This window comes from Gaoshiqia sediminis (genome assembly GCF_025907915.1).
GTDB lineage: Bacteria > Bacteroidota > Bacteroidia > Bacteroidales > Prolixibacteraceae > Gaoshiqia > Gaoshiqia sediminis.
Map to the genome: position 1 here is coordinate 1 of NZ_JAPAAF010000034.1, position 49,095 is coordinate 49,095.

General features: G+C 45.1%; 46 protein-coding genes. 21 read left to right on the plus strand and 25 right to left on the minus strand.

The genetic code is table 11. From position 1 onward, the window contains the following. Positions 1-49: 49 nt before the first annotated feature. The 10 genes from N2K84_RS16345 to N2K84_RS16390 all read right to left on the minus strand — a co-directional run bounded on the left by N2K84_RS16345 (position 50) and on the right by N2K84_RS16390 (position 10,817). A complete protein-coding gene (locus N2K84_RS16345; RefSeq protein ID WP_282592904.1) occupies positions 50-1,204 on the minus strand; it encodes a sodium ion-translocating decarboxylase subunit beta in 1,155 nt (384 codons plus the stop codon). A gap of 3 nt (positions 1,205-1,207) precedes the next feature. Next, a complete protein-coding gene (locus tag N2K84_RS16350; RefSeq protein ID WP_282592905.1) occupies positions 1,208-1,651 on the minus strand; it encodes an acetyl-CoA carboxylase biotin carboxyl carrier protein in 444 nt (147 codons plus the stop codon). 12 nt (positions 1,652-1,663) lie between these two features. Beyond that, complete coding sequence (locus N2K84_RS16355; RefSeq protein WP_282592906.1) at positions 1,664-2,548, minus strand: OadG family transporter subunit; 885 nt, start codon at positions 2,546-2,548, stop codon at positions 1,664-1,666. 9 nt (positions 2,549-2,557) lie between these two features. Continuing rightward, a complete protein-coding gene (locus N2K84_RS16360; RefSeq protein ID WP_282592907.1) occupies positions 2,558-4,117 on the minus strand; it encodes an acyl-CoA carboxylase subunit beta in 1,560 nt (519 codons plus the stop codon). A gap of 30 nt (positions 4,118-4,147) precedes the next feature. Further along, positions 4,148-4,549, minus strand: coding sequence for a methylmalonyl-CoA epimerase (gene mce, locus N2K84_RS16365; protein ID WP_282592908.1), 402 nt, complete (start codon positions 4,547-4,549; stop codon positions 4,148-4,150). Positions 4,550-4,788: 239 nt separating this feature from the next. After that, positions 4,789-6,102, minus strand: a complete 1,314-nt coding sequence (locus N2K84_RS16370) for an acetyl-CoA hydrolase/transferase family protein (RefSeq protein WP_282592909.1) — start codon at positions 6,100-6,102, stop codon at positions 4,789-4,791. Between the two features lie 251 nt (positions 6,103-6,353). Beyond that, positions 6,354-7,016: an isoprenoid biosynthesis glyoxalase ElbB gene (elbB, locus tag N2K84_RS16375; protein WP_282592910.1), complete on the minus strand. Its 663-nt coding sequence runs from the start codon at positions 7,014-7,016 to the stop codon at positions 6,354-6,356. A gap of 155 nt (positions 7,017-7,171) precedes the next feature. After that, complete coding sequence (gene metA / locus N2K84_RS16380) at positions 7,172-8,089, minus strand: homoserine O-acetyltransferase MetA (protein ID WP_282592911.1); 918 nt, start codon at positions 8,087-8,089, stop codon at positions 7,172-7,174. Positions 8,090-8,147: 58 nt separating this feature from the next. Beyond that, entirely contained in the window at positions 8,148-9,452 is a 1,305-nt protein-coding gene (locus N2K84_RS16385) for an O-acetylhomoserine aminocarboxypropyltransferase/cysteine synthase family protein (RefSeq protein ID WP_282592912.1), read from the minus strand. A 21-nt stretch (positions 9,453-9,473) separates the two neighbouring features. After that, positions 9,474-10,817: an aspartate kinase gene (locus tag N2K84_RS16390; RefSeq protein WP_282592913.1), complete on the minus strand. Its 1,344-nt coding sequence runs from the start codon at positions 10,815-10,817 to the stop codon at positions 9,474-9,476. Positions 10,818-11,248: 431 nt separating this feature from the next. Here N2K84_RS16390 and N2K84_RS16395 point away from each other — a divergent pair, with 431 nt between their 5' ends. Beyond that, positions 11,249-11,641, plus strand: coding sequence for a hypothetical protein (locus N2K84_RS16395; RefSeq protein WP_282592914.1), 393 nt, complete (start codon positions 11,249-11,251; stop codon positions 11,639-11,641). A gap of 212 nt (positions 11,642-11,853) precedes the next feature. Here N2K84_RS16395 and N2K84_RS16400 read toward each other — a convergent pair whose 3' ends face one another. The 4 genes from N2K84_RS16400 to kduI form a co-directional block, all read right to left on the minus strand. Continuing rightward, the gene (locus N2K84_RS16400) at positions 11,854-12,102 is read right to left on the minus strand and encodes a hypothetical protein (RefSeq protein WP_282592915.1); all 249 of its coding nucleotides are present in this window, start codon (positions 12,100-12,102) and stop codon (positions 11,854-11,856) included. A 262-nt stretch (positions 12,103-12,364) separates the two neighbouring features. Beyond that, positions 12,365-13,639 carry a DUF4861 domain-containing protein gene (locus tag N2K84_RS16405; protein ID WP_282592916.1) on the minus strand — a complete coding sequence of 425 codons (1,275 nt, stop codon included), beginning with the start codon at positions 13,637-13,639 and terminating at the stop codon, positions 12,365-12,367. A gap of 15 nt (positions 13,640-13,654) precedes the next feature. Beyond that, positions 13,655-14,449, minus strand: coding sequence for a gluconate 5-dehydrogenase (locus N2K84_RS16410; protein ID WP_282592917.1), 795 nt, complete (start codon positions 14,447-14,449; stop codon positions 13,655-13,657). Between the two features lie 51 nt (positions 14,450-14,500). Continuing rightward, entirely contained in the window at positions 14,501-15,343 is an 843-nt protein-coding gene (gene kduI / locus N2K84_RS16415) for a 5-dehydro-4-deoxy-D-glucuronate isomerase (RefSeq protein ID WP_282592918.1), read from the minus strand. Between the two features lie 132 nt (positions 15,344-15,475). On the opposite strand from kduI, the gene N2K84_RS16420 reads away from it, so the two are divergent. The 13 genes from N2K84_RS16420 to N2K84_RS16475 all read left to right on the plus strand — a co-directional run bounded on the left by N2K84_RS16420 (position 15,476) and on the right by N2K84_RS16475 (position 25,074). Further along, positions 15,476-16,516, plus strand: a complete 1,041-nt coding sequence (locus N2K84_RS16420; RefSeq protein ID WP_282592919.1) for a LacI family DNA-binding transcriptional regulator — start codon at positions 15,476-15,478, stop codon at positions 16,514-16,516. A gap of 276 nt (positions 16,517-16,792) precedes the next feature. Then, positions 16,793-17,224, plus strand: coding sequence for a DUF134 domain-containing protein (locus tag N2K84_RS16425; protein ID WP_282592920.1), 432 nt, complete (start codon positions 16,793-16,795; stop codon positions 17,222-17,224). Between the two features lie 18 nt (positions 17,225-17,242). Beyond that, a complete protein-coding gene (locus N2K84_RS16430) occupies positions 17,243-17,563 on the plus strand; it encodes a NifB/NifX family molybdenum-iron cluster-binding protein (protein ID WP_282592921.1) in 321 nt (106 codons plus the stop codon). A gap of 21 nt (positions 17,564-17,584) precedes the next feature. Next, positions 17,585-17,818 carry a DUF5320 domain-containing protein gene (locus N2K84_RS20565; protein ID WP_428221996.1) on the plus strand — a complete coding sequence of 78 codons (234 nt, stop codon included), beginning with the start codon at positions 17,585-17,587 and terminating at the stop codon, positions 17,816-17,818. Between the two features lie 85 nt (positions 17,819-17,903). Continuing rightward, positions 17,904-18,239 (plus strand): NifB/NifX family molybdenum-iron cluster-binding protein, encoded by a 336-nt coding sequence (locus N2K84_RS16435; RefSeq protein ID WP_282592922.1) that lies wholly within the window; start codon positions 17,904-17,906, stop codon positions 18,237-18,239. A 10-nt stretch (positions 18,240-18,249) separates the two neighbouring features. Then, positions 18,250-19,119, plus strand: coding sequence for a damage-control phosphatase ARMT1 family protein (locus tag N2K84_RS16440; protein ID WP_282592923.1), 870 nt, complete (start codon positions 18,250-18,252; stop codon positions 19,117-19,119). Then, positions 19,116-19,970, plus strand: a complete 855-nt coding sequence (locus N2K84_RS16445) for an ATP-binding protein (protein ID WP_282592924.1) — start codon at positions 19,116-19,118, stop codon at positions 19,968-19,970. The genes N2K84_RS16440 and N2K84_RS16445 overlap by 4 nt, the downstream gene beginning before the upstream one ends. After that, positions 19,967-20,851, plus strand: coding sequence for a nucleotide-binding protein (locus tag N2K84_RS16450; protein ID WP_282592925.1), 885 nt, complete (start codon positions 19,967-19,969; stop codon positions 20,849-20,851). The genes N2K84_RS16445 and N2K84_RS16450 overlap by 4 nt, the downstream gene beginning before the upstream one ends. Beyond that, positions 20,829-21,644 carry an Mrp/NBP35 family ATP-binding protein gene (locus tag N2K84_RS16455; protein WP_282592926.1) on the plus strand — a complete coding sequence of 272 codons (816 nt, stop codon included), beginning with the start codon at positions 20,829-20,831 and terminating at the stop codon, positions 21,642-21,644. The genes N2K84_RS16450 and N2K84_RS16455 overlap by 23 nt, the downstream gene beginning before the upstream one ends. 11 nt (positions 21,645-21,655) lie before the next feature. Further along, complete coding sequence (gene tsaA, locus N2K84_RS16460; protein ID WP_282592927.1) at positions 21,656-22,141, plus strand: tRNA (N6-threonylcarbamoyladenosine(37)-N6)-methyltransferase TrmO; 486 nt, start codon at positions 21,656-21,658, stop codon at positions 22,139-22,141. Beyond that, positions 22,138-22,590 carry an acyl-CoA thioesterase gene (locus tag N2K84_RS16465; protein ID WP_282592928.1) on the plus strand — a complete coding sequence of 151 codons (453 nt, stop codon included), beginning with the start codon at positions 22,138-22,140 and terminating at the stop codon, positions 22,588-22,590. The genes tsaA and N2K84_RS16465 overlap by 4 nt, the downstream gene beginning before the upstream one ends. Further along, positions 22,565-23,350: an MBL fold metallo-hydrolase gene (locus tag N2K84_RS16470; protein WP_282592929.1), complete on the plus strand. Its 786-nt coding sequence runs from the start codon at positions 22,565-22,567 to the stop codon at positions 23,348-23,350. Before N2K84_RS16465 ends, N2K84_RS16470 begins: the two co-directional genes overlap by 26 nt. A 29-nt stretch (positions 23,351-23,379) precedes the next feature. Continuing rightward, a complete protein-coding gene (locus N2K84_RS16475) occupies positions 23,380-25,074 on the plus strand; it encodes an FAD-dependent oxidoreductase (protein ID WP_282592930.1) in 1,695 nt (564 codons plus the stop codon). A 66-nt stretch (positions 25,075-25,140) separates the two neighbouring features. Here the strand turns inward: N2K84_RS16475 and dinB are convergent, their stop codons facing one another. Beyond that, a complete protein-coding gene (gene dinB, locus N2K84_RS16480; protein WP_282592931.1) occupies positions 25,141-26,214 on the minus strand; it encodes a DNA polymerase IV in 1,074 nt (357 codons plus the stop codon). A gap of 190 nt (positions 26,215-26,404) precedes the next feature. After that, positions 26,405-27,685, minus strand: coding sequence for a serine hydroxymethyltransferase (glyA, locus tag N2K84_RS16485; RefSeq protein WP_282592932.1), 1,281 nt, complete (start codon positions 27,683-27,685; stop codon positions 26,405-26,407). A 397-nt stretch (positions 27,686-28,082) separates the two neighbouring features. Between glyA and N2K84_RS16490 the strand changes: the two genes are divergently transcribed. Beyond that, complete coding sequence (locus N2K84_RS16490; protein ID WP_282592933.1) at positions 28,083-28,556, plus strand: aminoacyl-tRNA deacylase; 474 nt, start codon at positions 28,083-28,085, stop codon at positions 28,554-28,556. Between the two features lie 135 nt (positions 28,557-28,691). After that, positions 28,692-29,084, plus strand: coding sequence for a hypothetical protein (locus tag N2K84_RS16495; RefSeq protein ID WP_282592934.1), 393 nt, complete (start codon positions 28,692-28,694; stop codon positions 29,082-29,084). Between the two features lie 59 nt (positions 29,085-29,143). On the opposite strand, the gene N2K84_RS16500 is transcribed toward N2K84_RS16495, so the two are convergent. From N2K84_RS16500 to N2K84_RS16510, 3 genes are read right to left on the minus strand one after another with little or no spacing between them, the layout of a single operon-like run. Next, on the minus strand, positions 29,144-30,910 hold the full coding sequence (locus N2K84_RS16500; protein WP_282592935.1) for a chloride channel protein: 1,767 nt from the start codon (positions 30,908-30,910) through the stop codon (positions 29,144-29,146). A gap of 12 nt (positions 30,911-30,922) precedes the next feature. Continuing rightward, positions 30,923-32,701 carry a chloride channel protein gene (locus N2K84_RS16505; protein ID WP_282592936.1) on the minus strand — a complete coding sequence of 593 codons (1,779 nt, stop codon included), beginning with the start codon at positions 32,699-32,701 and terminating at the stop codon, positions 30,923-30,925. Positions 32,702-32,742: 41 nt separating this feature from the next. After that, positions 32,743-35,142, minus strand: coding sequence for a penicillin-binding protein 1A (locus N2K84_RS16510; protein ID WP_282592937.1), 2,400 nt, complete (start codon positions 35,140-35,142; stop codon positions 32,743-32,745). 126 nt (positions 35,143-35,268) lie between these two features. Between N2K84_RS16510 and N2K84_RS16515 the strand changes: the two genes are divergently transcribed. Further along, positions 35,269-36,150 (plus strand): TIGR01777 family oxidoreductase, encoded by an 882-nt coding sequence (locus N2K84_RS16515; RefSeq protein WP_282592938.1) that lies wholly within the window; start codon positions 35,269-35,271, stop codon positions 36,148-36,150. A gap of 63 nt (positions 36,151-36,213) precedes the next feature. On the opposite strand, the gene pckA is transcribed toward N2K84_RS16515, so the two are convergent. After that, positions 36,214-37,818, minus strand: a complete 1,605-nt coding sequence (pckA, locus tag N2K84_RS16520; protein ID WP_282592939.1) for a phosphoenolpyruvate carboxykinase (ATP) — start codon at positions 37,816-37,818, stop codon at positions 36,214-36,216. A gap of 233 nt (positions 37,819-38,051) precedes the next feature. Continuing rightward, positions 38,052-38,951: a site-specific tyrosine recombinase XerD gene (xerD, locus tag N2K84_RS16525; RefSeq protein ID WP_282592940.1), complete on the minus strand. Its 900-nt coding sequence runs from the start codon at positions 38,949-38,951 to the stop codon at positions 38,052-38,054. 170 nt (positions 38,952-39,121) lie between these two features. Here xerD and aroQ point away from each other — a divergent pair, with 170 nt between their 5' ends. Further along, positions 39,122-39,541 carry a type II 3-dehydroquinate dehydratase gene (aroQ, locus tag N2K84_RS16530; protein ID WP_282592941.1) on the plus strand — a complete coding sequence of 140 codons (420 nt, stop codon included), beginning with the start codon at positions 39,122-39,124 and terminating at the stop codon, positions 39,539-39,541. Between the two features lie 94 nt (positions 39,542-39,635). Next, complete coding sequence (gene pyk / locus N2K84_RS16535; protein WP_282592942.1) at positions 39,636-41,057, plus strand: pyruvate kinase; 1,422 nt, start codon at positions 39,636-39,638, stop codon at positions 41,055-41,057. A gap of 76 nt (positions 41,058-41,133) precedes the next feature. Here pyk and lolA1 read toward each other — a convergent pair whose 3' ends face one another. The 4 genes from lolA1 to N2K84_RS16555 all read right to left on the minus strand — a co-directional run bounded on the left by lolA1 (position 41,134) and on the right by N2K84_RS16555 (position 46,723). After that, the gene (gene lolA1 / locus N2K84_RS16540; protein WP_282592943.1) at positions 41,134-41,772 is read right to left on the minus strand and encodes an outer membrane lipoprotein periplasmic chaperone LolA1; all 639 of its coding nucleotides are present in this window, start codon (positions 41,770-41,772) and stop codon (positions 41,134-41,136) included. A gap of 15 nt (positions 41,773-41,787) precedes the next feature. Continuing rightward, positions 41,788-44,211 (minus strand): FtsK/SpoIIIE family DNA translocase, encoded by a 2,424-nt coding sequence (locus N2K84_RS16545; RefSeq protein ID WP_282592944.1) that lies wholly within the window; start codon positions 44,209-44,211, stop codon positions 41,788-41,790. 159 nt (positions 44,212-44,370) lie between these two features. Then, entirely contained in the window at positions 44,371-45,786 is a 1,416-nt protein-coding gene (locus N2K84_RS16550; RefSeq protein ID WP_282592945.1) for an ArsB/NhaD family transporter, read from the minus strand. 1 nt (position 45,787) lies between these two features. Then, positions 45,788-46,723, minus strand: coding sequence for a CBS domain-containing protein (locus N2K84_RS16555; protein ID WP_282592946.1), 936 nt, complete (start codon positions 46,721-46,723; stop codon positions 45,788-45,790). Between the two features lie 346 nt (positions 46,724-47,069). On the opposite strand from N2K84_RS16555, the gene N2K84_RS16560 reads away from it, so the two are divergent. Beyond that, a complete protein-coding gene (locus N2K84_RS16560; RefSeq protein ID WP_282592947.1) occupies positions 47,070-48,026 on the plus strand; it encodes a carbamate kinase in 957 nt (318 codons plus the stop codon). A gap of 53 nt (positions 48,027-48,079) precedes the next feature. Next, entirely contained in the window at positions 48,080-49,093 is a 1,014-nt protein-coding gene (argF, locus tag N2K84_RS16565; RefSeq protein ID WP_428221997.1) for an ornithine carbamoyltransferase, read from the plus strand. The last annotated feature ends 2 nt before the right edge of the window (positions 49,094-49,095 follow it).

Genomic DNA, 49,095 nt, shown 5'->3' on the forward strand with positions numbered 1-49,095 from the left:
AAAGCTCCTCTTTTGGGAGAGAAGCTTTTCGATTATCAGGTGAATTTGATTACATCAGGAAGCTCAACAGAATACCGGCAGCTACGGCAGAACCAATTACACCGGCCACGTTTGGTCCCATGGCGTGCATGAGTAGGTGGTTAGTTTTATCGTACTGAAGACCTATTGTCTGCGAAATGCGGGCGCTGTCAGGAACGGCAGAAACGCCCGAGTTACCGATCAGCGGATTGATTTTGTTTCCTTCTTTCAAAAATAAATTGAGGAATTTAACAAACAATACCCCCATCGTGGTTGCAATAACAAATGAAAGCGCTCCCAAGAAAAAAATACCTACTGACTTCATTGTCAGGAAGGTTGTTGCCTGAGTTGATGCTCCAACTGTTAAGCCAAGCAGAATGGTAACAATATCGATTAGAGGTCCTTTGGCCGTGTCGGCCAAACGTTTCGTAACACCGCATTCTTTCAGCAGATTACCAAAGAATAGCATCCCCAGGAGCGGCATACCACTCGGCACAATAAAAGTCGTGAGCAACATCCCGGTGATGGCAAAGATGACTTTTTCGGTTTTCGAAACGGCGCGCGGCGGTTTCATACGAATTAACCGTTCTCTTTTATTCGTCAGCAGTTTCATAATTGGCGGCTGGATTACAGGTACCAGGGCCATGTATGAATACGCTGAAACAGCAATTGCCCCCATCAGGTCTGGAGCCAGTTTGGATGAAATAAAGATCGCAGTTGGGCCATCGGCACCACCAATGATTCCGATTGCACCAGCTTCGGTAGGGCTAAAGCCCAGGGCGAGCGCAATACAGTAGGCTCCGAAAATACCAAACTGGGCCGCAGCGCCAATTAAAATCAGTTTCGGATTTGAGATCAGCGAGGAGAAATCGGTCATTGCACCAATCCCCAGGAAAATCAGAGGCGGATAAACCCCTTGCGATACACCAAAATACAAGTAGTTTAAAACACTTCCGGATTCGTAAACACCTATCTTAAAGCCAGGTGCAAAGGCCACGTTCCCCACCAGAATACCAAAGCCAATAGGAATCAGTAGCATAGGCTCAAACTCCTTTGCAATAGCCAGATAAATAAAGACCAAACCAATGGCAATCATAACCAGGTGGCCTACCGTCATATTTGCAAAAGCGGTAAACTGGAAGAACTGAGCAATGTTTTCAATGATAAAATCTACGAATGTACCCATATCTTATTCTCCTATTACCATTAACACGTCACCTTCCATGACCGAAGCTCCGGTGTTAACCTTGATTGAAATAACTTTGCCTGCTTTGTCTGCTTCGATATTATTTTCCATTTTCATGGCTTCGAGCATCAACAGTTTTTGTCCTCTTTCGACCTTGTCGCCCTCTTTTACGAAAATTTCCAGGATAACGCCTGGCAGTGGCGACTTGATATTGCCTGCACCTTTAGGTGCCGACGGACTGCTGGTTTTTGCTTCAGTAGGGTGGGTGTCTGTTGAAGGAATAGCTTTCGGACGAACCAGTTTCGGCGTTTTAGACGCTTTAATTTCCTTATCAACTTCAACTTTGTACATTGAACCATTAACTTCGATTTCAGCAATATTGTCTTCAATATTGATAATCTCAGTTTCGTATTGGTTGCCGTTTATAGTAAATTTAAACTTTTTCATTTTTGACGATTATTAGCGGGGAGTTTTTCTTAATGTGTAAATTTTTGAACTCCAGGGCGAATAAGTCCTGGAAACCTTTTTCATGGTCAGCACGGTATTTTCGAAGTCGTGCATTTCGGTTTGGTATAAATACAGGGCCATGGCAATGGCAGCATTTAACTCGCCCGAAATTTCCACTTCAGAAGGAACTACAGCGGCTTCTCCAACTTTTGGTTTGGCTTTCCGCGTACGTGTAAATTGACGCCCAACAAGTTTATAAAAAACATAAAGCAGTGCCAGTGCCGAAAATACCACAAACATGGCCACAAGTGTCATCCCGAAGCCAATCGGGTCCATTTCAACAAATTTCTCCCCGGAAGAAACTTTCCGACTGTGATCGTTATTTGATCCCGGCGTAGTTTTCTCCTTGAATTCCCATTCGTTGGATTCCGGGCTAAGGCGGGCATAAGAAATATCCGGCTGATGTCCGCTGCCGATTTCCAATTTATCGAGCATGGTGCGGCCATTAGCATCAAACAGGGCAATGGTTTTTCCGTTGTCCAAACTAAAGTTCAGGTGGAAAATACCCCTACTTGGATGATTATCGGCAAAAAATACAATAAATCCCCTTGGCGCCATAGCAGTTTCGGGCGTACCTGTCGGAATCCAGTATTTTGTCGGATTATTCAGGTCGTCGGTGATAAAGCAGCCGCCAATATTGATGCTACTATACGAGGAGTTGGTGATCTCAATCCAGCCGCTGCGTTCACCGTATTCGTCAACGTAGTTGGATTCGTTAAATACCAGAACTTCATTAAAACGCAAGTCGGAAGCATTTTGCGCATTCAGCGAATGGCCCGCCACAACCAGCAGTAAAACGACAATCCCGGCAAATAGCTGTTTAATTCTCTTTTGCATGGTCGTTTTTTATAATGGAATATTGGTATGTTTTTTCGGAGGCATAACGTCTTTTTTCGTTGCCAAAGTTTGAAGGGCGCGGATAATCCGGAAACGGGTATTGCGCGGTTCAATCACATCATCGATGTAACCATATTTGGCCGCGTTATATGGGTTCGCAAATTTATCTTTATACTCATCTTCAGCTTGAGCAACAAACTCGGCACGTTCCTGAGCGTTTTCAATCTCCCTGATCTTTTTGCTCTGCAGCACTTCAATAGCACCTTTGGGACCCATTACGGCAATTTCGCCGGTTGGCCACGAGTAGTTGATGTCGCCGCGCAGATGTTTGGAGCTCATCACACAATAAGCGCCACCGTATGATTTTCGAAGAATAACAGTCACTTTAGGAACAGTAGCCTCTCCATACGCAAACAATAACTTGGCACCGTGCGTGATAATGCCGCCGTATTCCTGAGCTGTTCCTGGCAAAAATCCGGGCACATCAACCAAGGTTACGATTGGAATGTTGAAAGCATCGCAAAAACGCACAAAACGGGCTGCTTTACGTGATGCATTAATATCGAGCACCCCGGCCAGATAGTTTGGCTGGTTGGCTACAATTCCGGTTGAAATACCATTGAAACGGCCAAAACCAACAACAATGTTCTGGGCGTAGTTCCGGTGAACTTCCAAAAATTCGTTGTAGTCGGTTATTGAATGAATGACATCTTTTACATCATATGGCTTATTCGGATTATCCGGAATGACCTCGTTCAGGAAATCATCCAGACGGTCGATTGGGTCGTCGCACGGGGCAAGCGGGGCATCTTCGAGGTTATTTTGCGGCAAATAGCTCAACAGCTTGCGGATCAACGCAATTCCTTCCGGTTCATCTTCGGCAATAAAATGAGATACGCCCGATTTAGAACCATGAACGCTTGCTCCACCCAGCTGCTCATCGGTAACATCCTCGCCGGTAACTGTTTTCACCACTTTAGGGCCGGTTACAAACATGTAGCTGGTGTCTTTGCTCATGATGATGTAATCGGTCAGGGCAGGTGAATAAACCGCACCGCCGGCGCAAGGACCAAAAATGGCCGAAATTTGCGGGATTACACCCGATGCCATGATGTTGCGTTCAAAAATTTCAGCATATCCGGCCAAAGCGGTTACACCTTCCTGAATACGGGCGCCACCGGAGTCGTTGATCCCGATAAGCGGAGCTCCAACTTTCAGCGCCATATCCATCACTTTGCATATTTTCTGTGCAAATGTTTCAGACAGCGAGCCGCCGAAAACCGTGAAATCCTGAGAGAAAACATACACGATACGGCCATCGATGGTACCTTGTCCGGTAACAACGCCATCGCCCAGAATCTTAGTTTTTTCGATTCCGAAGTTGTCACAACGGTGTGTGATAAACATGTCGAATTCTTCGAAACTGCCTTCATCCAACAATAAGTCGATTCGTTCGCGGGCAGTTAATTTTCCTTTTTGGTGTTGAGCTTCAATCCGTTTCTCGCCACCCCCCAGTTTGGCCTCTGCGCGGAGGTCAATGAGTTGTTTAATTTTATCCTGATTATTCATTGTTGATATTTGATAGTTGGTAGTTGAAATTTATTCTGAACAAAGCTCAGTTAATACGCCTAAAGTTGCTTTGGGATGAAGGAACCCGATATTTAATCCTTCGGCGCCTTTACGACCGGTTTTATCGATGGCTGCAACGCCTTTTTCCTGCACCTCGCTCAGAGCTTCGTTGACATTGCTGACCGCAAATGCCAGGTGATGGATCCCCTGCCCTTTCTTTTCGATAAATTTTCCTATCGGGCCTTCCGGATCGGTTGATTCCAATAATTCAATTTTGGTATCACCCACTTTAAAGAAGGCTGTTTTTACTTTCTGGTCAGCTACTTCTTCCACGGCGTAGCATGTTAAACCCAGAACATTTTCATAATAAGGAATAGCCTCTTCCAAGCTGTTGACCGCGATTCCAATGTGTTCGATATGTGATATATCCATTTGTTGTGATATTAAATTGTTATAAAAAAATGCTTTCAGTATTTAAGATCGCACAGATAAACTTGATAAAACTTTTTTCTAACAAAAAGCTCAAAAATTCGAAATTACATGTGCGGAATTTTGTGCAGGATACTTAAAATGATGATTTTATCTACTTAAAGTTCCTGTCTAATCAGTTAACGATTAATATGTATTTGTAAAAAAGGCAGGCCTCACGCCTGCCTGTATCTTTGGCAATTTTAAACAGTGGTTTTTCCAACAAAATGGAAATGAGGGCCAAAACGTTCGAATGCAGCTTTGTCAAGCGCCTCCCGATGCTCGGGATGAGCAATAGAAATCAGCAGTTTTGCCCGTTCCTGCAAGGTTTTTCCATACAGGTTGACAGCACCGTATTCGGTAACGATCCAGTGCATATTGGCACGGGTACTTACTACTCCTGAGCCCGGCAACAAAATGGGGCTGATTTTGGAAACTCCTTTAGCAGTAACCGAAGGGATCGCAATAATTGGCTTTCCTCCTTTTGAATATCCGGCACCACGGATGAAGTCAATTTGGCCGCCAACACCAGAATAGTGTGTTGTCCCGATTGAATCCGCACAAACCTGACCCGTCAGGTCGATGGCCAACGCTGAGTTAATTGCTGTAACTTTGTCCAACTGGCGAATGACGGCTACACTGTTGGTGTAACCTACATCCATCATGGCTACCATGGGGTTGTCGTCAATAAAGTCGTACAATTCTTTTGTTCCCATCAGGAACGAAGCGACCATTTTGCCACGGTCGAGGTTTTTATGTTTACCGTTAACGATGCCCTTTTCAACAAGTGGAAGAATACCGTCAGCGAACATTTCGGTGTGTACCCCCAAATCTTTGTGGTTGCCCAGCTGAGCCAGAACGGCATTTGGAATACCGCCAATGCCCATTTGCAGACAAGCGCCATCTTCAACCAGTTCGGCCACATTTTTACCAATGGCGATTTCAGTTTCTGATAAAGGCGCCATGTCGTGAGCATACAGTTCAATGCTGTCTTCCACGAAAATGTCAATCTCGTTGATGTGGATCATGGCATCGCCCCAAGCGCGAGGTACGTTCGGGTTTACAGCAGCGATCACCACATCGGCAGTTTGCACGGCAGCCAGAGTTGCGTCAACCGAAGTCCCCAACGACACGAAGCCGTGTTTATCGGGAGTAGAACACATGATCATGGCCACATTCACTTTTGTGTACCCTTCACGGATCAGTTTTTGGGTTTCGCTGAGGAAAACAGGAATATAGTCGGCATAACCGGCTTGCGTTTGTTTACGCAGGTTTCCGCCAACAAAGAATTGTTCGGGAACGAAAATCCCCTCAAACTCAGGATTGGCATATTCTACTTTGCCTTCAACGTGGATGTGTTGGATTTTTACATCATAAAGTTCTCCGTTACGTCCGCGTTCAACCATCGGTTTTATAAGTGTATGGGGCGTAACAGCCACACTACTCAGATGAACACGATCGCCGGATTTTATCACTTTTACAGCCTCGTCGGGTGTAACGTATTTGATTTGTTTCATAATTGTGAATTAGAATAGATTGCGCTCTGAAATTTGCGGCAAATATAGAAATTTAAAGATGAAAGGCCTTGGAAAGAAGGTTATTTAAACGTGATCTAAGGAAGGGCCGAGCGTATTTAAATTTAATGTTAAGAATGCTTTGAAAAAGCGTTCTAATTTGCAGTATTAGCGGACAATACAATCCTTAATTCTGATTATACAATAAAAAAAGAGCAGATACTTTCAGTCGAATCTGCCCCTCTTCGATGTTATTAGCCGATCAAGCTCAGAATCGTCTCTACGACATTTTTAGCGCCATCGTAAATCTGGTCGATGGTGGCATCGAGCATGTAGCAAGGCGAGGTTACCAACTTATACCTTGGATCCACCACTACATCTCCGTGAGAAGAAGGAATATGCTTTCCGCCCATCTTTTTAATTGCTTCAGCAGTGTCAAGGTCCTGCCCGATGGTGACTTCGGCATCGCCCAGGATTTTGGCAATTACTACCGGTGAAATACATAAAGCGCCGATCGGTTTACCGGCATCCACGGTGGTTTTAACTGCCCTTTCAACATCGGCATTAACCGTGCAATTGGACCCGTAGAAGGCAAAATTGCTCAGGTTTTTAGCTACCCCAAACCCGCCCGGAAAGATCAGCGCGTCAAAACCGGCAGGTGTATAATCTTTCAGGTCTTTGATTTTTCCACGGGCTATCCGGGCCGATTCAACCAATACATTTCGGTTTTCATCTGTCGCTTCACCCGTAAGGTGATTGACAACGTGGGCCTGCGGAATATTGGGAGCAAAAATTTCGTATTGTGCTCCCGCACGTGCGACAGCCAGAATGGTGAGGATTGCTTCATGAATTTCGGCGCCATCAAACACCCCACAGCCGGACAAAACGATTGCTATTTTCTTTGTTTCGGACATCATGTTTAATTTTTGGTTTCCTAAAATTACACATTTTCGAAGAACCGGCCTTCCTGAATTTTCAATTCAAGGACATGCCAACTACTGCTGTAGAATGAATCCTCCCCCTCCTCAAAACCAAAATTCTTTTGATCATTGACTTTTCCCTTTTTACTTTTCTAACTGATATCCTCCAAATTGTAGGGTGTTTCCTGGTACACGTAATAGTTCAGCCAATTATTAAACAGCAGGTTGGCAGCCGACCTCCATCTCAACACCGGTTTCTTTTCCGGGTCGTCATCCGGATAATAATTTTTGGGGATCTCGATAGGCATATTTTTGGATAAATCCCGTTTGTATTCATTATTTAATGTATCGCGCGAGTACTCGGCATGTCCGGTGATGAAAATCTGACGCCCGTTTTTGGCCATCACCATGTTCACCCCGGAATCTTCGGATGACGAAATGATTTCCAATTCGGAAACCTTAACGATGTCCTCGGCCCTGATTTCAGTATGCCGGGAATGGGGTACGTAATATTCATCGTCGAACCCCCTAAAAATGGGCAATTTGTTGTCTGAAACCTGGTGTTTGAACACGCCAAACATTTTTTTGCTTAACGGATATTTCGGAATGCCGTAAAAATGGAACAAGGCGGCTTGCGATGCCCAACAAATAAAAAACGATGATGTTACATGGTGAACCGACCAATCTAAAATTTCTTTCATTTCCCCCCAATAAGTTACCTCTTCAAAAGGAAGGTGTTCCACCGGGGCGCCTGTAATGATCATGCCATCATATTTTTTGTTTTTTATCTGGTCAAACGTTTTATAAAACATCCTCATGTGTTCGGCCGGTGTGTTTTTATGCTCGTGATCCTTGATTTTCAGAAAATCAATTTCAATTTGTAGCGGCGAATTGGATAAAACCCGCAGCAAATCAGTTTCTGTCGTAATTTTCAAGGGCATCAGGTTAAGTATGACAATTTTTAAGGGTCGGATATCCTGATGGCTAGCCCGGGTTTCGTCAATCACAAAAATGTTTTCCTTGAGCAACAACTCAATGGCCGGTAATTTATCCGGAATATTTAATGGCATAATCTGTATTTTTTAGAATTAAATCCCGGATGCTTTCGCACCCGGGAAAGGTATCTTGTTAACCGATTTTAGACAGTGCTTGTTCAAAATCGGCAATGATATCATCAATATGCTCCAGCCCCACTGAAACACGCAGCTGCGACGGATAAACGCCGGCCGCCACTTGAGCTTCGGCAGATAGCTGCTGGTGAGTGGTTGCTGCGGGCTGGATGATCAGCGTTTTTGCATCGCCGACATTGGCCAGGTGGCTGACCAATTCGAGACTGTCAACTACTTTTTTGGCTTCATCAATTCCACCTTTAACCGTAAATGAAAGCATACTGCCCGGGCCTTTCGGGAAATATTTCTTTGCCAATTCGTAGGATGGATTGCTTTTCAAACCCGGATAATTCACACTCGCTACGGTTGGATGATTTTCAAGCCAAACGGCCAGTTTCTGTGCATTTTCCACATGCCTGTCCATGCGCAAAGATAGTGTTTCCAAACCTTGCAGCAACAGGAACGAATTGAACGGACTAATAGCAGGGCCAAAATCGCGCAGCCCTTCAACCCGCGCTTTAATGATGAAGGCAATGTTTCCAAACGGCCCGTCGAAGTTAAAGATGTCCCAAAACTTCAGGCCATGATAACCTTCGGAAGGCTCGGTGAACCCTGGAAATTTGCCATTGCCCCAGTTATAGTTTCCGGCGTCCACAATTACGCCGCCAATGCTGGTGCCATGTCCGCCAATCCATTTGGTGGCCGATTCAACCACAATGTTTGCCCCATGTTCAATGGGGCGGAACAGATATCCCCCACCCGCAAAGGTATTGTCAACCACCAACGGAATGTCGTATTTCCTGGCCAACGCAGCAATGGCGTCAAAGTCGGGAATAACATACCCAGGGTTACCGATGGTTTCGAGGTAGATCAGTTTTGTTTTCCCGTCAATCAGTTTTTCAAACGATTCGGGCTTCAAATCTTCCGTCAAACGGGCCTCAATACCTTGCTTTTTAAACGAAACCGTAAATTGGTTGTATGTTCCCCCATATAAAAACGGCGAACTGACAAAGTTATCGCCCATATCAAGTAAGGTGTTGAAGACCAGAAACTGGGCCGCATGACCGGAAGCAACAGCCAGGGCAGCAACTCCACCTTCCAAAGCGGCAATACGCTGTTCAAACACATCCGAAGTGGGATTCATAATCCGGGTATAAATGTTTCCGAATTCTTTCAACCCGAATAAATTGGCAGCATGGTCCGCATCTTTAAACACGTACGAACTTGTTTGGTAGATGGGGACCGCGCGCGAGCCTGTTGTAGGATCGGGCTGCTGACCTGCATGTAATTGCAGTGTTTCAAATTTTAAGTTTTTGGTAGTCATTGTACTAATTTTTAGATATTGCTATGAAAAAAATATTCTATGGATTTCCTGTATCGCTTTCACTTTGTCCTGCTCGTCAACAACCAGGTAGCTGACCAGATCCGAGGCCCCCGAACCGCTTAGCAGCACATTGATTTTGTTTTTTGCCACGGCCGAAAACAACTGGGCCGAAATCCCGTGGTGTTGCTGCATGCCGTGACCGACAATGGCAATCAGCGAAACATGTTCGGCTGTTTCTACCTGCCCAACAGAAGGCAAATCTACTTCCTGTAACAGTTGTCGTGCCCGTTGGATAGAAGCTTTATCGAGAAGAATGTTGATGCTGGTTTGTGCCGTAATGACCGAGCGGATATTGATGTGATGGTTGCTGAAAGCAGTTGTCACTTTTGCCAAAATGCCGGGTTTAAATCCAACCCCCGGGCCATTCAGCTTCAAAATGGCAATATCGTCCGTATGGGCAACACTTTTCACCACCTGGGGAGCCACAGTACTTTTCGAATTAATTTTTGTCCGAAGTATTTTTTCGCCGTTTAACAACTCGAAAATATGAATCGGAAGGTGCTTTTCAATCAACGGTTCCACAATACGCGGATGGATTCCCGAATAGTTGAAATAAGAAAGCTCGGAGGCTTCGGCATAGGTCAAACTTTCGATATAAGCCGGATTTGGGACAAAACGGTCATCGGCGGTTTTAAAAGGTGTGCTGATTTGCCACAGTTCGAGCCGGTCGGCATCCAAAATTGAGGCCAGGGCTGCTGCTGTATAGTCGGCTGCCCGATGCCCGGTCCGTGCTATTTTCCCCTGGCTGGTGATCCCGAACGATCCTGGCACCAGGTTAATTTTCCCCCAGGGAAACGAGGTGACCGACGGTCCGGAAAGATCGGTAAGGATGCTGGCATTGCCGTATTCTTCGGTAACCTGCAAGCCCAACTCTTCGGGAGAAACTAATTTGGCATCTACCCCGTGACGTTGAAGGATTTCGGCCAATAGGGACGTTGTCAGCTTTTCACCAAACGAAAGAACCTGATCATGAAGTGCCAGCGAAAAATCGCCTGTAAAATGAATCCCCTTCAGCAACACCTCCAGTTTGGTCAATAATGGCTCCAAGACGGTTAAACCGTCCAATGCAAACTGTTTTTTTATCCGATCAATTTCACTGTTTAATGCAGCTAAAATCAACGCAGGCTCACTAATTGCAACACTAAGTGTTTTAATCCCTTTGGTTAATATGGTCTGTATTTCACTGGTTGCCGAAACAGTAAGAATATGTCGTGTTTCCGTTTGCTGAAGCAGGCTCACCAAGGTTGAAATAACTTGCGGTTCTTTTAAATTATTACCGCCAAACCTTACAATGCAATTTTGCATATGATGAATTTGTAAAAGTAAATTTGAGGAAAATTAACGCTGGAAATTTTGCACGCCTCCAAACCGCATTCAACCGAATACCGAATGAAGGCTATCGCATACACATAGACATCGACGGCATGGCAACAACAGCACAACCCAGGGAACGGGTTGAAGAAATGTAACGATATGTTTTGCTGTTATTCACGTCTAAAATGCCTTTAAGTGCTACAAACCTAGAAAAATGTTTTTATATAAACAACGTCGATTTAGAAAATGTTTAAATAAGAATGAGATCCGGAGTATAAAAAGTTGAACTCATTTCTGATCCGGTTACTCGCATTTCCCATACTCTCCTTTTCATTATCTGCTGATCATACATGTGACCTGAACTATTGAATTCCATTTTTACTATTACCTTTGTCATCCTATTTTTTTTCACATTTCAGGTTATGTTGATTTTAATTGGAATATTAGTGACTCTGGCCGTTGCAGTGGCGTTGGCAACGTGGTTATCAAACAAATACGGCAAAAAAGAACCGGAACAGGAACAAACTCCTGCTGAAGTGCCGTTGGATTGTTGCGGAGCACACGAGGTATGCGAATTTGAGGAAATGCGCAATACACCTGACAAAATTCTGTATTTTGAAGATGAAGAACTGGACCGTTTTCAGGGTATTTCGGCCGATCAGTACCAGGACGAGCAAATTGAAGAATTCCGCGACGTGATGTACACGTTAAAAAGTGACGAACTGAAAATGTGGCTGGTAAGCATCGAACGGCGCAACATTCAGTTGCCTTTAATCCTGAGGCAGGAAGCCGTTCAATTAATCGCCGAAGGTTAAGTATTCGGAGCTTCCACAAAGATTTTTACTAGCTGAAAACCGGTTTGACGTAATTTCTCCTGCAAATATCAACGGGAATATGAAACCTGAATTGAATTTCAGTTTACAACCGGATACACATCCGATCATCACCCGGAGGTCGGCAATCCTTTCAACAAAATAGGTCAAAGTTTTATTTGGCCCAGGCATTCTCAGCTTTGGTTAAGGCAATCCTACATGCTTTTTTTGGGAAAGTCAAATCGGTAAGCCCATGTCTTCTCCGGTAAGGATATTCTGTTGTCTGGTAGCCTCATTCTCTTTTCTGGTAGAGGCATTCTCCTTTCTGGTAGAGGCATTCTCCTTTCTGGTAGCCTCATTCCCCTCTCTGGTAACCTCATTCTCCTCTCTGGTAACCTCATTCTCCTCTCTGGTAGCCTCATTCCCCTCTCTGGTAGAGGTATTCTCGTTTCTGGTAGCCTCATTCCCTTGAGAATTTGGTAAAAAGGATTAGTTTTTGATCGAATAAGGCCAGGAACAGGTAAAATGAACGATTTTGAACCGAAAAAAATCTTTCAAATGCTTTTTGCAAGCCCCACCCGAGCTTGTTTCGGGGTTAACCTCTCCGTAACCACCCTCCGGGCGCCGCAGTTTTCGTACAACCTGCGGGGTAAGGTTGCATGCAGTACAAACAAAAAGAGGCTGAACCGTAGCAGGTCAGCCTCTTCACTTTAGAAAAAAGTAAAACTATCTAATAGTCACAACAACGGGATTACTCAGTTTTTCAGCTTCTCCGGAAATGTATTTTTCAAATTCGCTGATTTCTTTCCACTTCGGATTTTCCAATCCCCAAACAGCGAAGAAGAAATGACGGGCCGGAACATCGTTGGTGATTTTTTGCGCCAAATAATACGTTTCGGAAATCACCTGACTGAAATTCTTCTCCGGAACGGTTTGGTATCCCAGCTCAAAAAAGTTGATATCAGTCGTGCGGTCAATCCGTGTAACCTCGTCGGCTTTGGCCAACACAGCCATGCCCAGTTCGTCGTTGTTCAGCGACTGCACATCCAGGGTAGCAATGGCCTTGTACACATCGGCATCAAACTGGAAGGGCTCATTTTTCAGCAAACTGGTCACAATTCCGGTTACTACTTGCTTTTCGCCGGTAAACCCGGAAACTGTCACATCCGACTGGAACCAGTATTTTCCGGGATAGATACTCACCCGCTCAACTGCCGACAGGTTTTGTCCGTCCACATCCCATCCACCGTACTTTAGGTCAAAAACCGAACGCACCGGACCTTCAACAATTTTCTGATATTCGTAGGTTTCGGTTGATCCCAATCGATAAAGCGAATCATTTTCGAGCAGAGCCAGTCCACCCGATCCCAATGAACTTCCACAGTGCAGCACATCCATTCCCCAATCGGCCAACGTATGGTAATCGCCCAGCTCGGGAGTATGGATCTTGTCGAGCACCATGTCCGGTTTCAGTTTTCCGTACAGGTCTTTCACATTACGCACATCGAAATAGCAGCGGAAGCCCATTTTATCGTTTTCCCAGCTCACACTTTCGCCTTGCGCTATAATCTCAAAACCATCTTTATTGTCGGGTGCCAGGTAGTAATCCACCTCTTTAAAGGTATGATCTCCCTGGTCGATACCCAAACGAAGATTGGTACGCTTTGTGAATTCGGGGTATTCGGCAGGATCAACAAAATCAACGGCCAGAGTCAGCTCTTCCTTTGGTTGAAGACTGACCAGTACAGCCAACTCGTCCCATTCACCGTCGCCGTCCAGGTCGTCAACCTGTGATGCCAAAAGTTGCTCACCGTTTTTCACCACCGGCACAAACGAAGCCTGTGCAGGTGTGAATGAACCTTCCAAACTAGCCCGCTCAATAACAACCACTTCATCTGCACGGACCTGATCAAGCGGGTTGGTCAGCACCAGCTTTTTGTCTTGCTGGCAAGACATGGTCACCAGTGCGGCGCCAACCGCAAGAATTAATCTGATTTTCATGGCAACAACTATCTATTAAAGGTCGTTTTCGCCTTTCACGTAACCGAAGTTGGCCAGGATACCGCCATCAACAAACAAAATATGTCCGTTTACAAAATTGCTGGCTTCGGATGCCAGGAACAGGGCGGCATTCGCCACATCTTCAGGCTCGCCCCAGCGTCCGGCCGGCGTACGGGTCATTACCAGGTCGTTGAATGGATGTCCGTTTTCGCGGATGGGGGCAGTTTGCGAAGTAGCAATGTAGCCTGGTCCAATGCCGTTTATTTGCAGGTTGTATTTTGCCCATTCGCAGCACATGTTGGCGGTAAGCAGTTTTAAACCACCTTTGGCCGAAGCGTAAGCCGAAACCGAGTTCCGTCCGTAAATACTCATCATCGAGCACATATTGATGATTTTACCCGAGCGTTTGGCAATCATGCCCGGAGCAACACGTTTGGCAACAATCAGCGGCGCAACCAAGTCAACATCAATAACCTGCTTGAAGTCGCTGATTGGCATATCCAAAATAGGGACACGCTTAATAATACCGGCATTATTTACCAGAATATCAACCGGGCCGACTTCTTTTTCAATTTCCGAGATGCCACGATCAACGTCTGCTTCATCGGTTACATCGAATTTCAGCGCCAAAACGTCGATGCCATCTTTTTTATATTCTTCGCGGCAAGCTTCCAGTTTTTCACCCGAAAGGTCGTTTACACAAATTTTTGCACCTGCTTTACCAAGCACTTTGCCAATTGCCATACCAATTCCGTGGGTCCCGCCGGTAATCAGGGCAACTTTTCCGGTCAAATCAAATAATTCGTTCATTGCATTTTCAATTTTAAATTTGGAAAAGATTAGTCAACCTTCCGTTCGTTATTATCTTAATTCATTGGGTTTAATCACATCCATATCGGTATAATCGAGGTTTTCGCCTGCCATACCCCAAATGAAGATGTAATTGCTGGTCCCGGCAGCTGAATGAATTGACCAGGTAGGTGAAATTACCGCTTGTTCGTTGCTCATCCACAGGTGGCGAGTTTCGTTGGGTTGACCCATAAAATGACAAACAGCCTGTCCTTCGGGGACATTGAAATAGAAGTAAACCTCGTTGCGGCGGCTGTGGGTGTGTGCGGGCATGGTGTTCCATACGCTGCCCGGTTTCAGTTCGGTCATTCCCATCTGCAATTGGCAGGTTTCTACCACAGTATTAATAAGCAACTGATTGATGTCGCGTTCATTTGACGTTTCCAGTGATCCCAGGTGCAGAACATTTGCATCTTTCAGAGTGACATGTTTCACAGGAAATTCTTTATGCGCCGGGGCCGAGTTCAGGTAAAAACGAGCTGGATTGGAAGCATCGGATGAAGAAAAAACGATTTCTTTTTTGCCGCGGCCAATGTACAAAGCATCTTTGAAGTCGAGCACATATTCAGTTCCGTCAACCGTTACCGAGCCTTTTGCGCCAACATTGATGATACCCACCTCCCGGCGTTTGCAAAAATATTCAGACTTTAGGGCGTCCACTGTTTCCAGCTTGAGCGGCTCGGAAACCGGTACAATCCCACCTACAATATAGCGTTCAATATGTGAGTAAACCAGACGGATATTCCCTTCGTCCATCAACTTTTCCACTAAAAACTCTTTCCGAATTCTTTCGGTATCATACTGCTTGAAATCCTGTGGATTGTAAGCATAACGTTCTTCAAAAAATGTCGCCATAACTTTCTGATTTTAATTTTTCAAGGCAAATATAAGATTTAAAGAGAAAAAATGCAATCGATTGCGCATAAAAATTTTAATTTAGCATAGATTCAAAATTTATTGGCATATTTGCATGAATTTTTTTACAAAATGGACGAAAAGGCATCAGTTACCATACACGATATTGCACGCGAGTTGAAGATTTCAGCATCAACTGTATCACGCGCGTTGAACGATAACCCGCGTATTAGCCAGGCTACGAAAGATAAAATCAAATCGTTGGCCCTGAAAATGGGTTATCAGCCCAACATTATCGCGTCCAATTTGCGAAACCAAAAAACCAACACCATTGGTATCGTGGTTCCACTTATTAACCGGCATTTCTTTTCATCCTTTATTTCCGGTGTCGAAGATGTAGCTTTTGCATCGGGATACAATGTTATTATTTCTCAATCAAACGATCTGCTGGAAAAGGAGAAGAAAATCGTCCAATCACTTTTTTCAAACAGGGTGGACGGGCTGATTGCCTCGCTTAGCATGCAAACTAACGAGTTTGATCATTTTCAACTATTTACAAACAAAAATATACCGCTCGTATTTTTCGACCGGGTGGTACCGGAACTCGAAGCCCACAAAATTGTGGTGGATGATTTTGCAGTCGGCTTCAAAGCGACACAGCACCTGATTGACCAGGGCTATCGGCGCATTGCCCACTTGGCCGGGCCAACCGTGCTGAACACTTACCACGACCGTATGGAGGGCTACAAAGAAGCTTTGCGGAAAAATAACCTGACGGTAGAAGACGAGCTGATTATTTTCAATCGGCTAACACGGATGGACGGCCAGGAGGCCATCAAACAATTGCTGGCACTTCCCCACCCTCCTGATGCTGTTTTCTGCGGAAACGACACCTCGGCTCTGAGTATGATGGTATATATGAAGAAAATCGGCATTCGGATCCCGGAAGATTTCGGATTAATCGGGTTTAGCAACGAACCTTTTTCGGAAGTGGTGACCCCATCCATTTCAACCTTGCAACAACCGGCTTTTGAAATGGGTTTGAAAGCTGCCGAATTGCTCATTCGCGAAATTGAAACCAAAAATAAAACCCAGAATTACCAAACCATCACCATGCCAACCGAACTGGTTATTCGCGAATCTTCGCTCCGGAATGCTCCCCGATCTGCATAATCTTTTGCTTTTTACCCGGGTACAGTTCACTAGGGTTTACGCTTCCGTTCTGCTCTAAATTAAAGTGGCATTCGTCCGGTTTTACTTCATTCTTCGAACATTTTCTGCCTCTCGATATCTTGCTTTTATTCGATAAAGATATTGTATAGCAACACCATACCTATTTCTTCACCGAGGGCAATTGTTAAATTTTTACAAAAATCAAAAAAAACTTCCTTACATTTTTCATTTTGAACTATTGCTCACTATCTTTGTATTGATCAAATGTTCATTACTATGCCCAGAAGAAAACGCCATAGACGAATCTCCGGACCACCTGAAAGCAAAGGCTTTCAGACTATCGGAAACTTGGGAAGGCAGCGAGAACCCATTTGGATGAGCTACGAAGAATACGAAGCAATTCGCTTGAATGATTATTTAAAACTGGGTCAGGAAGACGGGGCCGGACAAATGGATGTTTCCCGTTCAACCTTTGCCCGTATTTATGATTCGGCCCGAAAAAAAGTGGCCCGATCATTAGTAGAGGGCAGGCCAATTGTATTCAGTGGCGGTGATGTTTATTTTAACCATCCGGCGTTTCGGTGTAAGAAATGTGCCAATTGGTTTCGGAATTCCTCTGCAGGAAAAAAGCCCGACAATTGCACTATTTGCAGCTCAACCGATATTGAACAATTCCATGAGAATGTCAATTACAAATTCAATTCATAACGCATTAATTTTTAAACTATGAAAATTGCCATTACCGCATCGGAGAATAAGCCCGAAGCCAAACTGGACAGCCGGTTTGGCCGGTGCGCCTATTTTGCCATCTACGATACCGAAAACGGATCGACCGAGTTCATTCAAAATCCAAACAAGGAAAGCGTCGAAGGAGCTGGTCCCGCCTCGGTACAGCTCATTGCTTCAAAAGGCGTTAAACAAATAATATCGGGCGAATTTGGCGGAAAAGTAAAATCTATTTTGGAGAGTCTCCAGATTCAAATGATCATGTTTAACGGACCTGAAAAATCTGTCGATGAAATTATAAAACTGATCAACCAAAATTAACCAACCTGAAAGGAGGTGAGTATGCCTGGATTTAACAGAAGAGGGCCACAAGGAGAGGGTCCTATGACCGGACGGGGAAGAGGCCGCTGTGCAAACAGGGGCAACATTCCTTCAGAAAAAAATTCCGGATCAGCACAAAATCAAAATCCCGATGCAATATCTGATGATGCAGCCTTTGGAAACAGAGGATTTGGATTTGGTCTCGGATTGAAACGAGGACGCTGGCTTGGACGCGGTTTTCGCAACCGCTGGTAATCCATGTTTGTAAACCAGTCGGCAGCCCGGCGAACGTGTTGCCGACTAATTTTTAAAATTCCAAAACAGAAAAATTGAAAAACACATGAAGAAATTTGCTATTCCTTTAGAAAACGGACGTTTATGTTCGCACTTTGGTCACTGCCAGCAATTTGCCATCATCGAAACAATGGATGGAAAAATAACTGTACAAAATTTGGTTACCCCACCCCCGCACGAACCAGGACTGTTGCCCCAGTGGCTCAGCGAACATGGAGTAACCCACGTTATTGCCGGCGGAATTGGCCAAAAAGCGATCAACCTGTTTAATGGGCAAAACATCCAGGTGACGGTTGGTGCACAACCTAAACAACCCGCTGAATTAGTTGAAGACTGGCTGACAAACTCCTTGGTTTCCGGTGCAAACGCCTGCGACCATTAAACAACGTATTATGGGTTTTGACTACCGCTGCTTTTTTTGTTTTAACCGAGCTTTTGAGCGATTGCTGAAAAAAGAGCAGTTGACAACCGAAGAGGCAAACCATTTTACCGGTGAGATGATGAAACTATATCTCGAAGGAAGTAAAACGCTTTCAACACCTCAATTTTCAAGGGAATTGCACATCCGGCTGAAGAAATATACCGGCCAGTCCGATCCGTATCTGCACGGGAAAAAGCAAAGCAATGATCTGGTACTTTCGATGTATCAAACGCTCAAGAAAAAAGTTGAAGCAGCCACCGACCCGTTTGACATGGCGCTTAGATTAGCTATCGCAGGCAACATTATCGATTTTGCCGTGAATGACCAATACAACCTGAATGAAACAATCGATTTTGTGCTTAGTTCCGACTTCGGAATTGACCACTCCCAAGAGTTGAAAGCAGCATTAAGCCAGGCAAATACCGTTTTGTACCTGGGCGATAATAATGGGGAGGTGGTATTCGACAAATTGTTTATTGAAACAATCAATCATCCCAATCTGGTTTATGCCGTGCGCGGGGCGCCCATCATCAATGATGTTACCCTGGAAGATGCAACCTATGTTGGAATGGACAAACTGGTGCCTGTTATTTCGAACGGCTTCGATGCCCCGTCAACCATTTTGGAACATTGCTCCGGGGAATTCAGAGAAGTATTCAACACAGCCGATGTCATCATTTCCAAAGGACAAGGAAACCTGGAAGGATTGCTTGACCACCCGGCCAATAACCTGTTTTTCCTGCTCATGGTAAAATGCGATGTGATTGCCGAACGGCTCGGAGTTTCAAAAGGCAGTTTTGTGGTGAAGCACAACACAAATAACACAAGAAAGACAGCATGAAAATAGCCATTGCAAGCGGAAAAGGCGGAACCGGGAAAACGCTGGTTTCAACCAACCTGTTTCAGATCGTCCGAAAAGCCGGCAAACCGGTAATCCTGATTGATTGTGACTCGGAAGAACCCAATGACCAACAATTTATCAACGGGAATCTCATCGATGAACAACTGGTCACCCAAAACATTCCGGTCATCGATACCGATAAATGCACCTATTGCGGGAAGTGTCAGGAATATTGCCACTACAATGCCATACTGGTTTTACCTGAAATCAAACACATTCAAGTAGTTGAAGATCTTTGTCACGATTGCGGCGCCTGTCTGTACGCCTGCCAGTACGGTGCCATCACCGAAAAAGAAAAAATGATTGGCGCCATCACGAAATTTGAAGTTGATGAGCGCTCATCGCTGTATGAAAGCCGCATAGAGGTTGGCGTTTATTCGTCGGTGCCTTTAATCCGCGAAGCCATCAAAGATGCCGGAAACGGGCATTTTGCCATTTTAGACGCACCTCCCGGCACCTCCTGCCCCTTTATCGCCACAGTTGAACAGGCCGATTACGTGGTATTGGTTACCGAACCCACTCCCTTTGGACTAAACGACCTGAAATTGTCGGTAGAAACACTTCAGGAGTTAAAAAAGCCGTTTGGCGTAGTCATCAATCGGGCAGGTCTGGGCAACAATGCCGTACAGGAATATTTAGCTGAAAACAAAATTCAACTGCTGGCAGAAATTCCTTTCGACCGAAAAATTGCGGCAAGCTATTCCGAAGGGGTATTGATTACCGATTCACTCGATGAATATCGTGAGCTGTTTGTCCAATTGTATAAAACATTAGAAAAGAAGGCATCATGAAAGAAATTGTCGTTTTAAGCGGAAAAGGGGGAACCGGAAAATCAAGTCTCAGCGCGGCACTGGCCACATTGGCCTCTAAAATTATTGTAGCCGATTGCGATGTAGATGCCGCCAACCTGCATATTGTCCTTCATCCCGAAAACTACCGGGAAGAAGTTTACGTTTCAGGGCAAAAGGCGGTGATCGATTATGACAAATGCACCGATTGCGGAACCTGCATGGATTACTGCCGTTTTGATGCCATCCGCCTGGAAAACGGAAAGTATCTGATTTCCGAAACGGCCTGTGACGGGTGCCAGTTATGTGAAAGAGTATGCCCGGCAAAGGCCATCAATATGGTTGAGCATGACAAAAGCCGCTGGTATGCCGGCGACATCACGAATGGGAAAATGATCCACGCGCGCTTAGCTCCGGGCGAAGACAACTCGGGCAAGCTGGTCAATATTGTGCGCGAACAGGCCCGTGAGGCGGCCAATGAAATCGGAGCCGAACTGATCCTGATTGACGGGCCTCCCGGTATTGGGTGCCCGGCTATTTCCAGCATGACGGGTGCCGATGAAGTGGTACTGGTTACCGAGCCAACCCAGTCCGGCATGCACGATTTAAAACGCATCGTCGAGCTGGCCGGGCAATTTCGGATCCACTCCAGCGTGGTGATTAATAAATACGACCTGAATACCCGCATCAGTGATGAACTGGAAAAATGGTGCCAGTACATGAAAATTCCGGTAATTGGAAAAATCCCGTTTGACAGGTCGATTGTGGATGCTATGGTAAACTGCCAAAGCATCATTGACTGGGCCCCCGATTCTGATATTAGCAACGAAATAAAATTAATTTGGAATAAACTCATTTGTCATGAAACCACAAGATCCATTTGAAAAAATAGCCATGCCTGGTGTGAAAAACGTTATCGTCGTTGCATCCGGTAAAGGTGGAGTCGGAAAATCGACCGTATCTGCCAACCTGGCCGTGGCATTGGCCCGTGAAGGTTATAAAACAGCCTTGTTTGACGCCGACCTGTACGGCCCTTCGGCGCCAATCTTCTTTGGCCTTCAGGATCAAAAACCGGAAGTAATAAAGGAAGGAGAACATGAACAGATCATCCCAATTGAGAAGTACGGAGTCAAAATCATGTCCATCGGATTTTTCATCCTGTCCAAAAAATCGCTTATTTGGCGCGGACCGGCAGCCACTGCAGGGCTTGTCCAGCTCTTGTCAACCACCCAATGGGGCGAAACCGATTTCCTGATTATCGATTTCCCTCCCGGAACCGGCGACATTCAGCTTACAACGATTCAGAAATTAAACCTGACCGGGGCCATCCTGGTAACCACACCCCAGCACATTGCCCTGGCAGACGCCCAAAAAGCCGCCGACATGTTCCACACCCCACTGATCCAAGTTCCCGTACTGGGCGTGGTCGAAAACATGTCGTACTTCACCCCAACGCAACATCCCGATGAAAAGTATTATCTTTTTGGCCAGGGGGGTGGCGAAAAACTGGCACACCAACTCGGTGTCCCTCTACTTGCGAAGATCCCGCTCGTAGCCGATGTTTGCGAACTGAGTGACAGTGGAAAAACCATATTCTCCTCTGCGGACCATCTTATCGGAGATCAATTTCAACAGTTGGCCCAACAAGTAAGTCAATTGTTAGTAACTCATGTTTAATCGTACTTTTTATGGAACCGATCACCTACACCCCTATCGGGATCATTCATTCTACCAACAAAAAACCGGAAGGGACACCCATTCAGTTTTCCGGTGCTAAAAACTCACCAGGTGAAATTGAAATTTTCCCTGAGTATATCGAAGGGCTGGCAGATCTGGATGGTTTCTCGCATGTGATTTTGCTGTACCATTTTCATCTCATCGAAAAACCCATGCTGACGGTGAAACCTTTTATGGACGACTGTGAACACGGGGTATTTGCAACCCGAAGCCCGGCCCGGCCCAATCCGATTGGTTTTTCCATTGTACGAATTACCGAAATCAGGGGAAACCTGATTTTTATTGAAGGCGTGGATATTGTGGACAGTACTCCGCTACTCGATATAAAGCCTTACGTTCCACAGTTTGATGCGGTAACCATCGAAAAAACCGGCTGGCTGGAAAACAATGCCCATAAACATACAACGACCAAAGACGACGGAAGATTTTTAAAATGAACGAAAACAATCAGATTGTGGGGATCTTTAAACTGCGCCCGCGTTATGGCGAAGTTGACCGCATGGGCTATGTTTACCATGCCAACTACGTCAGCTATTGTCATCAGGCACGCACAGAATTACTGCGGCAATTTGGGATTGACGACAACACCCTGGAAAGCCATAATATCATGTTACCGGTGATTAGCATGAATCTGCGCTATTTAAAACCAGCCTGTTACGACGAATTGCTGTCCATCAAAACCACTATTTCAGAAATGCCTTCCACGCGCTTTTCATTTCATTTTGAAATCCGTAACGAAACCGGCGAACGCATCTGCACAGCCGAATCGTCGGTTGTTTTTGTTGACAGCCATTCCCGGAAACCCATGCGGGTGCCGGATTTTGTCATTCAGGCTCTTGAAAATCATTTAACCAAGCAATATGCCGAAACTAACTGTATTAACTGAAAACACAGCGGGCGGCCGCTTTTTGGCCGAGCACGGCCTTTCGTACTTAATTGAGATGGACGGGCACACGATTTTATTTGACACGGGATCCAGCGATGTTTTTCTGCGCAATGCTTCGAAAATGAATATCGACTTGCAAAAATCGGTTGACCAAATTGTACTGAGCCACGGCCATTGGGACCACGGCGATGGACTTCGTTTTATTGAAAAAAAGCCACTTCTAACCCATCCGGCTGCTTTCATGAAACGCTTCCGAAAAACCGATGGAACTCCAGTTGGCTTATCGTTGGATCACGATACGCTCAGCAAAAAATTTGATTTGCACACTACAGCCAAGCCTTTCCAGATCTCCAAACACCTTTTCTTTTTGGGCGAAATCCCCCGAAAAAACAATTTTGAATCGCAAACCACCAGTTTTTGCGATGAAAACGGGAACGATGATTTCGTTCCGGATGATTCGGCCCTGGCGTTGATTGTAAACGACCAGCTTGTGGTGATCTCAGGTTGCTCCCATTCAGGCATTTGCAACATATGCGAATACGCCAAACAGGTAACGGGCATCAATGCCATTGATACTGTGATCGGCGGTTTTCACCTGAAACACAACAACGAACAAACCGGGAAAACCATCCGGTATTTTGAACAGGAAAAAGTGAACAGGATTATTCCGTCACATTGTACCGAACTTCCGGCGCTTGCTGCTTTTCATCTAAAATTCAACACAGCCCAGCTAAAAACCGGACAACAAATTCGGTTCTAATCCAAATGAACAATAATCAATTCAATATCATGGAAAATCAAAAAAAAATAATCGTAATTGGCGGTTCGGCAGCAGGACCAAAAGCTGCTGCACGTGCCCGAAGAATGGATGAATTTGCCGAAATTACCATGTTCCAGAAAGGACCGGACCTTTCCATGGCCTCCTGCGGATTTCCTTATTTTGTGGGTGGCTTTTTCGACGATCGGAACAAGCTGTTGTGCACCCCGACGGGAGTGGTCCGCGACCCCAAATTTTACTGGAATGCCAAGGGGATTGTGGCCCGGATAAATACCGAAATCACCCGTATCGATCGGCGAAAAAAAACTGTGGAATACAAAGACCTGATTACAGGCGAAACTGGAGTACAAACCTATGACAAATTGGTGATCGCTACCGGAGCCACTGCGAACAGGCCGCCAATTAAGGGAATTGAGCTCGATGGTATTTCTACATTGCAGTCGATGCAGGATGCTGACTATCTTCGGAAAATACGCGACGAAGGTAAGATTAAGAAAGCTGTTGTCATTGGTGGCGGCTTAATTGGCATTGAAACACTCGAGGCGTTACAACTTTCGGGTATTGAACTCACCATGATTGAACTGCTGCCCCAACTACTTACTTTCCTGGATTGGAAATTGGCCAAATTGGTAGAAAATTACCTGAAAACGAAAGCCAACGTAATCACCAAAAACGGAGTAGCTGAGTTTATCGGAGAGAACGGAAAGCTGGTTGCCGTTAAACTGCAAAACGGCACTGAAATACCGTGCGAACTGGCAGTGGTAGCAATCGGTGTGCGTCCAAATGTGGCCCTGGCACGCGAAGCGGGAATCGAGATTGGTTCCCTCGGTGGTATTTCAGTGAATGAACACATGCAAACCAGCGATCCGGATATTTATGCTGCTGGCGACTGCTGCGAAATTACTAACCTGATTACCGGTCAAAAAGTACTGGCTCCATACGGCGACTTAGCCAACCTGGAAGGCCGCGTTGCCGGCGAAAACTGCATCCGGGGAAATGTGGCTACTTTCCCGGGAACCATCCAAACCGGTGTCTGCAAGTTGTTTGAATACGGCGTTGGTATCACCGGGCTTTCCGAAGAAAAAGCACTCGCAGCAGGAATTGACTTCGTGAAAGTGATCAATGCCAGCCCCGACAAGCCCGGTTTTATGGACGGTAAATTACTGGTCACAAAACTGATCGCCGAAACGGAAACCGGCACCATACTTGGCGCCCAATGTGTGGGCCCGGGCGATGTAAGCAAACAATTGGCTATCTGGGCAACAGCCATCAAAGGCGGTCTCACGGTTGACGATATGGTAAATGCCGACCTGCCTTATGCCCCACCCTTCTCATTAGCTATCGACCACAGTATTGCCACAGCACATATTCTTCAAAATAAAATGCACGGTTTGTTTGAAGGAATTTCGGCGCTCGAAGTAAAACAAAAGGTGGATCGCGGCGAAGATTTGTTCATCCTCGACACCCGCGGGGCTGATGAGTATGAAGAAACACGCCTCGGCATTGGAGAAACCCTCATTCCGGTGGGAATGCTTCGGAAACGAATGAATGAACTTCCGACAGATAAAAGCCAGGAAATTATAACCTATTGCAAGATTTCGCTACGTGGCTATGAGGCGGCTATGCTTTTAAAAGCTCACGGATATACCAACGTCAAAGTGATGGAAGGGGGCATTGCTGCCTGGCCATTCGATAAGGAAAAATAGCATCAGGCAGAGGACATCCGAACAAGGTGTCCTCTGTTGTTTTCTACTATTGACGACGTTGCATTCTTAAAAATCGAGGGTCAACTGCACCGGCCCGGAGCCGAGATGCGGAAAATTGGAAACAGTCAGCCCCAACAGGCGTACGCCCTTAACAAACGGCGCTTCGTGCCCTAGCAGTTCAAGTGCAGTTTGGTGCAACAGTTCCCTTTGCGTAAAAGTATCTGTCAACGTTTTGCTGCGGGTAATCTGCTCAAAGTCGGCAAACTTAATTTTCAAGGTGAGTGTTCGCCCGAAAGTTTGAGCACGCTGGAGCCGGCGCCAAAGCTCGTCCTCAATTTCCTGCATGCGCTCTTCCAACACCTCCAGTTGCTGATAGTCTTCGCTGAAAGTGTTCTCTGCCCCCAGCGATTTTCTCTCGCGTTCTGGCTCCACCTGGCGATCGTCAATCCCGCGAACAATTTGGTAGTAGTAAATTCCCGATTTACCAAATTGGTGCACCAGCTCGGCCAGCGTCAGCTTTTTCAGGTCTGCACCCATGTAAATTCCCTGCTTATTGAGCTTCTCTGCCGTTACCCGCCCGATGCCAAAAAATTTTCTCACCTCCAGTTTATCCAGAAAAGCTTCGGCCTGGTCGGGCGTAATGACAAATATTCCATCCGGTTTGTTCACATCCGAGGCCACCTTGGCCAAAAACTTGCAGTACGACACCCCTGCCGAAGCGGTCAGCCCGGTCGTTTCCTTGATACGTTTCTTAATTTCTTTGGCAATCAGTGTGGCTGATGGTTTTCCTTTTTTGGCAAACGTTACGTCCAGGAAAGCCTCGTCGAGCGATAATGGTTCCACCAGGTCTGTATATTCAAAGAAAATCTCCCGGATTTGACGACTGACAGCTTTGTATTTTTCAAAGTTTCCGCGGACAAAGATCAGATTGGGGCATTTTCGCTTGGCCACTACCGACGCCATGGCCGAACTCACCCCAAATTTTCGGGCTTCGTAACTGGCCGCCGCGACAACCCCGCGCAGGTGGTCGCCTCCAACAACGACAGGCTTTCCGCGCAAGGCCGGGTTGTCGCGCTGCTCCACCGATGCAAAAAATGCATCCATATCCACGTGTATAATTTTTCGTACTGACGTATACATAGATCAAGGCAAAAATAGAAATTCAAAACAGGCACACGGACTTGATTCAGTTGCGTTGCAAACAGATACGTTTACGAAATCCGGATCAAACTGGTACAATCAACTCTGCACCAGCTACAAAACACAACCCTGGACATAAAAAAAGCACCCGAAATTCAGGTGCTTTCATTCATATCATATCTAAGCGGGTTTACCAGGCAAATAAAGGAAGATCCTTCATCATGGCATTTACCCTTTTGCGAACGGAAGTAATTACTTCTTCGTTTTCTACGTCCGACAATACTTCGTCGATCAGATCAACGATAATCCCCATCTGGTCTTCTTTCAGGCCACGGGTTGTAACGGCGGGAGTTCCCACACGCAAACCGGAAGTCGTGAATGGCGAACGACTGTCAAATGGCACCATGTTTTTGTTGATGGTGATATCAGCTTTCACCAGTGCATTTTCGGCAGTTTTACCTGTCAATTCAGGGAATTTAGTCCGCAGATCAATCAACATGCTGTGATTGTCCGTCCCGCCTGAAATCACCTTGTAGCCTTTATCCACAAAAGCCTGGGCCATCACGGCAGCATTCTTTTGAACCTGAGTTTGATATACTTTATAGGAAGGATCAAGCGCTTCGCCAAAAGCTACTGCTTTGGAGGCAATCACGTGTTCCAACGGACCACCTTGCTGTCCGGGGAAAACGGCAAAATCCAGCACAGCCGACATCATTTTGGTTTCACCCTTTGGTGTTTTAAAACCGAAGGGGTTCTCAAAATCTTTGCCCATCAGGATGATACCGCCACGGGGCCCGCGAAGGGTTTTGTGGGTAGTTGAAGTAACCACGTGAGCATATTTCACCGGGTTTTCGAGCAGGCCGGCAGCAATCAATCCAGCCGGGTGGGCCATATCGATCATCAGCATAGCGCCAACCTCGTCAGCAATTTTACGCATCCGGGCATAGTCCCATTCACGCGAATAAGCCGAGGCGCCGCCAATAATCAGCTTGGGCTTGTGTTCCTTGGCCAAGGCTTCCATTTCATCATAGTCAACCAGGCCGGTCTCTTCCTTCACATGATAAGCAATGGGTTGGTAAAGAATGCCGGAAGAGTTTACCGGTGAACCATGAGAAAGGTGACCGCCATGCGACAAGTCGAGCCCCAGGAATTTATCGCCCGGGTTCAGGATGACGCTCAATACGGCAGCGTTTGCCTGAGCGCCCGAGTGGGGTTGCACGTTGGCATATTCAGCGCCAAAAAGCTCTTTCAAACGGTCGATGGCCAACTGCTCGGTTTGGTCAACACACTGGCATCCGCCATAATAGCGTTTACCAGGATAACCTTCGGCATATTTGTTGGTCATTACCGACCCCATTGCTTCCATCACCTGGTCGCTGACAAAGTTTTCCGAAGCAATCAGCTCAATTCCGCTAAGCTGGCGCTGGCGTTCTTTTTCAATAATGTCAAATACAAGTTGATCTCTTTTCATCTGATATATTTTCAAATTTTTGAAGTTACAATAACCACATGGTTCCAAGCAGGAACCCGGAATACAATCGTTGAAAACTATTTTAAAAGTGAAACCGCAAAGGTAAGATTTTTTGGTGTGGGCGAAACGAATAGAAATCAACAAAATGCTATTTTTTATGAACGTCAGGACCGCATGAAAACATTTCTTGCTTCTCAGGACCATTCGGTGTAACAACAAATCAAACTTTCAGCGCCCAAAGTTCGTATTGTTATATGTAATCTGCTAATCTCGTACTCTCAACCATTTTGCCGTTGGGCTTTCCGGCATTGCGGGTGCCTGACAATTAAAACGGTTAATGGTCTATGCGCGATGTATCTGCAACATCTATTAAATTAACGGTTTTAAACCTGACACCATGCCCATCAAAAAACTTAAAGAGTATCTGGACAAAAATAACATCGAGTACATCACCATTCGTCACTCGCTGGCTTACAATGCCCAGAGAATCGCTGCCACCACCCACATTCCCGGAAAAGAACTGGCCAAAACCGTCATGGTAAAAATTGACGGACGTATGGCGATGGCCGTTCTGCCGGCTTCGTACCTGATCAACTTGAAACTGCTGAAGGAAACTACCGGAGCCAAAAAAGTTGAAATAGCCAACGAATTGGAATTTAAGCACTTGTTCCCTGATTGCGAAATCGGCGCGATGCCACCATTTGGAAATTTGTACGATATGGAAGTATATGTGGCCGAAAGCCTGGCCGACGATGAAGAAATTGCTTTCAACGCCGGTACTCATGTCGAACTGATCCGCATGGCTTATGCCGATTTTGAACGGTTGGTACAACCCGTGGTTCTCCAGTTCTCAAATGCCCGGACGGCTTGAGCTGACGGCAGGAAAAAAAACATTCAATTTACAGGAAAAGAAACCTCGCTTTGTTGGAGGTTTCTTTTTTTTACATGAAATTTGAAAACTCATAGAGCATCAAATGATTGTAAATCCGCATAGAATAGTTTTTAAATGACATTTAAAGAACGCCCTCTGTTACTCACATCCGCACTCGCCTTAAGCGCACTCGGAAGCAGCTTGGCCATGTTTGCCTATTTGGGGACAGCCGCCTTTTTTGATCCGGCCAGAACATTCATACAAAAATTCACCGATCTGCAAAACAGCCAGCTGATACATCCGTTGTACCTGCTTATTTTTGGAGCATTGTATCTGTTGTCGCTTGTTGGCGTGCTAAAAATGTGGAAGTGGCAAAAAACAGGCTATTTCTTTTACACTGCTGCCCAATTGGCAATTTGGTCCATCCCCTTGATCCGGATTGGAGCAAACGCCGTTTCGAGTACCAATACCGTTTTCACGCTGATTTTTATTGGCATTTATACGGTTTACCTGAAGTCGTTCAACTAAAAAACTCCCGGATTACCCGAGAGCTTGTTCATTTTACCGGTGAAATTATCAGGTGCCTTTCAATCATGCGAGAGCGTGCGTACCTTGTTCCGGTAATTCGAAAATACCCTCGCCCTGGAAATGAAACCGATATATTTCCCTTTGTCAATAACAGCCAGGTTAAAGCGTCCACTGCTTTCGAATTTGGCTGCCACCACGTGCATCGAATCGCGCGGTGAAATATAATGCTCTGGCATATACATAATATCACGGACATGAACCGTATCATATAATTCATGGTTGAAAATTATCTCGCGGATATCATCCATTTTCACCATTCCACGAAGTGTTCCATCCTCTTCCACAACCGGAAACAGGTTTCGTTTGGAGCGGGCAATAATTTTGGTCAGATCACCCAGTGTGGCATCGGGCGAAACCACTTCAAAATCGGTTTCAATCAACTCGGCCACTTCCATAAAATGCAAAACGGCTTTGTCTTTATGGTGGGTAATCAGTTCACCCTTAAGTGCCAGCCGTTTGGTATAAATTGAATGCGGCTCAAAACGCATAATCGTCAGATACGACGCCGTTGCTGAAATAATCAGCGGAAAAAAAAGCTGATAACCACCCGTAATTTCGGCTGTCAGGAAGATGCCCAGCAGCGGCGCATGCATCACACCAGCCATCATGGCACCCATACCTGCCAGCGCAAAATTGTCGAGCGGAAGATTAAGCCCAAGCGCCAGATTGGCAAAGCTGGCCACAAAATACCCGCCAATGGCCCCTACAAACAGGGTTGGCGCAAAAATCCCTCCTACCCCGCCACTTGCCGTTGTAGCAGTCATAGCAATCACTTTAAAGAAGATCAGCATCAACAAAAAAACAACAATAAACCAAGGATTGTCCTTAAAACCGTAAAACAAGGAGTTATCGAGCAAATTGGCCCCCATATCATTAAACACCTTATTAACAGATTGATAACCTTCACCCCAAAGTGGTGGAAATATGAAAATCAGCAGCCCCAGGATCAGCCCTCCGTAAATGATTTTTAGGTATTGTTTCCGGATGCTTTTAAATTTAAATTCCATATACATGGTCATGCGTGTAAAATAAAGCGACACGAAGCCAGAGAAAATTCCCAATATCAGGTAAAAGGGCACATTGGACGCGTCGAATCCATGAATGAGTTCAAATTTAAACATGACGGCATCACCCATAAAATAGTATGCCAAAACAGCAGCCGAAATGCCAGAAATAAGCAAAGGGATCAACGAGGCCATTGTCAGATCGAGCATCAGCACTTCCAGTGTAAAAATGATCCCGGCCAGCGGCGCTTTAAAAATACCGGCGATTGCCCCCGTTGCCCCACACCCGAGCAACAACATGGTATCAGCATGATTGAGCTTAAAAAACCGCCCCACATTTGAACCAATTGCCGAGCCGGTAAGCACCACCGGCGCCTCGGCCCCTACCGAACCGCCAAATCCAATAGTAAAACTACTGGTAATGATGCTCGAAAACGTATGATGCACTTTTAGCAAGGCTTTGTTTTGACTGATTGACGCCAATACCTTTGAAACGCCATGTCCCAAATCGTCTTTAATAAAGTGTTTGACAATCAAAACTGTAATCACAATACCGGTTACCGGGAATGCAAAAAATAAAACATTCTCGCTTGTAATATTCAGATTTCCCACTAAGGTTTCGCCAATGAAGTGAACCAAATTTTTTAGAATTAGAGCTGCAATGCCGCTGATAATCCCAATTGCCAAACTGAGCCAATAAATTTTCCGATCCCCCGCAAAGCGCATAAACAGGGAAATAACCTTCTTTCTAATTTCTGCCATTTCTATATATTCTTATTCATGCGAAAAATCACTCATAGTTTTCCGGTAAGATGAAAACACTCTTGCCCGTGATATAAACCCAATGTATTTACCATTGTCGATAACCGCAATATTGTAACGACCGCTGCTTTCAAATTTCTCAACCACCTGCTCCATCGAGTCATCCGTACTGATGTAATGCTCCGGATGGTACATCAAATCGCGCACCCGGACTTTATCGTACAATTCTTGTTTAAAAATCAGGTGCCGGATGTCGTCCATTTTCACCATTCCTTTCAAATACCCGTTTTCATCCACAATGGGAAAAAGGTTCCGGTGGGCGGTTGAAATGGCATTTGTCAAATCCCGCAGACTTGCTTCTGGATGCAAGGTCACAAAATCAGTTTCAACCAGTTTGCTCACCTCCATCATTTGCATCACATTTTTGTCTTTATCGTGTGTCATCAGTTCCCTGCGTTGGGCCAGCTGAAAGTGGTACACCGAGTTAGGTGCAAAGGCCTTCACTGTGAGGTACGAGAAGGTTGCCGTAATCATCAGCGGAACAAACAGCTGGTAACCGCCCGAAATATCAGCAATAAGGAAAATGCCCGTCAAAGGAGCCTGCAATACGCCCGCAATAAGTCCTGACATTCCGATGAGCGCAAAGTTGTTTTTATCAATCTGCTGAATCCCAATTTTATCAACCACCAGAGCAAACAACATTCCCGTGTTTACGCCGATAAACAAAGTTGGTGCAAAAATGCCCCCTACTCCTCCACCGCCGAATGTTATGGCCGTAGCAGCCACCTTCAGTAAAATAATGGCAATTAAGATGGCAAATGTAATCAACATACTTTCTTTCCACTGAAAGAAAATTGATTTTTCGAACAAGTAGCCAACATCACCTTTCAGACAGGAATTTATTGATTCGTATCCCTCGCCGAAAAGCGCCGGAAACAAGAAGATCAATGCGCCCAGCAGTAATCCGCCAATCAGCAAACGGTTCCATAAACTGGTCATCCGTTCAAACAGATCCGAAATGAAGATGTATATTTTTGTGAAATAAGCCGAAATCAAGCCAGCCACAATGCCCAACAAAATATAGTACGGCAAATCTGCAATTTCAAATGTACTTTCAACCTTGAACGGGTAAAGAACATCGTGCCCCATGAAAAAATACGAGGTGACTACCGCCGACGACGAAGCCAGCAACAATGGCACGAGCGAAAAGGTTGTCAGCTCAATCATTATCACTTCCACGGCAAATACGATAGCAGCAATCGGCGCTTTAAAAATGGCAGCCATGGCCGCCGCCGCTGCACAAGCCAGCATCAGGATTGTATAGCGGTAATTCAACCTGAAAAATTTTGACAGCCAGGAACCATAAGCGGCCCCGGTCACCACAGTTGGGCCTTCCAACCCTACCGAACCCCCAAAACCAACTGTAATGGCGCTGGCAACAATCGACGAAAACAGATTGTGTTTGCTCAATTCGCCACGCCGCTTCGAAATGCTGTGCAAAACATTAGGAATACCCGGCCTCACCGGTTTTCGGATTACAAATTTGACAAACAATACCGTCAGGAAAATCCCGACAAAAGGCAAAACCACGTATAACGAATTATAGTCTTCCGGGTTAATAGCCCTGTTAATCAGGCGTTGGATAAACCAAACCGTGTTTTTAATGACAGTTGCAGCGATGCCAACCATGACCCCAATGGCCACACTCAACACCACGATAAAATTGCGTTCGCTCAGATTCCGTAAACGCCAACGGTGAAACCGCACAAAGATGGGCAGGCGTTTTTGCATACAGTACAAAATTAGTTATTCGCCAAGGAAAAGTTAAGAATCTATTTTTTCTTTTTGAATATATCTTTGATGGATTCCCAAACTTTTTTCTTTTCGGGTTGCGACTTGTCTGTTCTCCGGGATTGTAACTGTCCCGAATCCTTCTTTCGGGCAAACACACGCTCAATGATGTTGCCAATATTTTCTTTTTCAAGCATTTCGAGATATGGTGGTATGTCCAGATCAGCCAATATTTCGGAAGAAGGATCAATAAACGAAGCATGCTGCAAGTTCCGGTAGCGCGGGTCGTTGTACATTTTGTTGAAAAATTTACCTACGATGGGCAAGGCCATGTATGCGCCCTGTCCGTATTTGATGGTGCGAAAATGGATGCCGGGGTCATCGGCGCCCACCCAGCAGCCAGCGACCAAACGCGGGCTCATCCCAATAAACCACCCGTCTGAATGATCTTGGGTAGTGCCCGTTTTTCCGGCAAAATCGCCAGGGATACGGTACACCGAACGAATGGAGGTTCCTGTCCCTTCGTCAATCACCGATTCAAGCATGTGCACCAGAATCCGGCAATTCTCCTCATCCATGCTGGTACGCAAGGGGGCAGGCTTTTGAAATTGAGCCAACAGCTTGCCCTGGTTATCTTCGATGGCCACCAAATAATGGGGTTTAATTTGTGTACCTCCGTTTACCAACGTAGCATAGGCCGAAACCATTTCTTTTAAACTGACGGAAGCAACCCCCAACGCCAGCGAGGGAAACTCAGGCAAATCGCTCGTAATGCCTAGTTCATGCGAAGTTTTGACTACCTTGCCGATGCCTGTCTGCATCAGCATATCTACGGCAACGGTATTGATTGACTGGGATAAAGCACCTTCCATGCTATAAAAACCTTCATAATGCTCGTGTGAATTTCGCGGTGACCAGTCTTGGTATTCCTCATAAACTTTGCGCTCGTTGGCAAAATAATCATACGGGCTGATACCGTTTTCCAGGGCAGCCAGGTAAACAAAGGGCTTGAAGGTGGAGCCGGCTTGCCGAGCTGCACTAACATGGTCGTATTTGAAAAAACGAAAATCAATACCGCCTACCCAAGCTTTCAGTTCGCCGGTTGCCGGCTCAACTGCCACAAAACCTGCGTTGAGTAGCCTTAGGTAATGTTTTACCGAGTCGATCGGCGTGGTTTGCACCTGCTTGTCGCCATCCCATGAAAAAAGAGTAGTTTCAATTTTTTTATTGAAAGCTTCCTGGATTTCCGCCTCTGTTTTTCCCGCGGCGACCATCTTCTTATACCGTTCGGTTTGTTTGATGGCGCGCTGCAAAATAGCTGGTTGCCGCAACCATGGCTCTGAACTGTTCCAGTGGAAATCGAATACAGCTTGCAGGTTTTTCATGTATTCTTTCACCGATTGTTGAGCAAAATACTGGAAATCGTAATTTAATGTCGTAGTAATCCGCAAACCGTCGGTATATAAGTTATAAGCATCTCCATTTTCTTTCTGATGTTCTCTGCACCATTCCAACAGTTCTGGTTTCAGCATCTCCAAAAAATAGGGAGCCGGCCCTTCGTTGTACGAAATCCTGCGATAACGAAGCTTTAGTGATTTCGCCTGAAAAACTTCCCCTTCATCGGGGCTCAGAAAATTATTTTTCACCATCTGCCCGATCACTACATTTCGTCTTTCTTTCGAACGTTCGGGATACAAGCGCGGATTGTACGCATTGTTTGCCTTCAACATGCCCACCAACACGGCGGCTTCGTCAACCGTAAGCGCCTTAGGACTCTTGCTGAAAAATCGTTCCGATGCTACTTCGATCCCAAAAATATTTTCCCCAAACGGAACCGTGTTCAGATATAAAGTGAGAATTTCTTCTTTGGTGTAAATTCGCTCCAGACGATAAGCAATGATCGCTTCGCGAAGTTTATTCACCGGCATGGAAAACACCCACAAATCGTTACGGGGAAATAAGTTCTTGGCAATTTGCTGGCTCAGGGTACTGCCTCCCCCTGCGCTCCGGTTTTGCATGAGCACTGATTTCACCAGCACCCGGAACAAAGCTACTTCATCAATTCCACGATGCTCGTAAAAACGGGAATCTTCCGTGGCCACCAAGGCATGAATGACGTTGGGCGAAATCTCATCGTACCTCACATTGCTGCGATTCTCCACGTAATAACGTCCCAACAACTTACCATCGGAGGAAAATACTTCCGACGCCTGTGGGTTTTTGATATCGTGTAATTGGGCCGTACTGGGAACAAAACCCAAAAAACCAAGATAAACAGCAGTAAAAAAGAGTCCAAACAAAATGAAACCAGCAGCAAATACCTTCACAAATAATAACAAAGCACGCTGAGCTAAGGATGCTTTTCGTTTCGTTTTTCGCTTGGTCTTAGGTTTGGACTTGGATGTAGTACTTCGCTTTACGGGCGTCTTCTTCTGCGGCATGTGATCAAAAATTTTCATTCAAAACTACGCAATAAAACGTGAATTCGGGGCGCACATTTTCAAATGCAACAAAAACTTTTCAAAAAAATAATTGTCTTATACAAAGAAAACGAACTGAGAAGCATCATGAAAATAGCCATCACCGGAGCAAACGGATACATTGGTCAAGAATTGATTTACATCCTGAAAGAAAGAGGGCATAAAATTTTTGCATTAAACCGGCAACAATTATACGGACAACCTGAAACACTGGCTGCATCTTTGGAAAATACAGATGCAGTGATCAACCTGGCCGGAGCACCGATTCTGCAGCGATGGACAAAATTCAACCAGTCAGTAATTTATAACAGCCGGGTAGTTACAACCCGTAACCTGACCCAAGCCATCAATTTGCTGGCACCTGGAAACAGGCCCAGAATATTTGTGTCTGCTTCTGCGGTTGGAATCTATCAAACAGGTCAATCGCACGATGATAGCAGTAGCAAGTTCGATCCCGGATTTCTCGGGAAATTAGTCACCGATTGGGAAAAGGCCTCTGATGAGCTGCCGGTGGATGTTCGGAAGGTCACTTTTCGGATTGGCGTAGTATTGGGCAGAGAATCTCATACAATAAAAAAAATGCTCCCTCTTTTTAAACTGGGACTGGGCGGAAAATTGGGCAACGGACAACAACCATTTCCGTTCATCCATATTCACGATTTGGTGCTGGCATTCTACCAAAGCCTGGAAGACGAAACATTTACCGGAATTTACAACCTGGTAGCGCCGGATCAGACTACCAACCAACGCTTTACCCAACTGCTAGCAAAAAAACTGAAGGGGCCTGCCTTCTTTAAAGTTCCCTGTTTTATGCTGAAACTAATCTATGGCCGGGCATCTGAAATTATCTTAAAAGGGCAAAGAGTCATTCCGAACCGTCTTCTTTCCAAGGGATTCATGTTTCAATATCCTGATATATCTGCTTGTATAGAAGAAATTCTGCAATTAAATGGATCAAAAAGCAGTTAACCGAGACGCAAAAAAGCCCCACCAAAATGGCAGGGCTTAAATATATTATAAATGGGAATCCAATTACAATTGAGGTCCGGCAGCAACCAATGCTTGCCCTTCTTCGTTATCGGTAAATTTCTCAAAATTCTTAATAAAGCGAGAAGCAAGATCTTTTGCATTTTTCTCCCATTCCGAAACATCAGCATAGGTATCACGAGGATCCAAAATTTTCGGGTCAACACCTGGCAAAGCGGTAGGAACCTCCAGATTGAAGATAGGAATAACTTTAGTTTCTGCCTTATCAATCGAACCATCTAAAATGGCATCAATGATACCGCGAGTATCTTTAATGGAGATACGTTTCCCGGTGCCATTCCATCCTGTATTTACAAGGAAAGCTTCAGCTCCATGCTCTTCCATCTTTTTCACCAACTCTTCACCATATTTAGTGGGATGCAGAGAAAGGAAAGCAGCCCCGAAACAAGCAGAAAAAGTTGGCTGAGGAGATGTAACGCCACGCTCTGTACCAGCCAATTTAGCAGTAAAACCAGACAGGAAGTGGTATTCAGCCTGCTCAGGTGACAATTTAGAAACGGGAGGCAACACACCGAAAGCATCAGCAGAAAGGAAAATAACTTTCTTAGCGTGACCGGCTTTAGATACAGGTTTAACAATATTGTCGATGTGGTAAATCGGATAGGAAACCCGTGTATTTTCAGTCACAGAACCATCTGTGAAATCAATTTTCCCATTTTCGTCAACTGTAACGTTTTCTAACAATGCATCGCGTTTGATAGCACGATAAATATCAGGTTCAGATTCCGGATCAAGGTTGATGGTTTTTGCATAGCATCCACCTTCGAAATTGAATACACCTTCATCATCCCAACCATGTTCGTCGTCACCAATAAGCTGGCGCTTAGGATCAGTTGACAAAGTTGTTTTACCAGTACCTGAAAGCCCGAAGAAAATAGCAACATCGCCTTCTTTTCCAACATTGGCAGAGCAGTGCATTGAAGCGATTCCACGCAATGGCAGGTAGTAATTCATCATGGCGAACATACCCTTTTTCATTTCACCTCCATACCAGCTACCACCAACAACATGCATCTTTTCAGTCAAATTGAAAACGGTGTACACTTCAGAATTTAAACCATGTTCTTTCCATTTAGGATTCGAAGTTTTTGAAGCATTCAACGAAACAAAATCAGGTTCTCCGTAATTTTCCAACTCTTCAGCTGTTGGTCTGATGAACATGTTTGTCACAAAATGGGCTTGCCATGCAACTTCCATGATAAAACGGACTTTCAAACGGGTATCTTCGTTAGCCCCGCAAAAAGTGTCAACAACAAAAAGTTTTTTCCCGGAAAGTTGCTTGGTTGTAATCTCTTTCAGATCATTCCATACTTCGGGAGTAGTTGGTTTATTGTCATTTTTTGCATGATCAGAAGTCCACCAAATAGTATCTTTCGTTGTATCATCTTTTACGATGAACTTGTCTTTTGGCGAGCGTCCGGTAAAAACTCCAGTCATCACGTTTACAGCGCCCAATTCGGTCACCATTCCTTTTTCGAAACCTTCCAAACCTGGCTTGGTTTCTTCTTCAAATAAAACATCGTAAGAAGGATTATAAACGATTTCTTTGACGTCGGTAATACCGTACTTTGATAAATCAAGATTTCTCATAAGTCAACAATTAAAAAATTAAAATTTCCAACAAAACCATTTTTCTCGGCAGACAAAAATAATTTTTTTTGAAGATTAGGGAGGAGGGCACTTTCCAAATTCAGGTTATTTTTCAGTTATCACTATAAAAAGTAGGCAGTGTGTTTGTTAACACACTGCCTGCCAGTTAGGTTACAAATCAACTTCTATAAAATCAGAATGTTAAGAAATTATTATCAAAAATTCTGATTAATCTAAGAACGGGGATGAAAATGCGTAAGCGTATTTTTCAAATAATCCCGATCCAGATGCGTGTAAATCTCAGTTGTCAAAATAGACTCATGCCCAAGCATTTCCTGAACTGCCCGTAAGTCTGCACCCCCTGAAATCAAATGGGTAGCAAAAGAATGACGAAACGTATGCGGACTGATTTTTTTGTTCAAGCCAACTTTTTCGGCCAAATTTTTAATGATCGTGAATATCATCACCCGGCTCAGTTTTTTACCACGACGGTTCAAAAACAAAATATTTTCGCTTTCGGGACTAATTTTTAATGTTTTGCGGTATCCATGTAAGTAACGGGTAATTTCCTCAATGGCCTTTGAACTGACCGGCACTAGTCTTTCTTTTTCGGATTTACCTTCCACCTTTATAAATCCTTGGTCAAAAAACAGGTTTGTCACTTTCAGGTTTACCAGTTCGGAAACGCGTAAACCGCAACTGTAAAGTGTTTCGAGCATGGCTTTGTTACGCTGACCTTCTGGTTTGATTAAATCCACACCGTCAATGATCAGATCTATTTCTTCCATGGTCAACACATCGGGCAGTTTTCGGCCAATCTTTGGAGACTCAAGCAAAGTGGTAGGGTCGCTGTTGATTTTGCCTTCCATCAGCAAATATTTAAAGAAGGACTTAATCCCCGAAATGGTACGGGCCTGGGTACGCGGAGAAACGCCGCGATCATTGATATATTCAATAAAACTGCGCAGATGGTTTATCCTTACCTTCTCCGGTGTTAAACGTTTAAAACTTTCATCCAAAAATGCCATCAGTTTATTGATGTCATTAATGTAAGCTGCGATTGAGTTTTGAGACAGAGACTTCTCCAATCTCAGGAATGTCTCAAATCCTTTTTTACTGTCTTCCCATTTCATAATTAAAACAATTAATTTTTTCTAAAAACTTTTAAATACTTTTGTTTTTTGCTGTAGCAAATTTTTAAAGGCCTTGGCATTGAAATTAGTTTCTTCCCCAAGATTACATAATTTTCAATACGTAGGAGCCTTGATAAAGTTACTGGTTTTTTTTAAAAAACAAACAAAAAATGAAAATATTGTTAATAAATGGCCCAAATTTAAACTTATTGGGCAAAAGAGAAAAAAATATTTATGGTGATCTTTCTTTTGAAACATATTTTAAAACATTAAAAGATAGATTCCCATCTTTAGACCTTGAGTACTATCAGTCTAACATCGAAGGAGAGATCATAAATAAAATTCATGAAGCAGGTTTTACGTACGATGGGATTGTCATAAACGCAGGGGCTTATACACACACTTCGGTGGCTATCCGCGATGCTATTTCCGGTATTACAACACCCGTAGTTGAGGTTCACATCTCCAACATTCTCACCCGCGAAAGTTTCAGGCACGAATCGCTGATTGGGCCGGTATGCCGTGGAAGTATCATGGGATTTGGACTGGACTCATACCGGTTAGGAATCGAAAGTTTCATTAAAAATTAACGTTCGGAGAAATTACCTGCATTAACGGGTGACTATTACAAGGAGTAAAGAAAATTAGCTAATTTTGTGGCCCCATAATGTTATCTAGTTTGAAATGAAACACACAAAAATTGTTGCCACAATCTCAGATCTGCGCTGTGAACCTGAGTTTGTTGAAGCCTTGTATAAGGCAGGGATGAATGTTGCCCGGATGAACACGGCACACATCACCGAGGAAAGCGCCCTGGACATGCTCAACAACATACGTTCAGTATCCGACTCAATTGGTATCCTGGTTGATACGAAAGGTCCTGAAATTAGGACAACTGAGGTGAAAGAATCCTATAAAGTTGAAGTTGATCAGTTGATTGAAGTATCCGGATTGGTGCGAGAAAGCACTCAAGGCCGGAATGTACTAACGGTTTCCTATCCAAAATTTCACGAAGAAATTCCTGCTGATGGCTCTCTGCTAATCGACGATGGAGAACTGGAATTGAGCGTTGTTGAAAAACACAATGACTTCGTTCTTTGCAAAGTTGAGAATCCCGGAACAATCAAAAACAAAAAAAGCGTCAATACTCCGGGGTTCAGCGTACAACTCCCTTCGGTTTCCGAAAAAGATGAAAAATTCATCGAATTTGCCGCGAAAAATAATGTTGATTTTATCGCCCACTCCTTCGTGCGCAATAAAGAGGACGTGCTAAAAGTTCAGGAACTGCTGGACAAACACAATAGTCCGATCAAGATCATCGCCAAGATTGAAAACCTGGATGGAGTGAACAACATTGATGAAATCCTGGATTATGCATACGGAATCATGGTTGCTCGTGGTGACCTTGGAATTGAAATCCCCGCCGAAAAAATTCCGGGCATCCAACGTCAGTTAATTAAAAAGGCTGTTCAGCGCAAGAAGCCGGTGATTGTTGCCACCCAAATGCTCCACAGCATGATCGACAATCCACGCCCTACACGCGCCGAAGTAAGTGATGTCGCCAACGCCATTTTCTCCCGGGCCGATGCGATTATGCTTAGCGGTGAAACGGCCTACGGACAATATCCCATTGAAGCTGTAAAGTACATGGATCGTATTGCACAGGAAATTGAACGTAGCAAAGACAAACGCAACGACATCATCATTCCGGCCGTGGAAAACGAAGTGGTAGCTTATTTGGCTGAAGCTGCCATCCAGGCATCCAACGAGCTGAAGACATCTGCAATTGTAACGAACACACTCACCGGCAAAACAGCACGCTATCTGGCCGCCTTCCGGGGTAACAACCCGGTTTACGCCTGCTGCTACGATATTAGTATTGCCCGTCAGTTATCGCTTTCGTATGGCGTTAGGGCCAACGTGATTGAGCCAAAACGCAACAAGTTTAAAATGGTGCGCTCGTCGCTGAGAACCCTGCTTGAGTCCAAACGACTGAAAGAAGAAGATATGGTCGTATATGTTGGCGGCAGCTTCGGAATCGGCGGCGGATCTACATTTATGGAGATCTCAACCGTTGATAAACTGACACACAAAACAAACGAATAGACCAGGTTTTTACCAACTATAAAAAGAAAAGGAGCCTGCAAGCTCCTTTTCTTTTTTCATCTTTTTTTTTTGAAATTTATCTCAAATCAATTACTTCAACTCCCGGATGTTTTGACTTGTCAAAAACAAAAGCGGAATCCTCGGCCGGAACATTTGTTTTCAGGTCGTTCACCTTCACAATATAATTGTTCCCTTCCTGTCCACCCATTTCAGCTTTTTTGATCAACATCTGTTTTTTATCAACTTGAATACGGATTTTGGAGTATTCAATGGAATTCGTCTGAGGGAAAAGGTCAATAACATAAATATCAGCCGTTTCTTCCACAAACTTATAATTAAAGCCCTCTTCGTAAATAGTAAACAATTTGGAAGGATTCATCATTTCACCGGAATCTTCATCCAGTGTGGTAATACTGACTTCATTGGCATCTTTCATATATGTCCAAACATTGCTTCCGTTACAGTAAATTTCGAGACCAAGAAGCGGTAGCTTCAACTGGTAGTTATCCCCTTTCATCAATATGTTCCCTTTATTTTCTTCGAAAATACCCTCCTCTTTATTCTCCATGACATAGTCGAACGAAGCCTGAATGGATGTATAAGATTGGGTAGTTTTAGTGACATTTTCGAGGATCGACTTGGCTTTGGGATCCTGCTGGGCCATGGCCATGATTCCGGCAAAGGCAAAAACGGCGAGCAATAAAAGTTTTCTCATGTTCAATTTTATTTTTTACAAGCTATTCAATAATTGTTCCAAACTATATTCATCCTGAAGCAACACCTGCCGAGCCTTGCTTCCTTCGCTGGGGCCCACAATTCCTGCAGCCTCCAGCTGGTCCATGATCCGGCCGGCACGGTTATACCCGATAGAGAATTTACGCTGGATCATCGAAGTTGATCCCATTTGGTTCATTACCACCACACGGGCAGCATCATCAAACAGCTCATCTCGGTTATTCAGGTCGGTATCAAGTGCCCCGCCTTCCGATTCGCCCACATACTCAGGCAACATAAAGGCCGTCGGGTAACCTTGCTGTCCGGCAATGTGTTCGCAAATGCGATCTACCTCGGGCGTATCCACAAAGGCACATTGCAAACGGGTCATACTGCTGCCCATCGCAATCAGCATATCTCCTTTCCCGATCAGCTGGTTGGCACCAGGCGTATCCAAAATAGTGCGCGAATCGATCATTGAAGCCACCTTAAAAGCAATACGTGTTGGGAAGTTCGCCTTGATCACCCCGGTGATGATATTAATAGACGGCCGTTGTGTTGCGATAATCATGTGGATGCCGACCGCACGCGCCAGTTGGGCGATGCGGGCTATGGGCAACTCAATTTCCTTTCCGGCCGTCATAATCAGGTCGGCAAACTCGTCGATGATGACAACGATGTATGGCAGGTATCGATGCCCTTTCTCCGGGTTCAGTCGACGGGCAGTAAACTTGCCGTTATATTCTTTAATATTCCGCACATGTGCTTTTTTTAGCAGGTCGTAACGCATATCCATCTCCAGGTTCAACGAGTTCAGGGTATATTTAACCTTCTGAATGTCCGTGATGATCGGCTCTTCATCATCGGGCAACTTGGCCAGAAAATGTCGCTCAATGGTGGAGTAAAGGCTTAATTCAACTTTCTTCGGGTCAATCATCACCAGCTTCAGTTGCGACGGGTGCTTTTTGTAGAGCAAGGAGGTGATAATCGCGTTCAGCCCAACTGATTTACCCTGACCAGTTGCACCCGCCACCAAAATGTGCGGCATCTTGGTCAGGTCAATCAGGAACGTTTCGTTCGAAATGGTTTTACCCAACACCACGGGCAAATCGGCCGTACTTTCCTGGAATTTTTTGGATGAAATGATGGAGCGCATCGACACAACCTCAGGTTGTTGGTTGGGAACCTCGATACCAATCGTACCGCGCCCGGGGATTGGCGCAATGATGCGAATACCCAAGGCCGCCAGGCTTAGCGCGATATCGTCTTCCAGGTTTTTGATTTTGGCAATACGGATACCCGGCGCAGGTACAATCTCGTACAAAGTAATAGTTGGCCCGATGGTAGCCCGGATTTTGGTAATCTCAATTTTGTAATGACGGAGCGTTTCAACAATCTTGTTTTTGTTAGAAATCAGCTCTTCGTTGCTGACTTCGGCATTGCCTGATGGATGGTCGTCCAGCAAATCGATGGAAGGGAACTTGTAAGTTGACAAATCGAGCGTGGGATCATAAGCTTCCTGGCTTTCACCCGGATCAAAATCCTCATCCGTTTCTTCTTCAATTTTTTCCACCGTCATTTCCAACTCGCCTTCATCCACATTCGCTGAGGCATTGGAAAGCTGACTCTCCACATGGCTTCGGGCTCCTGAAACGTCCAACCGTTCCTCAATTTCAAGGTCGTCACTATCTGGATCAAATATCGTCTCAATCAAATCGTTTTCGTTGATAACTTTCGAAATCGAGTCGTCAGGCTCCACCTGTCCCGGGGTATCATCCACAACTTCATTGGTACCGGCGATGACAGCCTTTGGCTTGTTAATCCGGCCAAAAAACTGCTTCAGCCAGGGAATAAAATTTTCGACCCCAAAAAGGATAATCAGGAACAAGCTGCAAACGAGTACGAAAAACGTACCGATATTTCCAACCATTGAACTGAGCCAATTTGCCAAAAACAATCCATTTTCGCCCCCCGGGTTCAGGAAGCCGTTTACATTGAAACCTGAAAACAACAACCCCGAAAAAATTGATATCCAAAATATCAATACGACTGAAAAAAGCATGGCCCGGGAGAATTTCACCAACGACCTTCCCCAAAGGTCAAATGCGGCAATAATCAGCAGGTAAACAAAAAAGAAAGAGGAAATACCAAACCCCCGGTTGATGAACATTTCTCCCAGAAAGGCTCCGGTTTTCCCTGCTTTGTTCTGCACCTTAATGTCGGCATTGCGGATGAGCTCGCGCCACGAAATATCCAGTTTACTATGGTCTGCATGTCCATATATCAAAAAAGAAACAAATGCCACCAGCAGATAAAGCCCAAAAACAAACAGGAACAAGCCCAGCGTGTATTTGAATTTATCACCGGTAAAAAATGATTTCAGGCGAAAAAAAATGCCTGCTTTGGAGGACGACTTTTGGGTCTTGGTCTTCTTTGCCATGTTTTTTTGTAAAATTCGATTGCAAAGTTAACGAATTTTAAACAGGATATCTTGCCCGGGATGAAAGTAAAAACGTGAAGAAATCTGCTTGAAAAAGTTAAAACCAGCCAAAAATCCAGGTTCTTTCGGTATCACCGTATGAATCAGTTTCGATCAAGGTCAATACCCTGACATGGCCGGCATAAACGGCATTAAAAGTAAGATAAGGATCGTGGCAAACACACAGGTGATGACGCCCACCAGAACGCCAACCCGAAACCATTCACGGAACGACATATGGGCACGATAACGCTTTTCCATCATACCAATAGCCACAATGTTGGCCGTAGAACCAATCATGGTAATATTTCCGCCAAAACATCCGCCAAATAGAAGAGCCCACCAAAGCGGGGTTGAACCGATGTCGTTGATCACCGGGATAAAAGCGGCGATGAAAACCACATTATCAACAAAGGCCGAACCGGCAGCGGTGATAAACAGGACAACAGGAGCAAGTATCACCGGATTTTCACCAAAAGTTTCGGTAAATAGCTCTGCTATTTGCCCGGTCACCCCCGTTGCCTCCAGCGAAGCGGCAATAGCAAACAGCATCATAAAAAACATCAGTGTCCACCACTCCACTTCCGATTCGATGTAATGCCGCGCCCGCTCATTTTTCCAGATCATCAAAATTCCGGAGATAAACAGCGGCGTTACAATCAACAGGGTGTTTTTTTCGACCCCCAGCTTCCTTTCCAGAAAATGGTGCATAGCAATGAGCGTAATGGCAGCGCATAAAATGAACAATCCTTTTTTATACGGTAACTTCACCAAAGGACCCAAGCCGAGCTGCTTTTTTCGTCGGGCTTCGAGTCGTTCTGCCAGCATATCGATGTCCGCCCTGAACCAATAGAGCACAAAAAGCAAGGCGCCAATAAGCGACAGAATCATGATCGGTGCAGCCCAGGTAATGAAATCCAGAAACGAAAAGCCAGCTTTAGTCCCGATCAAGATACCAATCGGGTTGCCCAACATAGTGCCACTCGAACCAATGTTGGTGGCCAGTACGGCAATAATCACAAAAGGTGTTGCCCGCACCTTCAAGGTATCGCAAACCTGAAAAATTAGCGCCAGGATGATCACAATGGAGGTCACTTCGTCCACAACACTAGCCATCAGAGCCGAAATAACCATCACCATGGTTATAAATTTTCGCCCGGTCATATTCTCCATCCCTATTACCGACTGTATAATCCAGCTAAACAGGCCCAAATCCTTCAATACACCAACTAAAGTCATCATTCCCACCAGGAATAAAATGATATCGAGTTCTGAAGAAGCAATGAATTCTTGCAAGGTCAGTACATTCCCGCCCAAAATAGCAGCCATACCGATGAAAGCAATAGCCAGCCGGAAGTTCCAGAATAGCAGGGTGGACGAAATAATCAGCACAAAAGTGAAGATAGCCAGCAGTTGCTTTGTTTCGTGAAAGCTAAACAACAAGGCCAAACCGCTGGCTGCGGTACTGATGCCCAAAATAATCGCACCACGCAAAGCAACCTGCACCAAGTTTAGTTTGTGATTTTCCTTTTCCATGTTATTTCCGCAAAATCATGTTAGCCAGATTTTTTATGGTTACCAACCCAACCAGTGTCCGGTTGCGCAACACATACACATGTTCCGTTGAAAGCTTGGTCATGCCAATAGCCGCTTTTACGGCAGGATCGTCCCACTGGACCGTGGCCACCCGGTAGTTCATAATCTCGGTGAGCCAGGTGGAGGATTCGTTGTTCAGGATATTCCGGAAAGTTTCGAACTGAAGGATGGGAGTAATATCGTCCATCCACAAAATATGACGCGGAAAACAAATTTTCAACAGCTCCTCCAGCGAAACTTCACCAATCAGTTCGTTCTCGCGGTCAACTACCGGCAGGCACCGGCACTGGTACATGATCAGCAAGTCAATCGCCTTTTCCAGGTTATCCGTATCCTGGACGGCATTCCGCGGGGGCACCATTACATCCTGTGCCATGACATAAGGAGACAGCTGAAAATTCTGTTTATTGATCTGTTCCCATATGCTGGTTGTATTTGACTCATCCAGCACATTTTTGATCAAAACGACATCCTCGCTCATTTGCCTGATAGCCGGCAAAACTCGGTAAAGCAGATCGGGCCGGTTGTGGGGCGTAACAAGGAGTACAAAAATACCCGGGTTCTTCGCGTGTGTGGGCCGCGGCGACTCGATTCCACTCTTCGTGACAGCCATGGCAATATGCATCTTACCGTTAAAATTAATGCGAAAATGAAGGACGGAAATGTATGGATTAAACTTTCGGATGTGATATTCCTTGTGCTTTTCCAGGTAATGTTTCCGGGTTTGTACAATATGCCCGATCCCCACGGTAACAGCCAAGTTCACGAGCAGCTGTTGCACTAACTCGTCAAGCAAAACCGGCTCGCTGAAAACGAGGATATTCTCATTGGTAAAATAATATCCCAATTCCGGGTTTTCTGCTTGCTCCTTCTTCATCACCAAAACAGATTTATTGCTAATAAGTTAATGTATTTCAGTTGAAAATGAAGTAATATCCCCACTGTTTGTCAGCACGTCAGCCGGATTGTAACCGGCCTATTTAACCAATGCCCAATAAATTACAATCCGTCAGTCATAAACCGGTAAAATCCACCAATCCTAAATTCCATTCAGACTCAATTATTCAAATTGAAAGAAGAAAACATCCAATCCCCTACAAACTGTAAAGCTCACCAAAAACCAGTGTTTTAAAGCAGTTAAAACACACATCAAATAAAAGGAAGTTCAGTATTTAAATTGGGCTGATTTTTTATGTTTGTGTGGTACGCAATTCATTTGAACGATGAAAAAATTAGCGGTCATCGCACTTGGCGGCAATGCCTTGCTCAGGGGAAACGAGGCTGGCACTATTGAACAACAGGAAGCCAATACCACAGAAACACTCGAAAACCTGGTCCACTTGATCAAGGCTGGTTATAACCTGGTGATTACCCATGGCAATGGGCCGCAGGTGGGCAACATCCTGATGCGGAACGATGCGGGAGAACAACTTTATGGCATTGCAGCCATGCCCCTGGACATTTGTGTCGCCGACTCACAGGGGGGCATCGGGTATATGATTGAGCGGATGTTACGCAATGTACTGAACAAACACGGCATCAGTAAGCATATCATCTCCATGATGGGCATGGTAACGGTTGATCCGGTTGACCCGGCCTTCGACTTTCCCTCCAAACGCATCGGAAAAATCTATAGCCAGGCCGAAGCCGGTCACCTGCAAAAAAACAAAGGATGGCTATTCAAGCCTTCCACTAAAAATGATGACGGATGGCGACGTGTCGTTCCATCGCCTGAGCCTATTGATATCCTGAACAAAGATGTGATTGAAACCATGGCTAGAGATGGCAACATCGTCATAACCGCAGGCGGCGGCGGAATACCGGTTTATTACGATGCCAACAATGAGCTCCGCACCATCGATGCAGTAATCGACAAAGACATGACCTCCTCACTACTGGCCACTGAGATTGGCGCCAATGAGTTTTATATATTAACCGACGTGCCGTTTATTTTCAAAGATTATAGACTGCCCACCCAGGAAAAACTGGAATTTCTGGATTATGCAGACACGAAAATGTACCTCGAAAAAGGTATTTTTGGCGAAGGAAGTATGGCGCCAAAAATCAGGGCCTGCCTTCGGTTTGTGGAAAAAGGAGGCGAAAAAAGCGTGATCACCGAAGCCAAAAAGCTGAAAGACAAATCATACGGATCAAAAATCACCATGTATTATGACAGCTGAACAGATTCCCTGATCATCCCAAAAACACCATAAATGACAAAGAATGACCACAAATGACCATAAATAAAATGGAAATCAACCTGCGAAACCGGAATTTCTTAAAACTGCTCGACTTCACACCCGAAGAAATCAGTTACCTGCTTGAATTGTCAAAAAACTTAAAAGCAGCCAAAAAAGAAGGCATCGAACAACATCTGTTGAAAGGCAAAAATATCGCCCTCATTTTCGAGAAAACGTCAACCCGTACGCGTTGCGCATTCGAAGTTGCAGCATTCGACCAAGGAGCACAGGTGAGCTACCTGGGCCCGTCAGGAACCCAAATCGGGCATAAAGAATCGATGAAAGATACCGCACGTGTGCTTGGCCGTATGTATGATGGAATTGAGTACCGCGGATACGGGCAGGTTATTGTAGAAAAATTGGGGCGTTATGCCGGTGTTCCGGTTTGGAACGGGCTCACCAACGAGTTTCACCCCACCCAGGTGCTGGCCGATTTTCTGACCATGCAGGAACACCGCGGAAAACCCCTCTCAGAAACCACCTTTTGCTATTTGGGTGATGCGCGTTTCAACATGGGCAACTCGCTGATGGTGGGAGCCGCCAAAATGGGCATGGATTTTCGCATCGCTGCACCGAAAGGCTTTCAACCTGATGCCGATTTGGTAACTGCCTGCCGGGAAATCGCCGGCCAAACCGGGGCAAAAATTACCATCACCGATCAGGTAGCAGAGGCCGTGAAAAGTTGCGATTTTTTATACACAGACGTTTGGGTGTCAATGGGTGAACCCGAAAGCGTGTGGGCTGAGCGCATTGAGTTGCTTAAACCATACCAGGTAAACCGTAAAGTGATAGAGCTCACCGGCAAACCAGACGTGAAATTTTTGCACTGCCTGCCAGCCTTCCATAACCGCGATACAAAAATAGGCGAAGAAATCTTCCAAAAGTTCGGGATGGATGCGCTGGAGGTAACCGAAGAGGTGTTCGAAAGCCCGGCCTCCATTGTGTTCGACGAAGCAGAAAACCGTATGCACACTATAAAAGCAGTGATGGTGGCAACACTGGTTTAATC

Excerpts from the sequence above, each read along its gene's own strand:
- N2K84_RS16345 (WP_282592904.1), bottom strand. The coding sequence starts at position 1,204 with ATGGGTACATTCGTAGATTTTATCATTGAAAACATTGCTCAGTTCTTC.
- N2K84_RS16350 (WP_282592905.1), bottom strand. The coding sequence starts at position 1,651 with ATGAAAAAGTTTAAATTTACTATAAACGGCAACCAATACGAAACTGAG.
- N2K84_RS16355 (WP_282592906.1), bottom strand. The coding sequence starts at position 2,548 with ATGCAAAAGAGAATTAAACAGCTATTTGCCGGGATTGTCGTTTTACTG.
- N2K84_RS16360 (WP_282592907.1), bottom strand. The coding sequence starts at position 4,117 with ATGAATAATCAGGATAAAATTAAACAACTCATTGACCTCCGCGCAGAG.
- mce (WP_282592908.1), bottom strand. The coding sequence starts at position 4,549 with ATGGATATATCACATATCGAACACATTGGAATCGCGGTCAACAGCTTG.
- N2K84_RS16370 (WP_282592909.1), bottom strand. The coding sequence starts at position 6,102 with ATGAAACAAATCAAATACGTTACACCCGACGAGGCTGTAAAAGTGATA.
- elbB (WP_282592910.1), bottom strand. The coding sequence starts at position 7,016 with ATGATGTCCGAAACAAAGAAAATAGCAATCGTTTTGTCCGGCTGTGGG.
- metA (WP_282592911.1), bottom strand. The coding sequence starts at position 8,089 with ATGCCATTAAATATTCCGGATAAATTACCGGCCATTGAGTTGTTGCTC.
- N2K84_RS16385 (WP_282592912.1), bottom strand. The coding sequence starts at position 9,452 with ATGACTACCAAAAACTTAAAATTTGAAACACTGCAATTACATGCAGGT.
- N2K84_RS16390 (WP_282592913.1), bottom strand. The coding sequence starts at position 10,817 with ATGCAAAATTGCATTGTAAGGTTTGGCGGTAATAATTTAAAAGAACCG.
- N2K84_RS16395 (WP_282592914.1), top strand. The coding sequence starts at position 11,249 with ATGTTGATTTTAATTGGAATATTAGTGACTCTGGCCGTTGCAGTGGCG.
- N2K84_RS16400 (WP_282592915.1), bottom strand. The coding sequence starts at position 12,102 with ATGAGGCTACCAGAAACGAGAATACCTCTACCAGAGAGGGGAATGAGG.
- N2K84_RS16405 (WP_282592916.1), bottom strand. The coding sequence starts at position 13,639 with ATGAAAATCAGATTAATTCTTGCGGTTGGCGCCGCACTGGTGACCATG.
- N2K84_RS16410 (WP_282592917.1), bottom strand. The coding sequence starts at position 14,449 with ATGAACGAATTATTTGATTTGACCGGAAAAGTTGCCCTGATTACCGGC.
- kduI (WP_282592918.1), bottom strand. The coding sequence starts at position 15,343 with ATGGCGACATTTTTTGAAGAACGTTATGCTTACAATCCACAGGATTTC.
- N2K84_RS16420 (WP_282592919.1), top strand. The coding sequence starts at position 15,476 with ATGGACGAAAAGGCATCAGTTACCATACACGATATTGCACGCGAGTTG.
- N2K84_RS16425 (WP_282592920.1), top strand. The coding sequence starts at position 16,793 with ATGCCCAGAAGAAAACGCCATAGACGAATCTCCGGACCACCTGAAAGC.
- N2K84_RS16430 (WP_282592921.1), top strand. The coding sequence starts at position 17,243 with ATGAAAATTGCCATTACCGCATCGGAGAATAAGCCCGAAGCCAAACTG.
- N2K84_RS20565 (WP_428221996.1), top strand. The coding sequence starts at position 17,585 with ATGCCTGGATTTAACAGAAGAGGGCCACAAGGAGAGGGTCCTATGACC.
- N2K84_RS16435 (WP_282592922.1), top strand. The coding sequence starts at position 17,904 with ATGAAGAAATTTGCTATTCCTTTAGAAAACGGACGTTTATGTTCGCAC.
- N2K84_RS16440 (WP_282592923.1), top strand. The coding sequence starts at position 18,250 with ATGGGTTTTGACTACCGCTGCTTTTTTTGTTTTAACCGAGCTTTTGAG.
- N2K84_RS16445 (WP_282592924.1), top strand. The coding sequence starts at position 19,116 with ATGAAAATAGCCATTGCAAGCGGAAAAGGCGGAACCGGGAAAACGCTG.
- N2K84_RS16450 (WP_282592925.1), top strand. The coding sequence starts at position 19,967 with ATGAAAGAAATTGTCGTTTTAAGCGGAAAAGGGGGAACCGGAAAATCA.
- N2K84_RS16455 (WP_282592926.1), top strand. The coding sequence starts at position 20,829 with ATGAAACCACAAGATCCATTTGAAAAAATAGCCATGCCTGGTGTGAAA.
- tsaA (WP_282592927.1), top strand. The coding sequence starts at position 21,656 with ATGGAACCGATCACCTACACCCCTATCGGGATCATTCATTCTACCAAC.
- N2K84_RS16465 (WP_282592928.1), top strand. The coding sequence starts at position 22,138 with ATGAACGAAAACAATCAGATTGTGGGGATCTTTAAACTGCGCCCGCGT.
- N2K84_RS16470 (WP_282592929.1), top strand. The coding sequence starts at position 22,565 with ATGCCGAAACTAACTGTATTAACTGAAAACACAGCGGGCGGCCGCTTT.
- N2K84_RS16475 (WP_282592930.1), top strand. The coding sequence starts at position 23,380 with ATGGAAAATCAAAAAAAAATAATCGTAATTGGCGGTTCGGCAGCAGGA.
- dinB (WP_282592931.1), bottom strand. The coding sequence starts at position 26,214 with ATGTATACGTCAGTACGAAAAATTATACACGTGGATATGGATGCATTT.
- glyA (WP_282592932.1), bottom strand. The coding sequence starts at position 27,685 with ATGAAAAGAGATCAACTTGTATTTGACATTATTGAAAAAGAACGCCAG.
- N2K84_RS16490 (WP_282592933.1), top strand. The coding sequence starts at position 28,083 with ATGCCCATCAAAAAACTTAAAGAGTATCTGGACAAAAATAACATCGAG.
- N2K84_RS16495 (WP_282592934.1), top strand. The coding sequence starts at position 28,692 with ATGACATTTAAAGAACGCCCTCTGTTACTCACATCCGCACTCGCCTTA.
- N2K84_RS16500 (WP_282592935.1), bottom strand. The coding sequence starts at position 30,910 with ATGGCAGAAATTAGAAAGAAGGTTATTTCCCTGTTTATGCGCTTTGCG.
- N2K84_RS16505 (WP_282592936.1), bottom strand. The coding sequence starts at position 32,701 with ATGCAAAAACGCCTGCCCATCTTTGTGCGGTTTCACCGTTGGCGTTTA.
- N2K84_RS16510 (WP_282592937.1), bottom strand. The coding sequence starts at position 35,142 with ATGCCGCAGAAGAAGACGCCCGTAAAGCGAAGTACTACATCCAAGTCC.
- N2K84_RS16515 (WP_282592938.1), top strand. The coding sequence starts at position 35,269 with ATGAAAATAGCCATCACCGGAGCAAACGGATACATTGGTCAAGAATTG.
- pckA (WP_282592939.1), bottom strand. The coding sequence starts at position 37,818 with ATGAGAAATCTTGATTTATCAAAGTACGGTATTACCGACGTCAAAGAA.
- xerD (WP_282592940.1), bottom strand. The coding sequence starts at position 38,951 with ATGAAATGGGAAGACAGTAAAAAAGGATTTGAGACATTCCTGAGATTG.
- aroQ (WP_282592941.1), top strand. The coding sequence starts at position 39,122 with ATGAAAATATTGTTAATAAATGGCCCAAATTTAAACTTATTGGGCAAA.
- pyk (WP_282592942.1), top strand. The coding sequence starts at position 39,636 with ATGAAACACACAAAAATTGTTGCCACAATCTCAGATCTGCGCTGTGAA.
- lolA1 (WP_282592943.1), bottom strand. The coding sequence starts at position 41,772 with ATGAGAAAACTTTTATTGCTCGCCGTTTTTGCCTTTGCCGGAATCATG.
- N2K84_RS16545 (WP_282592944.1), bottom strand. The coding sequence starts at position 44,211 with ATGGCAAAGAAGACCAAGACCCAAAAGTCGTCCTCCAAAGCAGGCATT.
- N2K84_RS16550 (WP_282592945.1), bottom strand. The coding sequence starts at position 45,786 with ATGGAAAAGGAAAATCACAAACTAAACTTGGTGCAGGTTGCTTTGCGT.
- N2K84_RS16555 (WP_282592946.1), bottom strand. The coding sequence starts at position 46,723 with ATGAAGAAGGAGCAAGCAGAAAACCCGGAATTGGGATATTATTTTACC.
- N2K84_RS16560 (WP_282592947.1), top strand. The coding sequence starts at position 47,070 with ATGAAAAAATTAGCGGTCATCGCACTTGGCGGCAATGCCTTGCTCAGG.
- argF (WP_428221997.1), top strand. The coding sequence starts at position 48,080 with ATGACCATAAATAAAATGGAAATCAACCTGCGAAACCGGAATTTCTTA.